We start from the raw sequence: 55,588 nt of genomic DNA, 5'->3' as shown, positions 1-55,588 counted from the left end.
CATCCAGTGTCGCTGCCAACGGCGGGATCATCGTCGCGGTGGTCTTGCTCGCCGTGGCTCGATCTCGCGGACGCACTGCGTCTCAGCAGGCGTCACCCCTGGAACTGGCGATGCTGATCGGATTACCCCTGATCGCCGGGCCCGGAATGGTGATCGTTGTGGAGGAGACGCTGGGGTTGGGGCTGGACGGGGTCGTCGGGTACGTGCAACGGGTGCAGGTGCTCGCGCTCTCAGGCGTCCTCGTGACCATCGGCGCGGTGTCGTGGCGCGGCTCGCGGTGGGTCCGGGGCCCTGCGTGAGGGCCTGCACGGTCGTGATCGTGCCCGGTCTCGGATCAGCACCGGAAGAGTGGGCCGCTGTCCTCGACGCGCTGCCCCCCGGCGTCGCGACGCTCACCATCGACCCGGCCGACTCGCCCCGGCTGCGCGACCCCGCGGCGTGGTCGCCGGACGCGGTCGCCTCTCGCCTGGCCATGCGAGTGGCGGGCTCGCCCCGACCGCTGTTGTTGGTGGGCCACTCATCGGGTGGCCTCCACGTCCAGGCGTACCTGTACTCCAGAACGCTCCCCGGTGGGGGAGCCGGAGACAGCGGAACCGTTTCACCGGTGGTGGGAGCAGTACTCGTCGATGCCTCCCATCAGGTCGCCGTCCGGCCGGTGCCGGCCGTCCTCACCGGTACCGCGCGCGCCATCGCCGAGGTGGTCCTGGCGACCGGCGTGATGGCGCTGCTCGGTCCGTGGTTGCGCGTGGTGGCGGTGTGGGCGACGTCGGTACGGCGTCGCGACCGGATGACTTCGGACATGATCCGTGCGGTCTACAGCTCGCAGGCGTGGGCCAGGACGACGCTCGACGCGTGGCTCGGTCACGGTCGGCTGCAGGCCGGCGTGCTGGACTGGCATCGGGAGCGCGGCGCACCACGGGTTGCGGTGCGCCTGATCGTCGGGGCGGCCGGCACCGGCCGCGGCCGTGCCGGCTGGATCGCGACGCAGCGCGACCTCGCACGTCGACTCGGCGCACCGGATCCGACCTTGCTCGACGATGCGGGACATCTGGTGACGATCGACCGCCCGGACGCCGTTGTGACGGCGATCCAGGAGTTCCTCCATCTCGTCGATGCGGAGCAGCCTCCCCGTCCAGGGAGCTCGCACTAGGTCGGCGCTCCGGACTCCGTCTGGCGTTCGGCAGCGTGCAACGCCGGTGCAGACGTTGCTTGCATCGCTGTCGGGGCCGAAGCCGGCGGGGTCGTGGACCGGTCCGAGGAGGTGACGCCGAGGTGCTGCAGTGCTGCCTCAACGGAGCGCGGCCGGCCGATGCGCACCCGGCCGTGCCGGTGACGCCACGTCAGCTAGCCCGGGATACACGCGCAGTCTCCACGCTCGGCGTGCTGAACGTCCACGTGCATCCCTCGCCTCGGTCAACGTCCACGGGAGCGGGTGGCAGCGGGTGTGCGCTGCCCTCGACGCGGTGGGCATCGGGGTGGAGCTGGGCGTTCGGACCTCCGGCGACGCCGTGCATCAAGAAGGCCGGTCTGCCGCGGGGCACGACGCGGGTCCTGGCCGAGGTCACTGTGACCGATTCCGAGATCTCGGTCGCCGAGGCGCGGCGCATCCTCACCGCGCTCGGCCTGATGCCTGTACCGATCCTGCACGGCGAGGACGCCGGGGCCTGGCCCGTCCTGGAGTACGCCCGGCGCATCGACCTCGACACCCGGATCGGTTTCGAGGACACCCTCGAGCGCCCCGAGCGCGCCAGGCCGGCCGTCAGCAACGAGGAGCTCGTGCGCTATGCGCCGACGCGGTGAGGACCCTCGCCGCCCGAGGGCCCGATCGTTCGGCCTTCCTCGCTGCCCGCGACGACGAGAGATCGAGTACCGGACGTCGCTCAGAGCGATCGCGGGACGCATCGCCGTCGGTCCGCGGCGAACTGCCGGCCCTGCTTCGGGGTGATACCCGGAGCGACGGGGAGTCGGCGACCCGTCCGCCTACACCAGCCCCCGCGAGACGAGCTCGACTCCCTCGACCGTGATCCGGTGCGCCCGACCCGAGCCCCCGGTCACTCGGCTCCAGCTGCGGACCTCGAGCGTCGGCTCCATCGTGCTCGTCGCCCAGCGGCAGGCGAAGCCCCCGTACATGCCGGGGACCCCGACCCACATCGTCGCCGTCGGGTGTTCGAGCAGCGGCCCGAGCTGCGGTGGCCGTAAGCGCCGACCCAGCCGCCGTGTCCGCACCTCGACCAGCGCGCGCAGGAAGACCTCGAGATCAGCCGCCGCGTCCACGTCGAGCGTCGTCGCGATCTCCGGACCTAGTCGTTCGGCCAGCCCGGTGTGTCCGAGCCGGCGTGCGATCGCTTCGGCGGTCTCCCCGTCGCCCGCGGTGCGCAAAGTGCGCCAGGCGCCGCGCGCGACGAGGTCGTCGACGACATCACGGTGTGCCCCCTGAGTCGCTGCGTGGTGCAGCGGAGCCATCCCCTTCGCATCTCCCACACGCAGAGCGTTGGCGTTGAGCGCGGACGGCAGGTCGTCGTCGGTCCGGTCGAGCAGCGCCGCGACCTGGGCCCAGTGACCCTCCTCGACCGCGTCGGAGAGAGCGTCTCGGAGTGCCAGCACGTCGGGCTTCAGGTCGGAGCGCTCGAGGACGGCGTCCCACGACAGCCGCGTCTCGGCCTGGGTAGGTCGGACCACCTGCGCCACCCTGTCCGACGGCGATCGGTCTGTCTGTCGGCCGGTCGGACTGCTCCGTTGCTCGTTCGCCCGACCGCGAATCCGCCCGTCGCGATCCCGGTGTCCGCTGCCCGCGACAAGAAGTGAGCGCGAGGCAGCAAGATCGGCGCGCTTGTGTGGATCACCGGATTGTCAGCACGAGGGTCGACCGCACCGCCATTTGCGCGATCGTTCATCCGCGGCCGATCTGAAATCGATCCGCGTCCAGAATGTCGCGGTGATGACCCGAACACGAGTCTTCTCGCCGCCGAATGCACCAACTTCACCCGGAAGACATTTGATCAGGTAACGATCAGGGGCGATGCACTGATACCGCTGTGTCACCGCGGTCTCGGTCGAGAAACGGCCTCGCGGTGAACGAGCGGCGTCCTCAGGTGATGGTGCCGACAGGGCGGGAACACCATGAGGCTCGGGGGCGCTGGTGCGGTTGGTCGAAGGTGTGGAGGGTTCGCCTACCTGTCCGGGGCGGTCGCCGAGTCACAGGAAGCGCGACGACCCTCCGCAAGACTGGTCCGCACCGCTCACGGTCGCGGATCTGGTGATGGATAGTCGCAACTCGCACGTGCGCCATGAGGCTGCACGTTCACGTGGTCCGCGTGTGGCGAACTCTGACGCTGTGACTGTTCGGTTCGATCAACCGTTGCTCGAGGATCTCGATCCGGCGGCGTCGCTGGCCACTGAACGCCTCCCTGTGCCGCACGTAAGGAAACGAGTCGCGAGTCCTGCGGGTTCTGCTCACGTCGGAGGCCCGGCAGCCCGGGGATCGCGATCGCACTTCGCCGACACCGCGCCGCAACGACCCGACAACGCGTCGCCCGCGGCATCCCCCCGTGAGTCTCGTGGTCGGCATCGGTTCCCCGCCGACGCCGAGATGGTGAGTGGTCGGACAACGGTATTGGCGGAGGTCACCCCGAAGAAGCGGACGGTGGCGTTGCGGGAAGCCGACGCGCCTCGTCGTCGCGACGCGTCCGTCGGTGCGGGACCGGATGAGACGCGGTGGGCATTCGATGTCGGCGGAGGCGGATGGGGCAACGGCGAGCTCCAAACCTACACCCGGTCTCGCGCCAATTCCTTCCTCGACGGCCACGGGCACCTGGTCATTCGCGCAACAAGGACGACTCTCCCTCGACCCGGGAACGCAGACGAGATCGTCTATCACTCCGCGAGACTCAAGACAGTGGACCGATTCGCGCAGAGATACGGCCACTGGGAGGCCAGAATGAAGATCGAGAGCCGCCCGGGGCTGTGGCCCGCGTGGTGGATGCTCGGAGACAACTACCCCGTAGTCGGCTGGCCCCGCAGTGGAGAAGTGGACATGGTCGAGGATTACGGCTTCTCCGCCGTGGAGTCGAGTGTCCACACCTCGCGGAACGCTCCTTCCGTCACCAGCTACTCCGGGGGAACCGCCAACGACTCCACCTTCCACACCTTCCGCATGGACTGGTCACCCGAAGGCGTGGCGTTCGCCCGCGACGACGTTCCTTACGCCGGGGTCAGCTGGGCCCTGGAGGACCCGAATGTACCCATCGACCCGCCACAGCCGATGTTCATGCTGCTCAACCTCGCCGTGGGCGGAACGATCGGAGCCCCGCCCCCCGAGGTGACCTTCCCTGTCGATCTGGTCGTCGACTACGTCAGGGTGTGGTCGTAGCTGGCTCCGATCAGATGATGCAGCGGCACGAGAAGGTACGCGCCCCGTTCCTCCATCGCGCCTCACTCGAATCAAGTCGGCGGACAGCGACTTCGGGAACCCACGTGTCGTGCGTCCCGTTCACGCAATGGTCCTGAGCCTTTCCCGAGGCGGGACCAACGGGTGATCTCCGCGGTCGCGTCAGGACAACGATCTCAAGCCGGCGGGATGGCCTCCCGGTCACGCCGGCGGACCTCCACGCCACCCCAGATCGCCGCCCCCGTGACGTGCAGCGATGGGGCTCCGAACGTCGGTGGTGTCGTCGGCGGACCCGACAGGTCGGCGAACCCTCCCATCGCGCCCCGACCGTCGCACCGCACCTCGACGTCCGGGCCGACGATGATCACGACCCCACCCATGATCGCGACGACACGGATGGTCGTGCCACGCGGATCGAGACGGGCATGGCGGAGGTCCAGCTCCACGCCGCCCATGAACGCCACCACGGAGTGCTCCGGCCCCGGCGCCCACTGTCCGCGCCGGACCGTGGCCCGCAGGAGGCTGAACGACGACGTCCGGGGTTCCGCGCCGGTCGCGGCCGGCGACCGGTACTCGTCCGGCGGGGGAGGCGCTTCGAGGTCCTGCGTATGGGACCGGACCTCGTGGCCGTACGCCGCCGCGTCGATCGAAGCCAGGCGTCTGTCGCCCTCGGCGAGGGTCAGCCGACCGTCGGCCACCGCCGCCCGGACGAGACGGGCGGCTCGTTCCCGCTCCACCTCGGAGACGCGGGCGTGCGGAACGCCCCAGTCCGACCCGCTCATCGTCTCGATGATAGGCCGGGTCTCGATTCAGGCCGGGTGCGGCCGGACCGCTGCGCGCCGAGAGGTCGATCCATCGCCGCGGCCTAGGTGCTCCAGGCCCGAGCGCGCCAGAAGGCGATGAGGACGCGAGCGCCGCGGGCCGGGTCCTCGGTCATCCACCAGTGGCCCAGCCCGTCGAGCACCGCGACCTCGGCGCCGGCGCGCTCCGCAGCTCGTCGGCGGAACTCCTCGGACCCGCCGAAGGGGTCCGCGGTGGCGACGAGCGCCAGGCCCGGGCGGGTCGCCAGGGCCGACAGTCCCTTGCCGAGCTCGGCCATGGCCGGTTGGGCGGCAGAGCGGTACAGCGCGAGGATCGCCTGCTTCATCTCGTCGCCCTGCACGCCGGCGATCTGAAGCGCCTCGGCCCGTCCGATGCCGAACGCCTGCATCCGTTCGGCCCGCTGCGCGGGGGTCCCGGCGAACATCTCGTCGAGGTTGGCCTCACCGTCGCCGGGCGTCTGCCAGGTCTGGGCGAGGTCGTGCCACACGTAGTCCGGCTCGAAGAGGCTCAGGGCGTCGCTGGCCCAGCTGCGCACCAGCTCCGGGCGCTGCATGAGTGCGGTCCCGAGGTGGCCCCCGCCCCAGTCGTGGCCCAGGAGGTCGACGGGCCGGTCGAAGCGCTCGAGCTCGCCGATCAGCCAGTCGCGGTAGGCCATGACGGTCGCGGGGAAGCCGGCCGGCAGCGGCACTCCGAAGCCGGGCGGGGAGAGCCGGACGACGTCGTCGACGCCCGCGCGGGCCAGCTCGGCGACGAGCGGGTCCCAGATCGCCGCACTCTCCGGATTGCCGTGCACCAGTGCCACCGTCATGGCGCCGCATCCTGCTCCGGTCGTGTGGGTGCGGCCACGCCGGGGACCGTGCCCGAGGAGGACTGGTCAGGCCTCCGTGGCGGACTTGCGCGGGATGTGCGGAGCGGCGGCACCCGCGAGGGTGGGCATGTGGCGGGCGAAGGCCACGACGGTGTCCGCGAGATCGTTCAGCCGGTCCCGGACGTCCCGGTCGACGAGCTCGCCCGAGGAGAAGTGGGTGTTGTTGGCGTACACGGCTCCGGGGACGGCCCAGGCCCGGAAGAAGCCGACGAGCGGCTTGAGCTCGTGCTCGAGCGCCAGGAAGTGGTGGTCGGTGCCACCGGTGGCCACCAGGCCCACCGGCTTGCCGGCCAGAGCGTCGTTGGGGAGCAGGTCGAACAGGTTCTTCAGCCGACCGGTGTACCCGCCGCGGTACATCGGGGTGCCGACGAGGAGCGCGTCGGCGGCGACCACGTCGTCGATCGCCCTCCTGCTGGCTCCGGTGTAGTCGGCCGGGTCCCGCCCGTCGCTGAACACCAGCTCCTGCTCGCGCAGATCCAGCAGGTCGGTGTGCACGTCGTCGTGCTCAGCGCCCCGCGCGAGCGCGACCGAGAGCGCCAGGACCGTCTTCGACGGTGACGAGGGGCTGCCCGAGATCGCCAACAGCTTCATCGCGAGTACGCAGTCCTCTCGGTGGTCCTCGGGTCGGGATCGGCCGTCGATGATCCCCGGACGATCGCCGCCGGGCACGACGGCCCTCCCGCGCCTGCTCGCCCGGGCCATTACTGCCCCCATGAGGTCCACGAGGGACGAGCTCGTCGCCGAGGTCGTCGTCGCCCTCACCGACACCTTGAGCGACGCCTTCGACGTCGCCGACCTGCTGTACACGCTCACGACGGCCTGCGTCGAACTGCTCGACGTCGACGCGGCCGGCGTGCTGCTGGTCGACGAGCAGGGCCGGCTGGTCCCCGTCGCCGCCACCCACGGCGGCAGCGAGAACCTCGAGAACCTGCAGATCCTGGTCAAGGAAGGCCCCTGCCTCGACGCCGTCCGTGCGAGCGGAACGGTGCGTTCCACCGATCTCGACGACGACGTGGACCGCTGGCCGGCGTCCGCCCGCCTGGCACGGGCCGAGGGCTTCCGCGCTGCCCATGCCGAGCCGGTGGCACGGCACGCCGAGGTCGTCGGTGGCCTCAACCTGTTCCGTCGTGCACCCGGGCCCCTGCCGGACACCGATCATCGGATCGCCCACTTCCTGGGCACGGCCGCGGCCATCGGCATCCTGCACCGCCGGGCCCAGACGAACGTCGAGACCGTCAACCAGCAGCTGGAGCACGCGCTGACGAGCTCGGGTCGTCATCGAGCAGGCCAAGGGGTTCCTCGCCGCGCGCCACGCCCTCGACCTGGATACGGCCTTCGTCCGGCTCCGCGGCCACGCCCGCAGCCGGCGACGGCCGCGGACGGAGGTCGCCCGTGCCGTCCTCGACCGCTCGCTCGACCTCGGCTGAGAGCGAGGGGCGCACGGCTACGGTGCGGGTGGTGTCCGGGTCAGCCGGACCGAGTCGGGGTGGGTGTCGATGAGCGCTCGCTTCGAGGAGCTCGACTGGCGGACGACGTCGATGGGTGAGCTCGTGCTGCGCCGGCGGCGGCTCCCCGCCTCCGACGTCGACATCTTCGAGGTCAAGCTCGGCGACGACTTCCTGATGTCGAGCATGTTCACCGTCGCCGAGGTGGAGATGGCCCGTCTCGCCCTGGCGGAGGTGTCGGGGACCGACCTCGACGTGGTCGTGGGCGGACTCGGGCTCGGCTACACGGCGCAGACGGTGCTCGCGGACCCGAGGGTGGGCCGCCTGGTCGTGGTCGACGCGCTCGCCGAGGTGATCGAGTGGCACCGGCGGGACCTGGTGCCCGCCGCCGCGTCGTTGATCTCCGACGAGCGGTGCACCCTGGTGCACGGCGACTTCTTCGGGATGCTCCGGTCCCCGTCGGGGTTCGACGCGTCCGCGTCCGACCGGCTCTTCGACGCCATCGTGGTGGACATCGACCACTCCCCGAGGCATGTCCTCGATCCCGCCCACGCCGAGTTCTACGGCCGGGACGGCATGGCCGGCGTGGCGGCTCGCCTGCGGCCCGACGGGGTGTTCGCGCTCTGGTCCAACGACCCGCCCGACGACGAGTTCACCGCGCTGCTGGCCGACGCCTTCGCGACCGCCGAGGCGCACGTCGTCCGCTTCCCGAACCCGTTGCAGGACCGCGAGGCGGCCCACACCGTCTACGTCGCGACCGCAGCCGGGGTCGCCGCTCGGCCCTGACGGGCGGGCAGGTTCGAGGTCCTGCCTCTGCGTCGCGAGTCCCCTACGTGCGGTGGCTCGGCCGGTCAGCGGCTGGTGGCGGTGCCCGATCCTGCGCCAACCTTCTCGAATCCGACAACGACGTCGGTGCCCATGCCGGGGAGCAGGACATGCGCGCTGACGCTCGGCCACTGCCGCCCCCGCGAGCCCGTGTCCTCGGGCTGGTGGCCTGCCTGCTCCTGGTGCTCGCCGGCTGCTCGGCGAACGGAGGGGCGGCACCCACCGCGGCGGCCGCCGCGACGCCGACGAACGGGTCGGGCGTGGTGAAGACGATCGATCCCGCCGCCCTCACGTCCATGGTCGAGGCGACCGCCGCAGAGCTGATGATCCCCGGCGCCGTGGTCGAGGTCCGCACCCCACAGGGCGAGTTCACGGCCGCCGTCGGGACGACGCAGCGGGGTGCGCAGGTGGCGGCCACGGGCGGCACCCACGTCCGCATCGCCTCGATCACCAAGACGATGACCTCCGCGGTGACGCTGCTCCTGGCGCAGGAGGGACAGCTGCGGCTCACCGATCCCGTGTCGGCGTACGTCCCGGGGGTGCCGAACGGCGAGAACATCACCGTCGCCCAGCTGCTGATGATGCGCAGCGGCCTGTACGGCTACACGAACGACCCCGGCTTCGCGGACACCCTCGACGCCGACCCGGCGAAGATCTGGACTCCTCAGGAGGTGCTGGACATCGCCTTCCGGTACCCCCCGTTGTTCCCGCCCGGCGCCGACTACGACTACAGCAACACCAACTACGCCCTCCTCGGCCTCATCATCGAGCGGGTCGACGGCAGGCCGCTGAACCAGGCGTTCCAGGACCGGCTGTACGGCCCGCAGGGTCTGGCCCAGACCAGTCTCCCGGCGACCACGGACACCTCGATCCCCGAACCCTTCTCCCGTGGCTACATGTACGGCGGCTCCGAGTACGCCCTCGTGGACACGCCCTACCCGCCCGAGATGGTGGCCGCGGCCCGGGCGGGCACCCTGGCGCCCGTCGACTACACCCACCAGAACTCGTCCTACGCCACGGCGGCCGGCGGAGCCATCTCGACCGCCGACGACCTCGCGACCTGGATGCAGGCGCTGGTCGGCGGCCGGGTGTTCGGAGCCGACCTCCAGCGGCAGTGGCTGGACAGCCCGCAGCCCTCCGACCCGTCGCAGCCGGGCGCGACGCAGTACGGGCTGGGCATCGAGCGCCAGATCCTCGCGCCGAACGTCCCGCTCTACTTCCACTTCGGCGAGATGCCGGGCTACAACGGCTTCGCCGGCTACGACCCGGTCAACCAGGTGACGATCGTGATCTGGAGCAACCTGACGGTGGGGCCCGACGGCCGGCAGACGGCGAACGTGTTGCTGACGAAGGTGGCCGACCAGGTCTACGAGCTGCCCTCGTCCGAACCGGCCACGCCGGCACCGACGACGACGCGGTGAGCCGGCGCAGGCGGCCGGCAGGCCCTCAGCCGTCCTCCTGCTCGGGCGGCCCGAACCGCCAGCCGTGGGCGAGGACCTCCTCGGCGCGCTCACGCCCGAGCGCCACCTGCTGCCGGGCGTACTCGCCGTCGAACAGGATGAGGCTGAGCAGCTCGTCGCGACCGACGCCGTCGCCGAGCGCGTCGAGCATGCGGCCGATCGCCGAGTTCGCGGTGAGGGGCAGGGCCGAGGGCCGGAACACGTCGGCGGCGAGCTGGGCGAGCTGGCCGTCCTCCGGTGCGACGGCCAGGTAGGGGACCCGCGTGCCGGGCCGCCGGTCCTCGGGCACGACGTCCTCGATCTCCCGCAGCCACCGGTTGTGCCTGCCGAGGGCATGGAGATCGTCGCTGAGCCCGTCGCTGAGCACGGCGCGCACCGAGAGGGCCGCCGTCGCGGCGGTGTCCGGAGGAGCGCCGGGCGGGACGGGTCGCGGTTGCGGGGGTGCCCCGACGGAGTGCCCGGACACGACGACGAGCCGGGTCACGCCGCACGCGAGGGCCGCGTCCACCGGTGCGTTGAGCCGGACGCCCCCGTCCACGTAGTAGCCGCGCCAGGCGTGCGGCTCCGCCACGTACTCCGGGGGGAACGCGAGCGGGATCGCCGCCGAGGCGAGGACGTGGGACAGGGTGATCTGCTCGACCTCGACCACGTCGACCGCGTGGTCGTGGGGTGGTCGCGCCGGTCGCTCGCCCAGCAGGAACAGGCGTGACCGCGCGGCGGCGCCCTCGGTCGGGCAGACGGTCGCCGCCACCGCCAGGGTGAGCGGCCGGCCCCCGTCGACATTGGCCCGGACCCGTGCCGGGTCGAAGACCTTCTGGGCGTGCTCGCGCAGCGGCCTCGTGTCGAGCAGCGAGGACACCGGTTCGATCAGCCCGCCGAGCAGCGACCGTCCGATCACCCGCAGGGACGCTCCGCCGAAGAAGGGGTTGTCGAACACGGCTCCGAAGCTCGTCCAGACGTCCGCGACGTGCTGTCCCGCCTCCGCCCCGGTGTCGGCGAACTGCGCCAGCAGCGTGGCGGAGATCCCGCCCGAGCTCGTGCCCAGGAGCACGACGGGCGCCTTCCCGTCCGCCAGCAGGGCCGGGATCAGGACCGAGAGCGCTCCCGCCTGGTACGGGCCGCGCGCGGCCGATCCGGACAGCACCAGACCGACCCGCTCTCCGTCCATGGTCCGATCCTGGTCCACCGTCCGGAGCCCGCCGACGGCGGTCGGTACGTCGCCGTGGGCGAGGACCGCCGTCAGGTGACGTCCCGGACGAACACGACGCCGTCGAGGGCACCCAGGCGCGCCGGGTCCAGCGGGGCGTAGCCGAACCACGGCGAGACGCGGGGCGCGGCGCCGGCCGGCAGCTGTCGGGGGTCGACGAGGACCCGGCTCTCCGGCAGCGCGGACAGGAGCCCCTCGAGGGTGTCGGGCGGCGGGTCGTCGACGCCGTGGTGCCGGATCGTGCCGAGCGCCATGGCCAGGAACGCGTAGTCCTCGCCGAGGCGCGCGCTCACGAGCGCGCCGGCGCTCCACCACGCCACACCCACGTCGCCCATCCGCATCGAGCTCTTCTCCCGCTGCAGGTGGGCGTTGTGGGCGAAGACCAGCGTCGGACCGCGCTCGGCGGCGGCGAGGACGTTGTCGGCCATCATCTGGTCCCGCACGCCGAGCAGTCGCGGCATGCGGCTCGGCGAGGTGTCGGCCATCGAGTGGTGGTAGCGCAGCAGGCCGACCGCGGTGCGGGCGTGGAGGCGTGCCCGTTCCCACTCGTCCCGGGAGGTCGCCGCGAGCAGGTGCGGCGTCTGCTCGTCGAGCAGCGACACGAGGTCGTCGGCGATCAGGCGCAGCTCCCGGGCGTCGGCGGACCGTCCGACGGACTCGGCCGGCTCCCACATCACGGCGGGGTTCGTCCACCGGTCGTCGGCGCCGAGCAGGTGGTCGAGCGTCGCCGGAGAACACGGCAGCAGGCTCTCGTCGCCGTGCGCGGCGAGGTAGCCGTGCAGGGCGGTGAGGGCCTGCCGGGGGCTCGCCGCGCCGCTGATCTCCAGCGGCCCGTCGACCCCGGCGAACCGGACCTGCCCGGAGGCCGGCCGCCCGTCGTTGTGGGACCGCATCCAGCGGACGAGCTCCCGGTTCGCCGCGGACGCGCCGAAGCCGTGGCTGAACCCGTGCTCCATCACCTCGTCGAGGGCGCCGGCCCCCCAGGTGACGTGGTCGTCCACGAGCAGGCCCTTCAGGCAGTCGCTCTCGATCGCGATGGTCCGGTAGCCCTCCTGCTCGACGAGCTGCCGGAACAGCGCATTGCGCAGGTCGAGGAGCGCGTCCTCGCCGTGGGTCGGCTCGCCCAGGGCGAGCACCCGCGGCCGGCCGGGGAGCAGCCCCATGACGGCCCGGGCGTCGACGGGTCGGACGGTGTCGGTGATGTCAGCAGTCACCTCCTCAACGCTATCGTTGAAGCGTCGGTGGAAACTTCGGCCCGATCTCGGCAGGACTGTGGACGGAAACCCTCAAACCGGCGGGAAGCTCCGGCCGGTGGACCTGGCGCGTCGGCACGGCCTGTCCACCCAGGCCGTCCGGAACTACGAGGACGCCGGCAGCCTGCCGGCCGCGGACCGCACCGCGCACGGCTACCGGGTCTACACCCCGCTGCACGCGGCGGCCCTGCGCGCGTTCCTCGCCCTCGTTCCCGGGCACGGCCACCGCGCGGCGACGTTGATCATGCGGGCGGTCAACGAGGGCGCGAGCGAGGAGGCCTTCCGCCTGGTCGACGAGGGTCACGCCCAGCTCCTCGACGACCGCCGGACCCTCCGGGCGGTGGAGCGGGCCCTGCGCGACCTGGGTCCCGTCGCGACACCCGAGCCCGGCGGCACGTTCATCGGGCCGCTGGCGCACCAGCTCGGACTGCGGCCCGCCACGCTGCGCGCCTGGGAGCGGGCCGGGCTCGTCGTCCCGCGCCGCGACCTGCGGACCGGCTACCGCGTCTACGACGACGCCGACGTCCGGGACGTCCGGATGGCCCACCAGCTCCGGAGGGGCGGCTACCAGCTGGAGCAGATCGTTCCGCTGATCGCGCAGGTCCGGGCGGCCGGCGGGCTCGAGCCGCTGGAGGCCGCCATGGGCGACTGGCACGCACGGCTCGCCGCTCGGGGGCGGGCAATGCTGAGCGGGGCCGCCGAGCTGGAGGCCTACCTCCGGGAGCGCGAACGCCGATGATCATCTGTGGGTCGCGAGTCCCGGTAGCCTGAGGGAGCCGTGCGCACATCCCGTGGCCGACGACACCGCGGCTGAGAGTGGACACCATGACCACCACCGAGAGCACGCACCTGCTGCTCGATCTCGAGCCCGCCGTCACCGAGAACCTCGACCGGCACCTCGAGATGGCGAAGGACTGGATGCCGCACGAGTACGTGCCCTGGAGCCTCGGGCGCGACTTCGCCGACCTCGGGGGAGAGGCCTGGAACCCCGAGCAGTCGGCGTTGTCGCCGATCGCGCGCACGGCGCTCGAGGTCAACCTCCTCACCGAGGACAACCTGCCCAGCTACCACCGCGAGATCGAGCGGGCGTTCGGCCGGGACGGTGCCTGGGGGACGTGGGTGCACCGGTGGACCGCCGAGGAGGGCCGGCACGCCTTCTGCATCCGCGACTACCTCCTCGTCACGCGCGGTGTCGATCCGGACGAGCTCGAGCAGGCGCGGATGCAGGTGATGCAGACGGGCTACGACTCGGAGGAGAAGCCGATCCTCAACGTGCTCGCCTACGTCTCGTTCCAGGAGCTCGCCACCCGCGTCTCGCACCGCAACACGGGCAAGTACGCCGGCGACCCCGTCGCGGAGAAGCTGCTCACACGGGTGTCCACCGACGAGAACCTGCACATGGTCTTCTACCGGAACCTCACGAAGGCCGCCCTCGACTTCGCGCCCAACGCGACGATGCGCGCGATCACCGACGAGGTGGTCCACTTCGCGATGCCGGGCGCGATCATCCCGGGCTTCACCCGCAAGGCCGTGCAGATCGCCCAGGCCGGCATCTACGACCTGCGGGTGCACCACGACGAGGTGGTCTGGCCCCTGCTGCGCCACTGGAAGGTGTTCGAGCTCGAGGGTCTCGACGCCGAGGGCGAGAAGGCCCGGACGGAGCTCTCCGCGTTCCTCGCCAGGATCGACGCCCAGGCCACGCGGTTCGAGGAGCAGCGGGCGAGGACGCGGGAGCGCCTCGCCGCCAAGTCGGGCTGACGGAACAGGAGCCACGCATGACCTACGTGATCGTCGGCGCCGGCCTGGCCGGCGCCCGGGCCGCGGAGGCCCTCCGTGACGGCGGGTACGAGGGGCCGGTGGTGCTGCTCGGCGCCGAGCAGCACCGGCCCTACGAGCGTCCCCCGCTCTCGAAGGAGTACCTCCAGGGATCCTCGGAGCGCGACGAGGTCTTCGTGCACCCGGCCGACTGGTATCGGGAGCACGACGTCGACCTGCGCCTCGGCGCCACCGTCACCGCGATCGACCGCGACGCCTCCGAGGTCGTCCTCGACGACGGAGACCGCGTGGGCTACGAGGCCCTGCTGCTCGCGACCGGGTCGTCGCCACGGCACCTGCGGGTGCCCGGCGCCGAGCTGGAGGACGTGCACTATCTCCGCTACCTCGACGACAGCGACCGCCTCAAGATCCTGCTGCAGCGGGCGGGGCGGATCGCCGTGATCGGCGCGGGCTGGATCGGCCTCGAGGTGACCGCGGCGGCGCGGATCGCCGACGTGGAGGTGGCCGTGCTCGAGGCCGCCGACGCGCCCCTGCTGGGCGTGCTGGGCCCGGAGATCGCCGAGGTGTTCGCCGGACTGCACCGCGAGCACGGCGTCGACCTGCGCACCGGCGTGCAGGTCACCGAGATCGTGGGCAAGGACGGCGCCGTGGTGGGCGTCCGCCTGGGCGACGGCTCGCTCGTCGAGGCGGACGCGGTCGTCGTCGGCATCGGCGCGGCCCCGAACACCGAGCTCGCCGAGCGCGCGGGCCTGCAGGTGGACGACGGCGTCCGGGTCGACGAGCACCTGCGCAGCAGCGATCCCCGGATCTACGCCGCCGGGGACATCGCGAGCATCCACCACCCGGCCCTCGGTCGGCAGATCCGTGTCGAGCACTGGGCGACCGCCCAGAACAGCGGGCCGGTCGCCGCGGCGGCCATGATCGACGAGAACGCCACGGGCTGGGACCGGCTGCCCTACTTCTTCACCGACCAGTACGACCTCGGCATGGAGTACACGGGCCACGTCGACCCGGGCGACGAGAACGTCGAGGTGGTCGTGCGCGGCGACCTCGCCGGCCGCGAGTTCATCGCGTTCTGGTGCCAGGACGGGCGTCCGCTCGCCGGCATGAACGTCAACATCTGGGACGTCACCGACGACATCGAGCGGCTCATCCGCGCCGGCGCACCGCTCGACACCACCCGGCTCGCCGACCCCGGGGTCCCGCTCTCCGACCTGTGATCGACGGCGGCGTGCCCGCCCGGCTATGAATGGAGGAATGAGCACGGAGCTGTGGCCCGCCCTCCGGGTCGAGGACTGGACCGCGACCCGGGACACGCTGCACATGTGGACCCAGGTCGTCGGGAAGATCCGGATGGCCTCGGAGCCGCTGATCAACCACTGGTGGCAGGTTCCGCTCTACGTGTCGGCGCGCGGTCTGACGACGTCGTCGATGCCCTACGCCCACGGCGCCTTCGACATGGAGTTCGACTTCGTCGAGCACCGGCTGGACCTCCGGGCGAGCACCGGCGGGCAGCGGTCCGTGCCGCTGGAGAGCAGGCCCGTCGCCGACTTCTACGCCGAGACCATGGCCGCGCTGGGCGAGCTGGGCGTCGACGTCACGATCCGCACCACGCCCACGGAGGTGGTGCGGGCGATCCCGTTCGAGCAGGACCACGAGCACACGACCTACGAGCCGGCGCACGCACGGGCGTTCTGGGGCCAGCTCATCAACGCCCAGAGGGTGCTCACCGAGTTCCGGTCGCGTTTCACCGGCAAGGTCAGCCCGGTCCACTTCTTCTGGGGTGGGCTGGACATGGCGTGCACGCGGTTCTCGGGCCGCACCGCACCACCGCACCCCGGCGGGGCCCCGAACTGCGCGGACTGGGTCATGGTCGAGGGCTACTCGCACGAGCTCAGCAGCGCGGGCTTCTGGCCGGGCTTCGGCGAGGAAGGTGCGTTCTACGCCTACGCGTACCCGGAGCCGCCCGGTTTCCGGGAGCACCCGGTCGCCCCGGCCGAGGCGGCCTACGTCGACGCGGCCCAGCAGTTCCTGCTCCCCTACGAGGCGGTCCGCCGGGCGGCGGACCCGGACCGGTACCTGCTCGAGTTCCTGCAGAGCACCTACGAGGCCGCTGCGGACAACGGGCAGTGGGACCGGGACGCCCTCGAGGCCGACCCCACCTCGCGGGCCCGGTCGTGACGACGGTCCGGGCCTACGCCGCGTCCGACCTGCCGCGCCTCGTCGAGCTCTCGCTCGCGGCGTGGGCGCCGGTGTTCGCCTCGGTCGAGCAGCAGCTCGCGGGCTCCGGTGTCTTCGAGGCCCAGCACCCGGACTGGCGCGCCGGGCAGCAGGACGCGGTCGAGAGCGCCTGCGCGACCCTGCACGTCCGGGTCGCCCAGGTCGACGACGACGTGACCGGCTTCGTCGCGGTCGGTCGCCGCGAGGACGAGCCGATCGGGGAGATCCACATGGTGGCGGTCGACCCGCGGTACCAGGGGCGAGGGATCGGGCGGCAGCTGACCGGGGCGGCCCTCGAGTGGATCGCCGAGCAGGGGTTCGCGACGGCGATGGTGGAGACCGCGGGCGACCCGGGCCATGCGCCGGCCCGTCGGCTCTACGAGAGCGCGGGGTTCACGCCGTTCCCGATCGTCCGGTACTTCAGGACCGTCGAGCGCGAGGCTCAGCACCACCACTTGCGAGCGCAGTAGCCGCCGGTGAGGGCCCCGTCGGGGAGGTTGCCGTCGTCGTCGACATCCACGTCGACGTCGTACTCGGTGGTGGCGGGCGAGTAGTCCGGCTCCGAGCAGTCGCGGCCGCCGTGGTCCCGTTCCCGCAGGTCGGCGAGCCGCGCGTCGGAGGCGTCGCTGTCGCCCCGGGCGACGCCGGTGTGGGTCTGGACGACCATGGACTCACCGAAGTCGCTGCCGTCGCCGGTCGAGACGTAGCGGAGCAGGCGGCCGGAGCGGTCGCGGTCGACGCCGGGCTCCTGCTCGAGGACCACCGACTCGCCGTCGAGCGTGATCTCAGCGGACTGCTTCGCCTGGGTGCCGCCGTAGGTGCCGATCTCGCACGAGTCGATCCCGAGCACGCGCACCCGCTGTCCACCGGCGATCTCGAAGGTGTCCCCGTCGATCACCCGGGTCACGGCGACCCCCGCGGGCGCGGCACTCGTGGTCGGCACCGCCACGGGTGCGACGTACGGCGACGAGGTGGCGGGCGCGGCGACCGGGGCCGGCGTCGTCGTCGACGTCGACGTCGACTCTTTGTCGCTGCAGGAGCCGACGATCGCGAGGAACGCGACGACGCCGATCGCCCAGGCCTTCTTGGACACGGGAATCCCCCCGACAGAGAACCGCACGAGCGTGGATGGAGACGGAACTGCGGCGGCCGCTTCCGCGTTGTCGCGGGCGTGCCTGCCGGTCCGTCGACCGTGTTCTCGTCCGGTGGGTCCGAATTGTTACGTCATCGCCCGCTCGTGGGCTCGGGCAGACCGGTGGGAGGGTGCGGGAATGACGTTCACCGTCGCGCTGCCGGTGCGGGACCGCCGGATCGCCCACGACTTCTACCGCCGGGTGCTCGACCTCGAGACCGTCGGCAGCGAGATCGCGGACGACGGCCTGCCCGAGCCGCTCCGGTTGGTCCTCGGCCCCGGCGTGACGCTCATGCTGATCCCCCGTGACGGGTTCGGCTTCGTGAGCGCGGACCACGAGGTGGCCCCGGACGGCGTGAGCGAGTGCCTCCTCGCCCTCGGCGTGGCCACGCCTGCCGAGGTCGACGCCGTCACCGAGCGCGTGCGGTCGGCTGGCAACGCGGTGAAGGCCGAGCCGGGCGACCCGGGGTGGGGGTACCAGAGCACGTTCACCGATCCGGACGGCCACCTCTGGATGGCCCGGGTCGACTGAGGCTGACGGTGGAGACGCAACGCACCGTCGTCGACCTTGCCGAGCTCACGCGCCCGTTGCGATCCTCGGACGGCGTTCCCCGATCATCGGGAGCGGCCTGGACGAGGGGCGCCGTACCCAGACCGCGACAAGACGGCGACCGTAGCGAGGCTCGTCGTGGCATGGATCGTTCTCGTCGTCTCCGGTGTGCTCGAGGCCGTGTGGGCGACGGCGCTGGGCAGGTCGGAGGGCTTCTCCCGGCTCGGACCGTCGATCACGTTCGGCGTGGCGATCGTGCTCAGCATGGTCGGCCTGGCCTACGCGATGCGCAGCCTGCCGGTGGGGACGTCGTACGCGGTGTGGGTCGGGATCGGCGCGGTGCTCACCGTCGCCTATGCCATGGTCACGGGAGATGAGTCGATCTCCGCATTGAAGATCGTGTTCCTGGTGGCGATCGTCGGCGGCGTGGTCGGGCTGAAGCTGGTCCACTGACGCGCGAGGCATCGACCCGCGGTCAGGCGCTGCGCAGCTGCCAGTCCGCACGGTCGGCGACGTCGGAACGGTCGTCGTCGCCGGTCGTGAGCCACGCGAGGTCCACGCCGGCGAGCCCCTGCTCGGCGACGATGCGGCGGAAGTCGCCGTAGCGCCGGCGTCCCGCGCCGTCGGCGCCCTCGACCGCGTCGACGGCTCGCACGAGGGCCCAGAGCGCGACGAACCGGAGCTCCCAGGCGAGGGCGAGGCCCATCGCCACGACTCCCAGCACCACGAGCACCGTCATCGCTGTCTCCCTCACCGACCCTGCGCGACGGACTGGTGATCGTCGGGAACGCGATCTTCGTTACCGCGCGCGATCGGCGCGGTGCAGGGGGTGGCACACGACGGCCCCGGATCGACCAGTGGCCGGTCCGGGGCCGCACGGAGTGTGTGGGGTGACTACTGGTGCTTCTTCTGGTCGGCGTCCTTCTTGTCGGCCTGGGCGCGGGCCTTCTGCGCCTCCGCCTCCTTCTGCCGGGCGGTGTCCTCGGCGTCGGCCTTCTTCTGCTGCTCCTTGCCCTCGCGGGCCCAGTCGTCCTGGCCCGTGAGGGCGCCGACGGCTTCCTTGGCGCGGCCCTTGAGGTCCTCGGCGGACGTGTCCTCGGCCATGGGTGCCTCCTTGATCAACGGTGCACGGTCGCCGCCCGGCCTACCCGATCGTCACCTCGCCGAACACCCGCGACCGCTGAGACGGTGACTGAACCGATCGGGTGTATGTCAGCGTCCGGAAGGGTGCTCCGGACGACCGTTCGTCCCTTCCCTGTCGGCGGTCGGCGGACCGGTCCTCAGGGGCTCTCAGCTCCGGCGGCAACGGCGTGACCGCGCCCTAACGTCGCGCCGTCGATCCCCGGCGACGAGCAGGAGGTGGCGGCGTGGCGACCGATGTCGCGGACAGCACGGCAGCGGCGAGCCCGGAGACGGTGACGACCGAGCTCGCCGTCACCGGCATGACCTGCGGAACGTGCGCCGCACGCATCCAGCGCAAGCTCGGACGGCTGCCGGGCGTCGAGGCCAGCGTCAACTACGCCACGGGTCGCGCCCGCGTCACCCACCCCCCGGAGCAGGACACCGACGAGCTCGTGGCGGCCGTCCGGACCCTCGGCTTCGGCGCCACGGCGGCGGCGCCGCTGGTGCCCGCCGGCGGTGGTGTGCCCTCGACGCGCACCGCCCCGGAGAGCGCGCCGCGTCCCACGTCGTCGACCACCACGGCACCGAAGGCCGAGGACGCGCCGGACCCCGAGCTCTCCGAGCTGCGTCATCGCGCCCTCGTCTGCCTCGCGCTGACGCTGCCGGTGATGGCCGTCGCGATGAACCCGGACTGGCAGTTCCGGTACTGGCAGTGGTTCTGTCTGGTCCTCACCGCGCCCGTCGTCATCTGGGGCGGCTACCGGTTCCACCGGGCGGCCCTGCGCCACCTGCGCCACCTGTCGGCGACGATGGACACGCTCGTCTCGGTGGGCACGCTCGCCGCCTTCGGCTGGTCGCTGTGGACGCTCTTCTTCGGCGGCGCCGGGCTCGGCGGCATGCGCCACGCCCTCTACCTGGTCCCCCGGCCCGACCAGTTCGACGGATCGCGGACGGTCTACCTGGAGGCTGCGGCCGCCATCACCACCGCGGCGCTGCTCGGGCGCTGGATCGAACGACGGGGACGGCGTCGCGCCCTCGGGGTGTCGTCGTCGCTGATGGCACCGCCCGCGACCGAGGCCCGCGTGGTCGTCGGCGACCGCGAGCTGCCGGTGCCGGTCGGGGGCGTCCAGCCCGGTGACCGCATCGCGGTCGGCGCGGGCGAGCCCTTCCCGCTGGACGGTCGCGTGGTGGAGGGCCGGTCGACCGTCGACGCGGGTGCCATGACCGGGGAGTCCGCGCCCGTCGACGTCGAGCCCGGCACCGAGGTCCTCGCCGGCACGCGCAACGAGACCGTGCGCCTCGTCGTCGAGACCACCCGGGCCGCCGGGGACACGCAGTGGGCCCGGATGGCGCGCCGTGTCGAGGAGGCGCAGGCCGGCAAGACCGCGATCCAGCGGCTCGCCGACCGCATCTCCGCCTGGTTCGTGCCGGTCGTCATCCTGATCGCGATCAACACCCTGCTGTTCTGGGGCGTCTCGGGCGCCGGCTGGGGCTTCGCGGTCGCGGCTGGTATGGCCGTGCTCGTCGTGGCCTGCCCCTGCGCGCTCGGCCTCGCCACCCCTACCGCCCTGGCCGTTGCGACCGGCCGCGGGGCCCAGCTCGGCATCCTGCTGCGGGGGCCCGAGGTCCTCGAGTCGACGCGACGGGTCGACACGATCGTGCTCGACAAGACCGGCACCGTGACCACCGGCCGGATGACACTCCAGACGCTGCGGGCGACGGACGGCGTCGGCCGGGACGAGGTGCTCGCCCGCGCCGGCGCCCTCGAGGCGCGCCTCGAGCACCCCGTCGCCCGGGCGATCGCGGCGGCGGCCAGGGACGAGCTCACAGAGGCCGCGTTCACGTCCGCCGAGGTCACCGACGTCGCGCCGCTCGACGGGCTCGGCGTCCTCGGGACCGTCGACGGCGTGCGGGTGCTCGCCGGCCGCCACCGCCTGTTCGTCGAGCGCGGCGTCGACGTTCCCGCCGACCTGCAGCGCGCGCTCGACGACGCCGCGGGCCAGGGGGCGACGACGGTGCTGGTCGCCTGGGACGACGAGCACGGCGACCTGCGGGCGCGCGCGGTACTCGCGGTCGCGGACGGTGTCCGCGAGGGGTCGGCGGAGGCCGTCGCGCAGATGCGGGCGAGGGGTCTTCGCCCGGTGCTGCTCACCGGCGACAACCCCGCCGCGGCCCGCGCGGTCGCCGCGGAGGTGGGCATCGACGCCGCCGACGTCGTCGCCGAGGTCCTGCCCACCGAGAAGGCCGACGAGGTCCGCCGCCTCCAGGAGGCCGGCGCGACCGTTGCCATGGTGGGCGACGGCGTCAACGACGCCGCGGCGCTGGCCCAGGCCGACCTCGGCGTGGCCATGGGCACCGGCACCGCCATGGCCATCGAGGCCGGCGACGTCACCCTCGTCCGCGACGACCTGCGCGCCGTGCCCGTCGCCCTGCGCCTGGCCCGTCGCACGCTCTCCACGATCCGCGGCAACCTGTTCTGGGCCTTCGCCTACAACGTCGCGGCGCTCCCACTGGCCGTCGCGGGGCTGCTGAACCCGATGATCGCCGGCGTGACGATGGCGCTGTCGAGCGTCTTCGTCGTCGGCAACAGCCTGCGCCTGCGGCGCTTCACACCCTGACGGCGTTCCGGCGTTTCCCGCCGAGGGGGATCGGCAAGGCCCCTGACATGGCGGATCCCGAGGAGCTGGCGGAGTCGGTGTCGAAGGCGGCATCGCGTGACGGACGTCGGGTGGCGGTCGTCGAGTCGTTGACCGGTGGACTGGTCTGCAGCGACCTTGCCGCGTCGCCCGGCTCGAGCGAGTGGTTCCGCGGCGGCGTCGTCGCGTACGACCGGACCACCAAGCACGGGGCGCTGGGCGTGCCCGACGGTCCGGTGGTGTCGGAGCCCGCGGTGCGGACGATGGCCGAGAAGGCCGCGGGGATGCTCGGCGCCGATCTGACGCTCGCGGTCAGCGGCGCCGGCGGGCCCGAGCCCCAGGACGACCAGCCCCCGGGCACCGTCTGGTTCGCGGTCGACGACCGGGGCGAGACCCGGGCGTGGGTCGAGGAGTTCCCGGGCGACGACCCGCAGGAGGTCCTGCGGTGCACCCGCGAGCGCTCCCTCCAGGCCCTCCTGGACCACCTCGGCAGCTGATCTGAGGGATCATCGTGGCGTGGTCGAGCACGTCATCTGGGACTGGAACGGCACGTTGCTCGCCGACGTGCACGCCGTCGTCGACGCCACGGCGGCGAGCCTGGCGGTGATGGGCATCGAGCCGGGCCTCGACCTGGAGCAGTACCGGTCGACGTTCCGGCGGCCGCTGCGGGACTTCTACACCGACCTCGTCGGACGTCCCGTGGACGACGCGGAGTGGGCACGGGCCAACGCCGCCTTCGGGTCGCACTACCTGGGCGTCGAGCCCGGCCTGCCGCTGGCCGACGGCGCCACCGACGCGCTCGGGCGCTTCGCCGACGCCGGGCTCGGCCAGTCGGTGCTGAGCATGCTCGCCCACCACGAGCTCCACGCGACGCTCGGACGTCGCGGCCTGCACGACTGGTTCGCCCGCGTCGACGGCGACCACCACCACGACGGCCGCAGCAAGGCCGACGCCCTGGCCGCCCATCTCGACGCACTCGGCCTCGACCCCGCTCGGGTGGTGCTGGTCGGCGACACCCTCGACGACGCCGCGGCGACCGCCGCGGTCGGCAGCGCCTGCGTGCTCGTCGCCGAGCACTCCACCCACCACGAGGCCGACCTGCGCACCGCCGCCCCGGCGGTCGCGACGCTGCCCGAGGCGGTCGAGCACGTGCTGGCGATGCGCTGACCTGCCGATGCCCTGACCTACCGCGCCCGCCGCACCCGCCAGACGGTCACCGCGACCACCACGAGCGCCAGGACGGCGAGCAGCAGCCCGTCGGGCACCCGGGCGCCGAGCCCGGCGACGGCGTCCTCCGCGCGGGCGGACGTCGCGGGGTCGGCGCCGACCAGCCCGGCCGTGCCGTCGGCGACCAGGAAGAGGACGCCGATCCCGACGAACAGCAGCCCCGAGATCGTGGACGTGGTGTGCAGCCGCAGCGGGCCGACCCGGAACTCGCGGCCGCGCAGCCAGCGGCGTCGACCGAGGTCGAAGCGCACCCAGAGCGCGGCGAGCACGAACGCGGGCACGGTCATGCCCACCGCGTAGACCGCGAGCAGGGCCGCGCCGCGCAGGGGCGCCCCGCTCGCCGCGGCCACCGTGAGCACCGCGCCGAGGATGGGCCCGGAGCAGAAGCCGGCCAGCCCGTACACCGCGCCGAGCCCGGCTGTCGCCAGCCAGGTGCCGCGGCGAGCCAGGCCCTGCTGGGCGCGCGCGGCGGGGGCGAACGCCCACCCGCCGCCGAGGATCTGGACGACGCCGAGCGCGATGACCACGAGCCCGGCGACGAGCACGACCGTCGCTCGGTGGCCGGTGAGCAGCCCCGTCAGCGCCGACGAGCCCGCGCCGAGCGGCACGAGCACGACGAGCAGGCCGAGGGTGAACACGCCGGTGCGGGCGAGGAGCTCGGTGCGCCCGGCGACGGCGTAGGCGAGGAACGAGGGCAGCAGCAGTGCGCTGCACGGGCTGAGCAGCGCGAGCACCCCGCCGGCGAAGGCGGCGAGATAGCCGATGTCGAGCACGTCAGCGGGACCGGGCCAGCGCGTCGTCGAGAGCGGCGGTGAACGTCGGCAGCGGCTGCGCACCGAAGATCAGCCGGTCGCCGACGACGAAGCTCGGTACGCCGCCCACCCCCAGGCGCGTCCCCAGCTCCTGGTCGGCGGTGACGGCGTCGGCGATCGCCGGGTCGGCGGCGTCGCGGCGGAAGCGGTCCACGTCGAGCCCGAGCCCGGCGGCCGTCGCGGCGAGCGAGGCCTCGGTGACCGCGCCCCGGTTCTCGGCCGGCTGGTCGCGGGAGAGCGCGGCGTGGAAGTCCCAGAAGCGGTCCTGGCGCGCCGCCGCCCGGGCGGCGCGTGCGGCGAGCACCGACTCGGGGCCGAGGTAGGCGAAGTCGTGCCACTCGATGCGCACCAGGCCGGCGTCGACGTAGCGGCGGACCAGCTCGGGCTCGGTCGTCGTCGCGAAGAGCCGGCAGAAGGGGCACTGGAAGTCGCCCCACTCGGCCATGACGACGGGGGCGTCCGGGCGGCCGAGCGCGAGCGGGTCGCCGGCGTCCCGGCGCGGGACGTCGAGCCGGGCCTGCGCCTGCGGGTCGCGGGCGGCCTCGCCATGGCCGCTGCCGCCGCCGGAGCCCAGCAGCAGCGGCACGCCCAGCACGGCGAGCACGACGAGGGCGATCACGCCGCCGATCACCGTGCGACGGCGCGTTGCGGTGCCGGTGCTCATCGTCCGACCGTCGCACGGAGGGCGGCCGGCCGCGCGGGCTGCGCCACTCGGACCCCGCCCCGCCGTACTCTCGGCGTGTGGCCCTGCCGTCCGAACCGTCCCCGGTGCCCGCCTACGAGCGGGTGGTGCTCGTCTACAACCCGGAGAGCACCGGCGACGGCCCCGAGCGTGCGGTGCGCGCGAGGTCCGAGCTGGCGGACGCCGCGCCGCACCTCGAGGTGGTCGCCGTCCCCACCGAGTACGCGGGGCACGCGCGGGTCATCGCCGAGCAGGAGGCCCGCGCGGGCCGCGTGCTCGTGGTGTCGGTCAGCGGCGACGGCGGCTACCATGAGGTCGTCGAGGGCGTCATGGCCGCGGGCGACGGCACGACGTCCGCGGCGGTCACGGCCGTGCTCGCGGCGGGCAACGCCAACGACCACCGGCGCGCCACGCGGGAGCGCCCGCTGGTCGACGCCATCGCTGCGGGCGACGTGCGTCGCCTCGACCTCATGCGCATCGAGATCGCCGGCGAGGAGAGGGCGCGCTGGGCGCACTCCTACTTCGGCCTCGGGATCACTCCCACCGTGGCGCTCGAGATCGAGCGCGGGGGCAAGGGGTCGATCCGCGAGGTGATCACCACGCTCCGGGCGTTCTCCCGCTTCAAGCCCTTCGCGGTCGACGTCGAGGGGGAGGGACCGCGGCGCTTCGACAGCCTCATCCTCGCCAACATTCCCGAGATGGCGAAGTACGCGACGCTCTCCGACGGCGACCCGGCCGACGGGCAGTTCGAGGTGATCACGCTGCCGCACCGGTCGCGGCTGCGTCTGCTGGCCTTCGCCGTGCGGGCGGCCGTGCGCGGGCTGGGGCCCCAGCCCCACACCGACCGTTTCGCGTTCACCACGCTCAAGCCGATGCCGGTCCAGCTCGACGGCGAGGTGCTCGACCTCCCCGCCGACCGTGGCGTCACCGTGACGATCGCGCCGGGAGCGCTGGCGACGGTCGTATGACCGGTCCGTTGGACGAGGCCGAGACCGACGCGCGGGCCCGCGTCGCGGCGTTGTCCGCGCAGCTCGCGGGCATCGTCGAGACGGCCTCGGCGAGCTCCGGCGACGACGAGCACGACCCCGAGGGCCAGACGATCGCCTACGAGCGGGCGCAGGCGGCCGCGCTGCTGGCGGGGGCGCGCCGCGACCTCGAGGAGCTCGCCTCGGCCCGCGCGCGGGTGGCCGCCGGGACCTACGGGGTCTGCGAGCGTTGCGGACGCCCCATCGCCCCCGAGCGCCTCGAGGCCCGGCCCGCCGCGCGCACGTGCGTCAGCTGCCCACCTCCACGTGCGTGATCTTCTGAGCCATGGCTCGGAAGATCACGCACGTACTAGGGGCGGCGGAACGGGACCGAGGGGTCGCGGACGGGGCGCTCGCCGGCGGCCGCGTCGAAGCGGGCCAGCGCGGAGCGGGCGGGCTCGCGGTCGCCGCGCAGCCCCGGGGCCATGGCGTCGCGCACCGGCTCGAGCAGCAGCTTGCGGTCCTCGCGCACGGTCACGGTGAGCCGCAGGTGCGCGCGCATCCACGCCGTCAGCCGATCCTCGTCGGCGCGGGGCAGGATGACCTCGGCGGCCCAGGTGGGGGCGAGCCCGAGGTCGTCGAGCAGCAGCCCGGCGAGCGTCCGCCGCAGCGTCGAGACGCCGGTCCGGTAGAGGTCCTGGCGGGTCACGCGGTTGCGCAGCATCGTCGCGTCGCCGACCTCGAGCAGCACCCAGCCGTCGTCGACGGGGTGCGCCGGTCCGGACACCGGGACGCCGGTGCCCCACCACGCCACGAGCCCCGGGTCCCGGCCGAGCGAGGCGACGGTCTCGTCGAGGGGCGCGAGCGGTGCCGACAGGGCGGCGACGGCGTCGGTGACGGTCACGTCCGCAGTGTGCGCGCCGGCCGCAGCGCCCCCGCCAGCAGCACCGCGGCCACCGCGGCGATCGGGACCAGCACGAGCCCCGCGCCCACCGAGACGCGGTCGGCGACCAGGCCGATCAGCGGCGGGAACGTCAGGAAGCCCAGGCGCGCGAGCCACCCGACCACCGCGATCCCGTCGCCGGGCCGCACCCCGGGAACGCGGCCCGCCGCCGCGAACCCGAGGGGGAAGAGCGTCGCCACGCCGAGCCCGGTGACGGCGTAGCCGACGACGGCGGCGACGGGGTGCGCGATGAGCAGCGCCGTCGACATCGCCACCGCGGCCAGCGCCGCTCCCGCGCGCGCCACGGCCACCCCGCCGAAGCGGTCGACGACGCGGTCGCCGGCGAGGCGCCCGAGGGTCATGGCGATCTGGAACGCCACGAACGGCAGGCCGGCGACGAACGGGCCGCCGCCGAGATCGTCGCGGACGTAGATCGCGCCCCACGACGCCGCCGAGTCCTCGATGCCGCCCGAGGCGACGAGCAGGGCGGCCAGCGCGAGCAGGGGCCCGGCGGCGACGACCACGGCGCGCCACGGCCCCCGACGGGCGGCCCCGTCCTCGTGCTCGGCCTCCGGCTCCGGCCCGGGCAGCGCCCACCGCCAGGCGAGCACCGACACCCCGACCAGCACGACCGTGACGACCCCGAGGTGCACGAGCAGCGGGACCCCGAGCCCGGCGGCCGCCGCGCCGAGCAGGCCGGCCCCGACCGCGGCCATGCTCCACACCGCGTGCAGCCCGTTGACGATCGAGCGCCCGTAGCCGGTCTGCACCCGCAGCCCGTGGGCGTTCATCGCGGCGTCCGCCCAGGCGTCGGTCAGCCCGAGCACGAACAGGGCGGCGGCGAGCGCGAGCCACGACGGCGCGAGCGCCACGGTGGGCAGCAGCACCGCGCCCGCCAGGCCCACCCCGGCGCCGGCGCGGCCGCTGCCCACCCGGGCGATCAGCGGCCCCGCGAGCACCCCGAACAGGAGCGCGGCGGCGGGGAAGGCCGCGATCGCGGTGCCCAGCGCGGCGTTCGACAGGCCCAGGTCGTCGCGGATGGTCGGGAGCCGCGGGACGATGCTGTTGTACGTCGCCCCGTTGACGACGAACATCCCGATGACCGCGACCCGCGCACGGCGCAGGGGCGTGGTCACCGGGGTCACGTCACGGGCTCCACGTCACCGACCGTCGGGCCACCTCGTAGGTCTGCGCGACCGCCAGGTCGGACAGCGGATCCCCGAACGCGGTGAGCAGGCGCGGCAGCTGCCCGACGCGGGTGACGGTGACGCCGCGGTGGCGCCCGTCCCCGGCGAGGATCGCGCCGACGACGGCGATGACGGGGTGCACCGCGGGCGGGTCGAGGGTCTCGGCGGCCCCGGCCGCTCGGGCGAGCGCGACCGACACCCGGTCGGCGGCCTCCGCGCCGATGCGACGGTGTCGCTCCAGGTCCATCGAGGTGCCGGCGAGGTCGAGCTTGTGGTCCTCCACGACGACCCGGCCGCCGGGGATGTTGACGACCTCGATGACGAACAGGCCGGGCGGCCCGACGACGACGTGGTCGAGGACGACGTCGCCCTCGGCGAACGCCATGGGCACCCGGTGGAGGATCCGCCAGCGGGCGCCGCGCCCGCGCCGCAGCGTCGGCGGGCGGGTCAGCTTGCCCAGCGCCTCGGCCACGGCGTGCTGGCCGTCGGCCCGCAGGCGCAGCGGACGGTCGGCGTCGGGTCCGCGGGTGGCCCGCGCCTGCGCGGCCTCGTCGAGCAGTCCGTGCCCGGGCCGGCGCAGGGCGAGGTCGTCGACGCCCGGGTCCCAGCCGCCCTCCGGCGGCTCGACGCCGGCGCCGAGCGCGGGCGGGGGCTCGGGGGCCACCTCGCTCGGGCTGCCCATCGGCGGCATGTTGTTCTGCCAGAGCCAGGCGTTGGCCTCCTTGACGAAGGTCTCCCGGTATCCGGCGGGGACGTCGTGGGCGACGCGGCTGAACAGGTCGAGGTGCCCGAGAGGCAGACCGTCGGCCGAGGTCACGTACAGCCGGTCGGCCCCGAGCCGGCGACGGCGGCGGGCCGGCATCAGCCGGCCTGCTCGGCGCGGACGAGCCAGCGCGAGATGCGGTCGTGCTCGCTGCCGGTGAGCCCGCGGATGCCCGCCACGACCGCGCGCTCGATGCCGCCGCCGAGCAGCGGGACGGCCGCGGTGATGTCCAGGTCGATCGAGAGCCGGGTGCGCTCAGGGGCCTGCGGGAGGACCGCCATCGTGCCCGCGGCGCTGATCGGCGTCCCCGGGACCGCGACGCGTGCCCGGCCGTCGCAGCGCCGTGGCGTGAGCGTCCACTCCTCGGTGCGCTCGATCACCAGGATCCCCGAGAGCATCCGCTCGAGCACCGCGGGGACCTGGCCGGGCGGCACGGGCTGGCGCAGGACGACCCGCACGCGCCGCGTCCCCTCCTCGTCGCGGGCGTCGACGTCACGGCGCTCGAACGCGACCACCTCGATGCGACCGGAACCGTCGACGTCGAGCTTGACGCGGTGGAAGTCGGGCTCGGCGAGCGCGGCCGCGAAGGCGGGCACGCCGTGCGGGTAGTCGCGGCTCAGCGCCAGCCGGGTGCTCACGTGGATCGACCCTAATCGTCGGCGGCCGCCCGTTCCCGGACATCGCACGGACGGCCCCCGACCGGGGCGGCCCCGGCGTCCGCGGCGCCTCGGGGTGAGCGGCCGGCCGCAGCACCGTTCCCCCGAATGCCCTGGCACACCGTCGCTCGCCGCACCGCCTATCCCGCGCCTGCGGCGACGGTCGGCGGCTCGGCCGGCGAGCAACGGCGCACCCCGTGCGGTCAGCGGCGATTGCAGATGCTGCACGCCATAACCGTGATGTTGACCACAAGGTCCGCGAGCGCGTTCAGTGGCCCTCGCAGGACGGCGAGCGAGCGGCCGGTCGGAGCAAGGGTCCAGCAAGGTCCACCGACGACGGGAGGGAGCAACCATGACGGAACCGCGCCACGCCCGCGGCGTCGGTGGGGGCCGCTCCCTCAAGACCGCCGCCGAGGCGCTGGCCGCCCTGCGGATCCTCGGTGCCTCGCCCGAGGGGATCACGGCGGAGGCCCTGGCCGCGGAGCTCGGCAAGAGCGCCGCGACGGCGCGGTACCTGCTCAACACCCTCTGCCAGGAGGGCTACGCGGTGCGGGACAAGCAGGCCGGCACCGTCCGCCTCCACGAGTCCCCGCCGTGGGGCGACACGTGGGGCGACAGCGCCCCGCGCGACGACCTGGCGCGGTACGAGCTGCCCGAGCGGCTCTCCGACGCGGTCACCGAGCTCTACTGGCGCACCCGTCAGCGCACGTACCTGGCCCGCTGGGAGGACGACGACGCGACCGTGATCGTCGACGCCCGCGGCCACCAGGGTCTCGCCCGCATCCCGGACCTCACCGAGCGCATCCCGCTCGCGTCGGCCCACGCGCTCGCCGTGACCAAGGCACTGGTCGCCTCCTCCGGCGCCCGCACCGAGCGTCTGCGCGAGCAGCGGGACCTCACGTCCTTCACGGGCACCACGATCACGAGCACGCCGGCCATCGAGCTGGAGCTCGCCCGGGTGCGCCGGCGCGGTTACGCGGTGGACCGCGAGGAGTACGCCGAGGGCTTCTGCTGCATCGGCGCCCCGATCTTCGATCCCGAGGGCCGGGTCGCCGCGAGCATCGCCATCTCCACCCCGGCACGCCGCTTCGAGACCCACGGTGACGAGCTCACCGGGGCGGTCCGCGACGTCGCCACCACCGCCACCCGATCCTGGCTCGAGGCCGACAGCGACCTCCCGCCACCTCGGCCCGCCGATCCCGTTCCCGGGGGGCGCTGACCCCTCTCGCACACGCGACCGGATTCGACGCCGGCCGTGCCGCCGCTCCTCACCAGGGGGCGCCGGCCACCACCACGGACCACGGCTGCGGAACCCCGTAGGCCGAGCTGGAACTCCACAAGGAGAAGAAGATGAGCCGTCAGAGTTTGGCGAAGGCTCACCAGAAGATCCAGGAACTTTCCTGGGAGCCGCAGTACCACGAGCCGTACATGAAGTACGGGACGGACTACACGTTCCGTAAGGCGGCCAAGAAGGACCCGCTCAAGCAGGTCCTCCGGTCCTACTTCCCCATGCAGGAGGAGAAGGACAACCGCGTGTACGGCGCCTCCGACGGGGCGATCCGCGGGAACATGTTCCGCCAGGTCCAGGAGCGTTGGCTGGAGTGGCAGAAGCTCTTCCTGTCGATCATCCCCCTGCCGGAGATCTCGGCCGCACGGTCGATGCCGATGCTGTTCCAGGCGGTTCCGAACCCGGAGCTGCACAACGGCCAGGCGATCCAGATGATCGACGAGGTTCGGCACAGCACGATCCAGCAGAACCTCAAGCGGCTGTACATGAACAACTACATCGACCCGGCGGGCTTCAACAACACCCTCCGGAACTTCCACTCGGACTACTGCGGCACCATCGGCCGTCAGTTCGCCGAGGGCTTCATCACCGGTGACGCGATCACCGCGGCCAGCATCTACCTGACGATCGTCGCCGAGACGGCGTTCACGAACACCCTGTTCGTGGCCATGCCGGCCGAGGCCGCGGCCAACGGTGACTACCTGCTGCCGACCGTGTTCCACTCGGTCCAGTCCGACGAGTCGCGGCACATCTCCAACGGCTACGCCACGCTGCTCATGGCGCTGTCGGACGAGGACAACCGCCAGCTGCTCGAGCGCGACCTGCGCTACGCGTGGTGGAACAACCACCGCGTGGTGGACGCCGCCATCGGCACGTTCATCGAGTACGGCACGAAGGACCGCCGCAAGGACCGTGAGTCCTACGCGGAGATGTGGCGTCGCTGGATCTACGACGACTACTACCGGGCCTACCTGCTGCCGCTCGAGAAGTACGGCCTGGTGATCCCCCACGACCTCATCGAGGAGTCGTGGAACCAGATCTGGAACAAGGGCTACGTGCACGAGGTGGCCCAGTTCTTCGCCACCGGGTGGCTCGCGAACTACTGGCGCATCGACGGCATGACCGACGAAGACTTCGAGTGGTTCGAGTACAAGTACCCGGGTTGGTACGACAAGTACGGCAAGTGGTGGGAGAACTACAACCGCCTGTCGCGGCCGAACGGGCACCACCCGATCGTCGCCGAGGACGTCGACTACGTGTACCCGCACCGCTGCTGGACCTGCATGGTCCCGTGTCTCGTGCGCGAGGACATGGTCGTCGACAAGGTGGACGGCCAGTGGCGCACGTACTGCCACGAGGCCTGCCGCTGGACCGACGCCGAGGCCTTCCGGCCCACGTACCAGGGTCGCGAGACCCCGAACATGGGCAAGCTCGTGGGTCACCGCGAGTGGGAGACGCTCTACCACGGCTGGAACTGGGCCGACGTGGTCGAGGACATGGGCTTCGTCCGCGACGACGGCAAGACCCTCACGGCACAGCCGCACCTGGACCTCGACCCGAAGAAGATGTGGACCACGGACCACCTTCGTCGGATGGGGCCGGTCGCGAGCCCGAACGTCATCCTCAACGAGATGAGCGATTCGGAGCGCGAGGCGTTCGTGGCGGACTACAACCGTCAGGGTCCCGCCGGCCGCCCGGCCGACTCGACCAGCTGACGCGGCTGCACCACGCAGTAGCACGGTGAGGTGACAGGGAGGGCCGGGGCGACCCGGCCCTCCCTCGATCCTCACGCCCTGGTCCGGCCGCTCACGACCCGTGTCGTCCGGACATCGGCATCTGACTCCCGAAACGGAGAAGCCATCGATGGGTGACAAGCACCTGGTGCGTTTCGAGCCGGTGGGCATCGAGATCGAGGTCGACGAGGACCAGACGATCCTGCGCGCCGCTTCCGAGCAAGGCCTCCAGCTGATGCACGGCTGCAAGGAAGGCCAGTGCGCCGCCTGCAAGTCCTTCGTCCTCGAGGGCGACATCGACGACATCGACCTCGAGAAGTACTCCACCTTCGCCCTGCCCGACATGGAGCGCGAGGAGGGCCAGACGCTCCTCTGCCGCGCCCACGCCTACAACGACCTCGTGATCGAGCTCCTCAACTACGACGAGGAGATCATCCGGTCGGGGTTGCCGCTGCGGAAGGGCACCGTCGAGGTGCTGGCGAACGACGCCGTCACCCACGACATGCGCCACCTGGTGGTCAAGCAGATCGCCGGCGAGGACATCAAGTTCTTCCCCGGCCAGTACATGGACCTCACCGTCCCCGACACCGGCGAGGTCCGGTCGTTCTCGATGGCGAACCTCCCGAACCGCGAAGGCGTGTTCGAGTTCGTCATCAAGATTTACCCCGACGGGGCGTTCTCGCAGTTCCTGGAGCACAAGGTGTCGATCGGCGACCGCCTCGAGGTCGAGGCGCCGTTCGGCACCTGCACCCTCCGTGAGAACCGGACGTCGGACATCGTCTTCATCGGCGGCGGTGCCGGCATGGCTCCCATGCTGGGCCTGTTGCGCGCTCTCGCGGAGAAGGACGGCGACCGCAAGGCGCGCCTCTACTACGGCGCCCGCACGAAGGGCGACCTGTGCTTCGAGGACGAATTGCGTGCCCTCGAGGAGAAGATTCCGGGATTCAAGTACGTCCCTGCCCTGTCCCACCACGAAGGTGACGGCTGGGACGGGGCGACGGGTCTGATCACGGAGGTGGTGCGGGACGGCGAACCGAACCTCGAAGGCATGGACGCCTATGTGTGCGGACCGCCGCCGATGGTCGACGCGGCGATCGCACTCCTGACGCAGCGCGGTATGGACACCCGGAACATCTTCTACGACAAGTTCACCACCACTGGAGAGCCGGAGGACGAGGGCACCTCATGACCAGCACCGAAGAACGTCCGGAGCGGAGCGTTCCGAAGCCCGTCTTCACCGACGCGGAAGCGGGCGCCAAGGAGTTCCCCGACTCGGGGCCCTCGGCCCGGCGCTACAACTACTTCAAGCCGGCGAAGCGCAAGCAGACCCACTACGAGGACGTCACCGTCGAGGTTCAGCCGGACCCGCGGCACTACCTCTCCCAGGGCTGGATCTACGGCTTCGCCGACGGTTCCCGCGGCTACCCGCTGACCTGGACGAAGCTCAAGGCCTGGGGAGTCGACGAGCCCGAGCCCGAGCGCGGCCCCGGGTCCGGCGGTCGCCACGTCGCCGACTGGCCGGCCCACGGCTGGCACGAGTTCCGTGATCCCAACGAGGAGTGGGAACTCACGATGTACCGGTACAACGCCAACGTTGTCCGGCAGATCAACCAGAACGTCGAGAACGCCCGCAACGCGAAGGCGTTCGACCAGTGGACGCCGAACTGGGTGCGCTTCGTCGAGCGCAACGTCGGCGCCTGGATGCACATCGAGCACATCCTCGGTCTCTACGTCTTCGCTGCGTGCAACCGCTCGGGCCCGACGAACATGCACAACACGGTCATGGCCGTGAACAGCGAGCACAAGATCCGCTTCGCCCAGGACCTGGCGCTCTACAACCTCACCCTCACCGAGGAGATCGAGGGCTTCGACGGCACCGCGCACCTCGACGCGTGGAACAACGACGCCGAGTGGCAGGGCGTGCGCAGCGTCTGCGAGGCGCTCACCGCGGTGCACGACGACTGGGGCGAGTCGATATTCGCCACCAACATCGTGTTCGAGCCCCTGCTCGGCGAGCTCTTCCGCTCCGGTCTCGTGATGCAGTCGGCGGCCGGCAACGGCGACTACGTGACGCCGACGGTCATGGGCGCCGGCGAGTACGACTTCGCCCAGCGCGACCTGCGCTGGACGGTGGCCTGCTTCGCGCCGCTGACCCAGGACCGCGAGTTCGCGGACCACAACAAGGAGCTCTTCAACGGCTGGCTGGCGCACTGGGTGCCGCTGGCGATCGACGCCGCCCGCACCATGCAGCCGCTGTGGTCGCAGCCGGACGCGAAGCCGCCGCGCTTCGAGGACAGCCTCGACCGCGTGAAGAACCGTTTCGCCGGGATTCTCACCGATCTCGGACTCGAGGCCCCGAAGGAGCTGAACCAGTGACCAAGAGCTTCAAGACGGCCGAAAGCCCGTTCAAGCAGGACAACACCGAGTCCGGCATGGCCGGGGTGACCCTGATGAACAACCAGGTCGGCGTCGTGGTGGCCGAGGTGATGGACCGCCAGGAGAACGTGACGGTCAAGCACCTCCCCTCGATGATCCGCGTCGACTGTGTGGGCCGCATGGACTTCGTGTACGCGGACATCTCCGAGGCGCTCGGCGAGGAGCCCGACTTCTACAACGCCGCCGAGTTCGAGGAGAACATGTCGACCCACTACGGGAAGATGATCCACATGGATGACCGGACGATCATGTTCGGGAACCTCGAGGAGGCGGCCGAGTTCATCGGAGACATGCTGCCCCCGGTGGTGAACCAGAAGTAGCACCGCGGCCCCGGGTCGTCGCACGCTCGCACGGGGCGGGCGTGCGACGGCCCGGTGGCCGTTCCACCGCAGCACCCGATGACTCCCCGTTCGCGCCCCTGAGCACCGGAGAAGTGAGGACATGGCCAAGGAACTGCGATTCGGCGCCGACGCGCGCAGGGCTCTCCAGGCTGGAGTGGACCAGCTCGCCGAGGCGGTCAAATCCACGCTGGGGCCCAAGGGGCGCAACGTCATCCTCGAGAAGATCACCGGCACGCCGGAGGTCACGAACGACGGTGTGACGATCGCGCGGGAGATCTACCTGCGCGACCAGTTCGAGAACATGGGCGCCCAGGTGCTCAAGGAAGCCGCCGTCAAGACGAACGACGTGGTCGGTGACGGCACCACGACCTCGACCGTGCTCGCCCAGGCGATCGTCCGCGAGGGCCTGAAGGCCATCGGGCAGGGCGGCAATCCGGTGCTGGTGAAGCGCGGGATCGACGCCGCGGTGGCGCGCGTGGTCGCGCACCTGGCCTCGGTCGCGCACCCGGTGAACGACGTCGACGCGCTGTCGCGGGTCGCCGCGATCTCGGCCAACGACGACGACGCGATCGGCCGCGTGGTGGCGGAGACGCTGCACACCGTGGGCGACGACGGCGTCATCACCGTCGACGACGGGCCGATGATCGGCCTGAACGTGAACTTCGTCGAGGACTTCGAGTTCGACAACGGCTACGTCTCGCCGTACCTGGTCACCGACCCGGGCTCGATGCTCGCCGTGCTCGACGACCCCTACATCCTGTTCTCCGCCGAGAAGATCTCCGACGTCCGCACGCTCATGCCGATGCTCGAGCGGATCATGCGGGACCCCGCCCCGCTCGTGATCATCGCCGAGAAGGTCGACGGCTCCGCGCTCCAGATGCTCGTGCACAACCACGTGAACGGGCACCTCAAGACCACCGCCATCCAGGCCCCGGGCTTCGGCGAGAAGCGCGTGCACCTCCTCGAGGACATGGCCGCGCTCTGCGGGGGCCAGGTGTACTCCCGGGCCTCGGCGTTCTCGATCGAGCAGATGGGCGTCGAGCACCTCGGGCGTGCGCGGCAGGTCCGGGCCACCAGCGACCAGACGGCGATCATCGGCGGCGGCGGCGACCCCGCGGCCCGCGAGATGCGCCTGTCCCAGCTGCGCGCCGAGATGGACCGCACGACGATCGGCACCGACGAGGACTGGTTCTCCGAGCGCATCGCCCGTCTGTCCGGCAAGGCCGCGATCCTGCAGGTCGGAGCGCCGACGAACGCGGAGCTCAAGGAGGTCCGCCACCGCGTCGACGACTCCCTGCAGGCCACGCGCGCCGCGATGGCCGAGGGCATCGTGGCCGGCGGCGGCGCGGCACTGCTGCACGCCGAGGGGGCGCTGGACAACCTCGAGGGCCTGACCGGCGACGGCCGGATCGGCGCCGAGATCGTCCGTGCCGCGCTCTCCGAGCCGGCCAACCTCATCGCCACGAACGCGGGCTACGAGGGTGCCGACGTCGTCAAGCAGGCCCGCGACCTCGGCGTCGACGAGGGCTTCGACGCCCTCGAGGGCCGCTTCGGCAACATGCTCGAGCTCGGCATCATCGACCCGCTCCGGGTCGTGCGTTCGGCGCTGCAGAACGGCGCGTCGGTGGCCGGTCTCATCCTCACCACGAACTCCCTGGTGGCCGAGGAACAGACCCCCTGGAACAAGTCACTCATGACAGAGTTCGGCCAGCTCGACGAGGGCCTGCCCCAGCCGCCTCCGGACTCCAGCACCCCGCAGTCGCTGGGCCTCGGCCCGTCGATGGGCTGACTCGTTGTCACTGCCGAGAGGAGACAGTCGTGAAGGCCGTGCGGGTGCACGAGTACAAGAAGGACCCGTCGATCGACGACATCCCGGAGCCGAAGCTCCAGGGGCCGCTCGACGTCATCGTGAAGATCGGCGGCGCGGGGGTCTGCCGCACCGACCTGCACATCGTCAACGGGGACTGGGAGGCGATCCAGAACCCGTCGCTGCCCTACGTGATCGGCCACGAGAACGCCGGGTGGGTGCACGAGGTCGGGGACGCCGTCACCAACGTCAAGGTCGGCGACACGGTCATCCTCCACCCGCAGCCGTCCTGTGGGCTGTGCCTGGCCTGCCGGGCGGGCCGGGACATGCAGTGCACGGGGGACGCGTTCTTCCCGGGCCTGTCGAACAACGACGGCGGCATGGCCGAGTACCTGCGCACCACCGCGCGGGCCTGCGTGAAGCTGAACCCGGACACGAACCCGGCCGACGTCGCCGCGCTGGCCGACGCCGGGATCACCGCGTACCACGCGGTGCGCAAGGCCGTGCCGCTGCTCTACCCGGGCACCACGGCCGTCGTGATCGGGGCCGGCGGCCTCGGCCACATCGCTGTCCAGGCGCTCGCCGCGCTCACCGCCACGAAGATCATCGTGGTGGACAAGAACCCGGACGCCCTGAAGCTCGCCTCCCAGATCGGCGCCGACGAGACGGTCGTGGCCGACGGCAACCACGTCGGCGAGGTGCAGGAGCTCACCGGCGGCGGCGCCACCGTCGTCTTCGACTTCGTCGCCGAGCAGGGCGTCGAGCTCGAGGCCTGGCAGATGACCGGGCCGGCGGGCTACCAGTTCGTCCTCGGGTACGGGGGACAGTTCCAGGCCCCGACGCTCGATTTCGTCGCAGGCGAGAAGAACGTGATCGGCAACATCGTCGGGACGTACAACGACCTCACCGAACTGATGGTCCTGGCCCAGGCCGGAAAGGTCACGCTGCACACCGTGCAGTACTCGCTCGACTCGGCGCTGGACGCTCTGCACGACCTGGACGCGGGGAAGGTCCGCGGCCGGGCGATCCTGGTCCCGTAGTCTGGAAGGACACCACCACATGTACGAGAAGGACGGCGAGAAGTACTTCATCGTCGACAGCCACATGCACTTCTGGGACGCGTCGCCGGAGAACTGGGTCGAGGGCGCCGAGCAGTACGCCAAGGGCTGGATCGAGTGCTTCCACGCCTACCAGGGCCTCGGCCCGGCCGAGACGCACCAGCCGATCGAGGAGTTCCAGAAGGTCTCCGAAGAGCAGCTGATGCGCGAGGTCTTCGACGAGGGTCACGTCGACGTCGCGATCTTCCAGTCCACCTACCTGCGCGAGTGGTACAAGAACGGCTTCAACACCACCGAGCAGAACGGTGCCCTCTTCAAGAAGCACCCGGACAAGTTCCGGGTGAACAGCCGGTTCGACCCGCGTGACGGCGACGCCGGCATGCGCGAGTTCGAGAGGAACGTCGAGGAGTACAAGCCCACCGGCGTGAAGCTCTACACGGCGGAGTGGAACGGGGACTCGCGCGGCTACAAGCTCACCGACCCCGAGTGCTACCGCTTCCTCGAGCGGGCCCAGGAACTGGGCATCAAGAACATCCACGTGCACAAGGGCCCGACGATCTGGCCGCTGGACAAGGACGCGTTCGACGTCTCCGACGTCGACCACGCGGCCACCGACTTCCAGGGCCTGAACTTCATCGTCGAGCACGTGGGTCTGCCGCGCATCGAGGACTTCTGCTTCATGGCGACGCAGGAGCCCAACGTCTACGCGGGCCTGTCGGTGGTCATCGGCGGCCTCATGCACGCCCGCCCGCGGTTCTTCGCCAAGGTCATGGGCGAGCTGCTGTTCTGGGTCGGCGAGGACAAGATGACCTTCGGCTCGGACTACAACATCTGGGAGCCCAAGTGGCAGGTCGAGGGCTTCGTGGACTGGCAGTACCCGGAGGGCCACGACTTCGACGACTACCCGCGCCTGGGTGTCGACGGTAAGAAGAAGATCCTCGGCCTGAACGCCGCCAAGCTCTACGACATCGAGGTGCCGGCCGAATTCCAGCTGTCCTCGGACACCTCCGCCCCCGCCTCTCCCGACGACGCCGAGCTCGTCGAGAGGTCGGTGGCCCAGGCATGACCGCCGTCTCCGACACCCCGTCCACCGCCTCCACGGTGGACGGGGTGTGGGAGGCGCTGCGCACGGTGCGGGATCCCGAGCTCGACACCGACGTCGTCAGCCTGGACTTCGTGGCGTCGTGCTCGGTGTCCGACGACGGCGTCGCGCACGTGCGCCTGCGCCTGCCCACCTACTTCTGCGCCCCGAACTTCGCGTTCCTCATGGTCGCCGACGCGTGGGACGCCGTGTCCCAGGTTCCCGGTCTGAGCGACGTCGACGTCGAGCTGCTCGACCACTTCGCCTCCGAGGCCATCAACTCGGGCGTCGCGGCGCGGGCCGGCTTCGTGACGTCGATGGCCGGCTCGGACGTGGGGGAGGCCGTCGACGAGCTGCACGACCTGCGTCGGTCGTTCACCGAGCGGGCGATGCTGGCCGGCACGGACCTCGTCGTCCGTCCGCTCGTGCGGGCGGGGACGACGCCGGAGGAGCTCGTCACGATGACGCTGCGGGACGCGCCACCGAGCGACGACCTGCCCCGGTTGCGGGCGCGCCGCCGCGAGCTCGGCATCCCGGCCGGGGACGACGCACCCCTGGTGGTGGACGCCGTGGGTCGCGCGGTGGGGATCGACGACCTCCCGCTGCACCTGCGCAAGGCGCGCAGCTACCAGGTCGGCGTCGACGCGAACACCAGCATCTGCCGCGGTCAGCTCGCTGCCCGCTACGGGCTCTGACGACAGGGTCCCCCGAGAGGAGAGGCTTCCGCCATGCCGTGTGATCCGGTGCCGCTCGACCCCGGCCACGACGACCCCGGTGCCGGCCCTTGCCTCATGGAGCACGTCTCGATGGTGGCGGGGGAGGCGTTCCGGGCGTGGCCACGGTGCACGCACCCCGCCGTGGCGGCGCTGGCCACCCAGGTCGACGACCACTGCTCTCCGGAGGGGCGGACGGCGCTGCTGCGCCGGGCCGAGGCCCTCGTCCTCGCCGACAGCGACGACCCGGCCCTGACCTGGCGCCTGGTCGGCGTCGCCGCGGAGACCGTCCTCACCCGGCGTCCCGGCGAGCGCGTCGCGACGCGGCGCCTCGCCCGTGCCCGTCGCCACCGCCGGGTCTGGAGCGCCGGGGCGCCCCGGGCGCTGGTGCACCGCCTGCCGCGGTGGGTCGGGGCCGCCTGCAGACTCGCCGCCCTCGACGAGCTGGCCGCGGCGCTGCACCACGTGGTCGCCGTCTCCGGCCCGCCGTCGTCACCCGAACGCGACATCGTGCTCGTCGCCCTGCTCGACGCCGCCCTCGACGAGGTGCTCGACGAGGGACGTCCCGTCCCGACCCCATCCCCCGCTCGCTTGGAGACCGCCGCATGACCGCCCCCAGCGAGACCCCGCGCACCGTCCGGCGCATCGGATCCCCGGCGGCCGCGGCGCTCGCCGACCTCGCCGCGATCTTCGACGACCTGCAGATGACGCTGCTGTGCTGCGAGCGCCTCGTGCAGCAGCTCAGCGTCCCGGAGCCCGACGCCACCGTCGTCGAGTCGCTGTGGACCACCGCGCTGCTGTCCTACTCGCGGTGCTTCGCCCCGGGTGGGCGCGGGATGGGCCTCGTCGAGGCCGACGTCGAGGGCCTCGAGCTCGAGGGCGAGGTGCTCGCCTGGCACAAGATGCTCCGGCAGCTCAAGAAGCACTACGCCGACCCGGCGACCAACCCGCGCGAGACGTTCGAGGTGGGCGTGGCCGTCTCCGACGGCACGCCCCAGGGCGTCGCCATCACCTCCACGCGCCAGGCCCTGCCCGACACCGTGTCGGTGCACCAGACCGGCGCGATCGCCTACCGGCTCAGCCAGCTGGTCGACGGCCGCATCGCCGAGCACCAGGCGAGGGTGCTCGAGGGCACCCGCAGCCTGAGCCCCGTCGAGCTCGAGACCTTGGACGAGGTCGAGCTCACCGAGACCCCCGGGAGCGAGGGATGATCGAGAAGTACAACCCCTGGACGGTCGTCAACCTGGTCTTCCGCCACCTCGCCGACGAGGGCCTGCACCCCGTGCTCGGGGAGGCGGGCGACCCGTCGGCGGCTGCGGCCGAGCTGCTGAAGACTCTCGGGATCACTCCGGGGGACCCGTCGTGGGGCGAGGGCCAGGACGCCGCGCGCGTCCGGGCGGACCTCGCCGCGGTGCGGGCGGCGTTCGACGCGGTGGACGAGTCGAGCGAGTCCCCGTCGCTGGGCTCGCCCCGGTCGGGGCGGGACTGACCGTGGTCGCCATGCGCCTGGCTCGGCTCGCGGTCCACCGGATGACCCGCGAGCCGCTGGCGCTGCTCGTCGAGGACGAGGCCGACCGGTGCCTGGTGGTGTCGGTGCGCGGCCCGCAGGCCGAGGTCATCGACCGGGGGCCACGCTCGGCGGTCACCGACGACGACGGCCGGCTCACCCAGGACCTGCTCGCCGACCTCGCCCGGATACTCGGCCGGCGTCTCGACCACGCCGAGATCACCGACCTCGTCGACGACCGCTTCCACGCGGAGCTGGTGCTCGACGACGGGACGCGCCTGCCCGGGCGTCCCAGTGACGTGCTCGCCGTGGCGGTCCGTGAGGCCCTGCGCATCGAGGTCGCCGACGCCGTGCTCGACGCCGTCGGCCAGTCCTTCTCCGCGCTCGGCGGTGATCGTCCCGAGCCGGCGCGCGAGGCGGCCGAGGAGGTCGAGCGGATGCGCGCGTTCCTCGAGGAGGCGACCGCCCAGGACTTCGGGCGGCCGCCCGGCGGGCCGGAGACCGAGGGTCGTGACCCCGCTTGACCCGGTCCGTTCGGGATGAACCGATCTGACCTGCTGCGTCGTCTCGATCCGAGACACCTCGAAACCCCCTTCGGAGCCCGTTCGCGCCGTACGATGTGGTGTTGCGCATCACTCACGGTGTCGGGTCGATCGAGTGGTGTCGGAGGGCGAGGTGGCCGATGAACGGACGCTCCCGGAGCGCCCTCGACCGCGCGCGTGAGTATTTCGTCGACCGCGGCTCCGTGAACGCCCGCGGCGTCGTCCGGCCCGAGATCGTCGACTCCTGGGAGCGATCGCGGAACGCCGGCGTCGACGCCACCCGGCTGGCCCTGCCCTACGAGCCCGACCTCGACTTCGACGGCAGCCTCACCCACTGCGCCCGCCCGGTCCTCGACGACCTGGCCGAGCGCCTGTCGGGGATGTCGGTCGCCGTGGTGCTCACCGACGCCGACGGCCGGGTGCTCGAGCGGCGCGTCGGCGAGGGCGAGCTCCAGCGCCGCCTCGACGAGATCTCCCTGGCCCCGGGCTTCAGCTACGCCGAGGAGTTCGCCGGCACCAACGGGGTCGGCACGTCCCTGGAGGGCGCGACCCCGGCCCTCGTGGTCGGCGCGGAGCACTTCAGCGAGCGGCTGCAGGCCTTCGCGTGCGCCGGCGCGCCCGTGCGCGGCCCGGACGGCGCGCTGGCGGGGATCCTCGACGTCACGTGCCTGCGGGCCGAGGCGAACGACCTCATGCGCTTCCTCGCCCAGCAGGCGGCCACCGACATCGAGGACGTCCTGCGCGAGCGCGGGGGCGCCGGGGTGCGCCGTGTCATGGCGGCGTTCCGTGCGACGTGCGCGCGCGCCCGGGGCCCGGTGCTCGCGGTCACCGAGGACATCGTCATGGCCAACCGGGCCGCCCGGGCCCTGCCGGCGGGCGACCAGGACCAGGTGACGATGCGGGCCATCGACGTCGGCACCGGGGCGCGGCCGTGGCAGGAACGCGTGCTGCTCGCCGACGGCCCCGCCCGCCTGATGATCACGCCGGTACCCACCGGGCGCCCCGTCGGGGTGGTCATCGAGGTGGTGCCGAGCCGCAGCAACCTGCGCCTCGCCGGCCGCGAGGAACCCCTGCACCGGGTGCTGCCGGCGCCGCCGGCCCCGGCGCGCAGCAGCGCGCTGCCCGGCCCCGGGCCGGGCCTCGACCGGCCGCTCGCCGGCCTCGCCGGCGACTCCCGGGCCTGGCGGGCCGCGGCGAGGGCGCTGCGGACGGCGGCGTCCGCGGCGCGCAGCACGGTGGTGCTGGGCGAGCCGGGCACCGGCAAGGCCGCGGCGGTCCGGGCCGTGCACGGCGAGATGCGCCCGACGGCGCGCTGGGTCACCGTCGACGGCTCCGATCCCGAGGCGGCGGTCGTCCTGGCCGGCTACGCCTCCGAGGCGTCCGCCTCGCCCCAGGGCAGCCGCAGCGCGGCCACGGTCGCGATCCGCCACGCCGAGGCGCTCGACGCCGCCGGCGCCGGCGCGCTCACGGCGCTGCTCGAGGAGGTCCCGCCCACCTGGTGGGTGGTCGGGCTCGTCACCGCCGAGCGCACCCCTGAGCACGGCCAGATCGGCGAGGTGCTGGCGGGGTTCGCCACCTCGGTGCTCATCGACCCGTTGCGCCGCCGGCCCGACGACATCCCGCTGCTCGCCACCGCGCTGCTCGCCCGGCTCGCGCCCGCGCGGCGGGCCGGATGCACCCCGGAGGCGGCCGCCCTGCTGGCGGGGGCCCGCTGGCCGGGCAACGTCACCCAGCTCGCCGACGTGCTGCGCCGCGCCCTCGCCGCGCGCCCCGCCGGCGACATCACCCCCGCCGACCTCCCGGGGGAGTTCGCGGTGTCGGGCACCCGGCGTCGTCTCACCCCGCTCGAGGCCGCGGAGCGCGACCTCATCGTGTCCGCGCTGGTGGAGGCGAACGGCAACCGTTCGCAGGCGGCGGCCGCCCTCGGGATCGGCCGCGCGACGCTCTACCGCCGGCTGCGGGCCTTCGGGATCACCGACGTCGGCCGCTGACCAGACGGTCCTCGTCGTCGGCGACGTCCTCGGCCGCGACCGAGCCGTCCGGCCTGCCGCCCAGCGCCGCGGGGGGCGCGCCCTCGCCCGCCCACTGCTCGCTCGCCCATCGCGCCACGTCGTGCACGGCGTCGACGAGCTCGTCCTGGTCGGTCGCGAGCCGCCGCGCGGAGCACGACAGGCCCAGCGCCACGGTGGCGGCACCGGACGGGGAGACGACGGGGGCGGCGATCGTCGCGAGGCCCTCGGCGTACTCCTCGCGGTCGAGCGCGATCCCGTCGCGGCACACCCGCTCGAGCTCGGCACCGAGCTCGGCCTGATCGGTGATCGTGGCGTGCGTGAGGTCGGCCAGCTGCTCGGCCGCGATGGCCTCGCGGTACGCCGGTGACGTGGCCAGCAGCACCTTGGTCATGGCGAGGGCGTGCGCGTGGTGCGGCGGGACGTGCGTGCCCAGGCCCGGGAGCTTCGCCAGGCCCTGATGGCCACGGGAGTCGGTCACCGTGGCCACCAGGGTGCCGGTGCGGCGCACGAGGTACGACCGCTGTCGCGTGCGCCGGTAGAGCTCGGTGGTCGCCTCGGCGAGCACGGCACCCGGGTCGGGGTCGCCGGGCACGGGACTCGGGGAAGCACCCCACCGGCCCCAGGGCGGGGCCTCGGTGAGCCGCACGCGCCCGGAGCGGTCGCGCTCGGCGTAGCCGGCCTCGCACAAGGTGTTGATCATGTACCGCGCTGTCGAGGCGCTCTTGCCCAGGCGCTCGGCCAGCTCCGCGGCGCACAGGCCCGCGGGGTGGTCGCCGAGCAGACGCAGCGCGCGCAGGACCGTGGCCGCGGTCTTGAGAGACCGCGAGCCGCCGCCCGTCGACACCCCGTCGTCGTCCACGTGCTTGAACCTAGGACCGTCGGAGGGGTGACGCCTGTCTCAATGTGGGACGCCGCCCGACCGGGTCTCCGGCGTCGGGCCCCCGTGGGCGTCGTCACGGCACCCCGACGAACCCCGGGGTCGGGCACCGGGGCGGTCGCCCGGACGTTGGGGGAGTGTCGAGGTGACGGCGGGGACGGTCCCGCCGCACGAGGAACGGAGACGTCATGGCCACGCTGACCAGACCGCAGGACGGGAAGGTGATCGCGGGGGTGTGCGCCGGGCTCGCGGAGCGGTTCGGCATGTCCGCGGGGGTGGTGCGACTGCTGTTCGTGCTGTCCTGCCTGCTGCCGGGCCCGCAGTTCATCATCTACATCGCGCTCTGGGTGATCATGCCGAAGCGCTGACCCGGGCGGGGTTCACCGGCTGTCGGATGCCTCGCGGCGTCCGCGGGCGATCGACGCCGTCGCGGAGCCGCTCACCACAGGCTCCCCGGCAGGTCGCGGGTGAGGTCCGCGAGCTCACCGCGGGTGCGCGCGGCGTAGGCCCGGGCGGCACGGTCGTCGAACTCCTCGATGCTCAACCGTCCGTTGCCCACGGCCCGCTGCAACCGCTCGACGGTGAGCTCGCGTTCCGCATCCGAGGCCCGCACGTCCCTCTGCACGCGACCACTATCCCTCGGCCGGAGCGCCGGCCTCCGTGGGTTGCGCGACCCGGCCGAAGCGCGAGTCCGCCGGGTCGGCGAACACGTGGAGACCGAAGGTCGCGGACAACTCGCGGCAGAGGTTCACCCCGCGCACCGAGTTGCCGTGCACGTCGAGGCCCGGCGAGTAGACGCCGAACCCGAAGTAACGGGGCAGGACGCAGACGATGTCGCCCGAGACGCCGCTCTTGGCCGGGATGCCGACCTCGTTGGCCCACTGCCCCGCCGCGTCGTACATCCCGCAGCTCATCATCACGCTGACGATGCTCCGGACGTGCTCGCGGGCGACCGCGCGCTCGCCGGTGAACGGGTTGACCCCGCCCTTGGCGAGCGTGGCGCCCATGACGCTCAGGTCGGCGGCGGTCACCGTGATCGAGCAGGCCGACAGGTAGGTCTCCACGACCTCCTCGATGTCGCCGTCGATCATGCCGAGCGAGCGCATGATGTAGCAGAGCCCCAGGTTGCGATCGTTGCTGCGCAGCTGCTGGCGCAGGATCCGCTGGTCGACGGCGAGCTCGGGGTTCCCCGCGTAGACGCGGTACCGCTCCAGGATGCGGTCGACCTTCTCGTCGACGTCCTTGCCCGCCACGAGGCTCGCCGCGACGAGCGCGCCCGCGTTGATCATCGGGTTGTGGGGCCGGTGGTGGACCTCGTCGAACGTGATCGAGTTGAACGGGTCCCCGGAGGGCTCGACGCCGACGCGGCGCAGGGTCTCCTCCGTGCCGTTGTCCTCCAGGGCGAGCCCGTAGGTGAAGACCTTCGACACCGAGTGCAGCGGGAACGGCACCGAGCAGTCGCCCGCCTGCCACTGCGTCCCGTCGACGTTCGTGCCGGCGAGCCCGAACAGGTGGCGGTCGGCCTCCGCCTCGGGCGGGTAGTAGCTGACCACCTCGTCGTCGCCGGTCAGCCGGTACTTCTCGTGGAGCTCGTCGAGCTGCTGACGGACGAGTTCCCGCTCTCCCACGGCGACCACGAGCGGCATTGTGCCCGCCGCGCGTCACACGCGGGTCAGGCGCGGCCCTCCGGTGCGGCGCAGGCGCCCGAAGCGGGTCTGGTCGGGCGACGAGAACATGTGCAGCCCGTAGCGCTCGGACAGCTCGCGGAACACCGCCTGGCCACGCACCGAGTTGCCGTGCTCGTCGAGGCCTGGCGAGTACGTCGCGAGTCCCAGGCGCCCCGGCATCACCGCGACGATCCCGCCCGACACCCCGCTCTTCGCCGGGATGCCGACGTCGGTGGCCCACTCGCCGGTGGCGTCGTACATCCCGCAGGTCATCATCACGCTGACGACGTCGCGCACGTGGCGGGTGTCGAGCGCGCGCTCGCCGGTGAGCGGGTTGACCCCGCCGTTCGCGAGCGTCGCGCCGAGGACCGAGAGCTCGCTGGTGGTGACGCGCACCGAGCACATCGACAGGTACACCGCGAGGTTGTCCTCGATGCCGCCGGAGATCATCCCCAGCGAGCGCATGAGGTAGCTGATCGCGAGGTTGCGGTCGGCCGAGGCGAGCTGGTCGCCGAGCAGGTCGACGTCCACCACGAGGTCCGGGACGCCGGTGAACACGCGCAGCCGCGCCAGGATCCGCGCGACCTTCTCCTCGGGCGAGTCGCCCGCGACGAGGTAGGCCGCGACGAGCGCGCCCGCGTTGATCATCGGGTTGTGCGGGCGCTGGTGCTCGTCGTCGAAGGTGATGGAGTTGAACGGGTCGCCCGACGGCTCGACGCCGACGTGGCGCAGGGTCGCCTCGCGGCCGTTGTCCTCGAGCGCGAGCGCGTAGGTCACGACCTTCGAGATCGACTGCAGCGCGAACCGGTGCTCGCAGTCGCCGACGGTCCACTGCGTGCCGTCGACCGCCGTGCCGGCCAGCCCGAAGATGTCCTCCTCGCCATCGGCGGCGGGGAGGGCGATCGAGACGATGTCGTCCTCGTGCGCCTCGGAGTGATGATCGTGCAGCTGCTCCAGCTGCTCCTGGACCAGCGCCTCCTCGGCATCGCTCACCACGACCGTGCATCCTCCCTCCCCACCTGGTGGGTGCGCTGCGGGGGGATCCGGGGCATGCTCGGTGGCGTTCGACATCGACGTCGTCCCGCACCGAGGTCCCGCCATGGAACGCCTGCCCGAGCCCCGTCCCGGCCCGCTCACCGACCGCGAGCGGGAGGCCCTGGCGCAGCTCACTGCGCACGAGTCGGCCGCCGATCCCGACTTCGCCCGGCGCCTGGGCGCGCGGCCCCCTCGACGCGGCGGCCGGGTGCCCTGGCTGGTGGCCGCGGTGCTCGCGGTGATCGGTGTCGCCCTGCTGCTCGTGCCCGGTCCCTGGGTGCTGGCGGGCGTCGCGACGCTGGTGATCGTCGTCGTGCCCGTGGCCCTCATCGCCTGGGCCCTGGGCCAGGGCGACCGACCTCCCATGTGAGCACTTTCCGCCCTGTCGGGGCGGAAAGTGCTCACGTCAGCTTGGCGAGGGCCTTCGTGATGCGCTGCTCGGACACGGGGCCTGCGGTGCCGACGTCCTGGGCGAACAGGCTCACCCGCAGCTCCTGGAGCATCCAGCCGATCGCGTCGTAGGCGTCGCGGTCGAAGGTGCGCGGCTCCGCGGCGGCCCGGGCCCGCTGCGCGCGATAGGCCGCCTCGGCGCGGTGGATCTCCTCGGTGGCCTCGGCGTCCCGTCGCGGGGCGGTCGGGAGCTTCTCGAGGCGCCGGCGAGCGGCCCGCAGGTAGCGCACCACGTCGGGCAGGCGCGCCACCGGCGTGCGCGCCACGAAACGGTCGCCCACCAGGGTCCGCAGCTGCTCGCGCACGTCGTCGAGGGCGTGCCCGACCGACCGGGCGCCCAGCTGGTCGATCGCCAGCTCCACCGGCCCGGCCTCACCGAGCACGGACTCCGCGCGCGAGAGCACCTCGGCGGCCGCGGCCGGGAGCCGGGCGGCGACGTGGGCGCGCAGGGCCTCGAACGCGTCGGGGTCCCACGCCGGCCCGCCACCCGTGGCGACGAGGGCGTCGATCGCCGCGTCCACGCAGTCCTCGGCCAGCGCCGCGACGTCCCGGTAGCCGCCGGTGGCCATCGCGCCCCGCAGCCGCAGCACCGCGGTGTTGTCGAGCGAGCGCACCAGCGACTTCGCGGGTGAGGACAGCACGAGGCGCAGCAGCCGCCGGGTGCCGGCGCGCATCGCGTCGCGCGCCTCCAGCGCCGAGTCGAACACCCGCACGTCCACCGCGTCCCCGCGGTCGACCAGGGCGAGGTGCGCGGTCACCGTGCCGCCGGGGCGCTGCTGCTCGCGGGTGCGGGGCAGGGTGCCGATCTCGCCGAACGACGTGACCCCGCGCCGCTCGACCCCGTCGGCCACCGCGGCGACGGCGGCGCGGGTCCCGGCGGCGTGCCGGCGGCGCAGGGCGCCCAGGTCGGGGCCCTCGTCCACCGTCGCGCCGTCGTCGCCGACCACCCGGAACGTCAGCCGCAGGTGCGACGGGAGGCCCGCGACGTTCCACGCGTCGGTCGGGATGCTGAGACCGGACAGCCGGCGGACCGCGTCGGACAGGGCCGGCAGCAGGGGCTCGTCCGCGGCGGGCCGTCGGTCGTGGGCGAGCCGGGCCGCGAGCGCGCGGGCGGTGTCCGGCGCGGGCACCAGCGAGCGCCGCAGGTTCTTGGGCAGCGATCGGACCAGCGAGGTGAGCATCTCGTCGCGCAGCCCGGGGACCTGCCATGCGAGGTCCTCGGCGCGGACCTGCCCGAGCACCGCGAGCGGCACGGTGACCGTGACGCCGTCGGTCTCGGCGCCGGGCTCGAACGCGTAGGACAGCGGCAGGGTCAGCCCGCCGGCGTTCCAGGTGTCGGGGTACTGCTCGGTGCTGGGGGCCTCGCCGGCCAGCAGAGCCCGCGGGTCGAGGTCGAGCAGATGCGGATCGCGACGCGAGGCCTTCTGCCACCACCGGTCGAAGTGCCGCACCGAGACGACGTCGGCGGGCACGCGCGCGTCGTAGAAGGCGTAGATCTCGTCGTCGTCGACCACCAGCTCGCGGCGGGCGCGGCGCTCCATCTCGGCGACCTGCTCGAGGCGCTCGCGGTTGCGCGTGACGAACGCGTGCCGGGTGTTCCAGTCGCCCTCGACCAGCGCATGGCGCACGAGGAGTTCGCGGGCCACCTCGGGGTCGATGCGCCCGTAGTCGACGGTGCGGTCCATGGCCAGCGGGACGCCGAACAGCGTGACGCGCTCGGTGGCCACGGCGCTGCCGCGTCGCTTCGACCAGCGCGGCTCGGTGTACGTGCGGGTGACGAGGTCGCCCGCCGCGGCCTCGACCCACGCCGGGTCCACGCCCGCCACCGTGCGCGCCCACAGCCGCGAGGTCTCGACCAGTTCGGCGGCCATGACCATCGTGGGCGGGCGCTTCGCCAGCGTGGAGCCCGGCCAGAGCATGAAGCGGGCGCCGCGCGAGCCCTCGTACTCGGTGATCGCCCGACGCCGCGGCTTCCCGGTCTTCGGGTCCTTCGGCGGCTCCTGCGCCAGCCCGATCTGCGAGAGCAGGCCGGTGAGCAGGGCCTGGTGGACGCGGTCCGCGAGGTCCTTGGTGATCTCCGCGCCGGGTTCGTTGCGGGTGAGCCCGAGCTCGTCGCCGAGCTGGCGGATCTGCGCCGCGAGGTCCTGCCACTCGCGGATGCGCAGGAAGTTGAGGAACTCGGCCCCGCAGCGCTTGCGGAACTGGTTCGACGAGAGCTCGCGGCGCCCCGAGCGCACGTGCTCCCACAGGTGCACCCAGGACAGGAAGTCCGAGCGCGGGTCGGTGAACCGGGCGTGCGCGGCGTCGGCCTCGTCGCTCTTGTCGGCCGGCCGCTCCCGGGGGTCCTGCGCGGAGAGGCCGGCCGCGATGACCGTGACCTCGTGCAGGCAGCCGAGCCGGTCGGCCTCGAGCACCATGCGCCCGATGCGGGGGTCGACGGGCAGGCGCGCGAGCCGGCGCCCGGTCTCCGACAGCCGCGTCGCGTCTCCGTCGACCAACGCGCCGAGCTCGGTCAGCAGCCGCACACCGTCGCGCACCGCGAGCCGCTCGGGCGGGTCGACGAACGGGAACTCCTCGACCGGCCCGAGCTTTGCGCCGGCCATCTGCAGGATCACCGACGCGAGGTTCGTGCGCTGGATCTCCGGGTCGGTGAACTCCGGCCGCGCGTCGAAGTCGTCCTCGGCGTAGAGCCGGATGCAGATGCCGTCGGCGACGCGCCCGCACCGCCCGGCCCGCTGGGTGGCCGACGCCTGCGAGATCGGCTCGATCGGCAGCCGCTGCACCTTGGTCCGCCGCGAGTACCGCGAGATGCGCGCGAGGCCGGGATCGACGACGTAGCGGATGCCCGGGACGGTCAGCGACGTCTCGGCGACGTTCGTCGCGAGCACGACGCGTCGTCGGCCGCCCGACGCCGGCTCGAAGACCCGGTGCTGCTCGGCGGACGACAGGCGCGCGTAGAGGGGGAGGACGTCGAGGTCCTCGATGTGGGCCTGGGCGGCGTGCTCGCGCAGGGCGTCGGCCGCGTCGCGGATCTCCCGCTCGCCGGAGAGGAAGACGAGGACGTCGCCGTCCGGACCCTCGCGACGGAGCTCGTCGACGGCGTCGACGATGCCGTCGACCTGGTCGCGCTGGTCAGCCGAGGGATCATCCGGGTCGACCAGCGGCCGGTAGCGGACCTCGACGGGGTAGGTGCGCCCGGAGACCTCGATGATCGGCGCGTCGCCGAAGTGTCGTGAGAACCGCTCCGGGTCGATCGTCGCCGAGGTGATGATGACCTTGAGGTCGGGGCGGCGGGGGAGTAGCTGGGCGAGGTAGCCGAGCAGGAAGTCGATGTTGAGGCTGCGCTCGTGGGCCTCGTCGATGATGAGCGTGTCGTACCGGCGCAGCATCCGGTCCTGCTGGATCTCGGCGAGCAGGATGCCGTCGGTCATGAGCTTGACCAGCGTGTCCTCGCTCGCGCGGCTGGTGAAGCGGACCTGGTAGCCGACGGTGTCGGTGCCGGTGGTGCCGAGCTCCTCGGCGACGCGTTCGGCCACCGTGCGCGCCGCGATCCGCCGGGGCTGGGTGTGGCCGATCGTGCCGAGCACGCCCCGGCCCAGCTCGAGCGCCATCTTCGGCAGCTGCGTGGTCTTGCCGGACCCGGTCTCGCCGGCGACGACGACCACCTGGTGGGTCCCGAGGGCCGCACGGATGTCGTCGACGCGCCCGCTGATCGGCAGCTCGTCGGGGTAGGAGACGGTGGGCACCGAGGCCCGGCGGCGCTCGAGGCGCGCCTCGGCGGCGGTCACGTCGCGGCCGATGGCGGCCAGCGTGCTCTCGCGCCGTTCCGCGTCGTCGATCCGGCCGGCGCCCTGGAGGCGGCGCCGCAGCCGGTGGGCGTCCGCGGTGCCGAGGGCGGCGACGCGCGCGGCGAGGTCGCCGCCGACGTCGGTCTGCCTGTCGGTCGCGGCGGGCACGGCGGGGCTCCTCCTCCGGGTGATGGGGAACGGGCACGAGACGGCCCTGTCCCCATTGTCAGCGCGCGGGGGCACGCCGGTGTTCCCGACCCGTCTGGTCACGCAACGACACCAGGATTAGACTGTTCGAGTGATCGAGATGGTCGTCGTCGTCGACGGAAAGTAACGTCGAGCGCCGAGAGTCCGAGAACGTGGTCACCGATGGTGACCAGAGCGGGAGGGGTCGGTGAGCGTGTCGGACGGGCGGGCGGACACCGAGCTGGTGGTGCTCGCCGCGGGCGGCGACCAGGCCGCGTTCGCCGAGCTCATGATCCGTCACCGCCCCCGGCTCTACGCGGTCTGCCGGCGCGTCACCGGCCACGAACAGGACGCCCAGGAGGCGCTCCAGGAGACGATGCTCCTGGCCTGGAAGCGCCTCGGCGAGTTCGACGGTCGCTCGGCGGTCGGCACCTGGCTCTACCGGGTGGCCACGAACGCCGCGATCGACGAGGTCCGCCGGCGCAAGCGCACCCCCGAGCCGACCGAGGCCGACTCGATGCCCGAACCGACGCCGCACCGGGGCGCCGACGGCGCCGTCGTCGCCCGGATGGACGTCGACCGCGCCCTGGCCCAGCTGCCCCCGCAGTACCGTGCCGTCGTGGTGCTGCGCGAGCTGTGCGACCTCACCTACGCCGAGATCGCCGAGCTGCGCGACATCCCGATCGACACCGTGAAGTCCCAGCTCTCCCGTGGCCGCCAGGCCCTCGTCGAGCTGCTCACCGACCGTCCCGCCGCCCGGACCGCATGACGAGTACTCCATGACCGAGTCAGGGCCCGTCGGTCCGGTCACCTCCCGCCTCATCGCGGTCTGCACCCGCACCCGCGACCGGCTGCGCACCCCCGAGCTGCGCGACCGCCTCGACGGGCTCGTGGCGCGCCTCGGGGAGCCGAGCATCCGCGTGGCCGTCGGTGGCCGGATGAACGCGGGGAAGTCGACGCTGGTCAACGCCCTGCTCCAGGAGCGGCTCGCGGCCACCGGCGCCACCGAGACGACGCGGCTCGTCACGTGGTTCCGGCACTCGCACCAGGCACGCCTGCGCGTGCACCACCGCGACGGCACCGACCGGCTGCTGCCGCTCGCGCCCGGGGGCGGCGTCGGCGCGACGGTCGCCGATCGGGGCGCCGACGTCGCCGGGATCGCCCACCTCACCGTCGAGACGCCCAACGAGGCGCTGAGCCGCCACACGATCGTCGACACCCCCGGCACGGACTCGCTGAGCCGACTCGATCCGGACTCGCTGGGGGCCCTCGGCGACGCCGACGCCGTCGTCTACCTCATGCCCCACCCCGGCGAGCGCGACGTCGAGGCGATCGACGCGGTGCGCGGCTGGACCGGCGGCCTGCGCCTCGGCGCGGCGAACATGATCGGCGTCCTCAGCCGCATCGACACGCTGTCCGGGGAGGACGACCCCTGGCCGACCGCCCACCGGGTGGCGCAGCGCTACGCCCGCGAGCTCCGCGCGGTGCTCTCCGACGTCGTCCCGGTGGCCGGGCTGCTCGCCGAGACCGCCCGCGGGCCGGACTTCGGCGAGGCCGACGCCCGGCTCCTGCGGTCCCTCGCCGACGGCGACCGCGGGCGGACCACCCGTGCGCTGCGCACGGTGCAGCGCTTCCGCGGCTGGGACGACGCCCCGGTGGACGTCGGGGACCGCGAGCGGCTCCTCGAGCTGCTCGGCCTGCACGGCATCCGGGTCGGTCTCGAGCTGCTCGACGAGGGCCGGCGCGCGACGCCGGCGCTGCTCGAGGGGTTCGCGCGGCGCTCGGGGATCGAGACGGTGCTCGAGCGCATCGACACCGTGTTCGTCGCGGGCGCCGACCGGCTGCGGGCCAGCGCGGGCATCGCGGCCCTCGAGCACCTCGGCTGGGACGCCACCGACGAGGTCGACCGCCGCAGCCTGTTCACCCTGCAGTCCGAGCTCGACCGTCTGCGCCTCGAGCCCGCCCTGCGCCAGGTGGACCTGGCCGCCGCGCTCGTCGACCTCGAGGCCGGGCGGATGCGCCTCGCCGACGAGCACCTCGCCCGCCTGCGCGACCTCGCCACCGGCAGCGACGACGCCCGGCGCCTCGGGCTCGACCCCGGCGCCGACCGCGAGGCCGTGGTCGCCGCGGCCACCGCCCAGATCCCGGCGTGGCGCGCGCTCGAGGCCCGCCCGTCGCGGGTGCTGCAGCGCCACGTCCGCACCGCCCGCGAGATGTGCGAGCACATCCTGTTCGCCGGCCCATCGCAGGGCCCGACCTGGCAGGCTCGAACGGAGAGCCGGTGATCGCCGGGTCGCGGGAGGAGGTCGTCGTGGGCGTGCCGCCCCGTGCCGGCCCTCCGCGGTCCGCCCTCGGGTCCTACGTACTGTCCGACGTCCTCCACCGGGGCCGCTCCGGCGAGGTGGTGCGCGCGCACGACACCGCCCGCGACCGCGTCGTCGCCCTCAAGCTCCTCGCCCCCGACGGCGCCGAGCGGGAGTTCCGCGCCCGCTTCGACCGGGCCTGCAGCACCGTCCGCACGCTGCGCGAGCCCCACGTCCTGCCGGTGCTCGACCACGGCGAGGCCGGCGGCCGCCTCTTCGTCGCGACGCCCCTGCTGGCCGGTCCCGACCTGGGCGCGGTGCTGGCCCGCGAGGAGGTCCTCACCCCGGAGCGGGCCGTGGCCGTCGTCGAGCAGGTCGCGGCCGCCCTGGCCGCCGCCCACGCGCGCGGACTCGCGCACCGCAACGTCAAACCGTCGAACGTGCTGTTCACCGACGTCTCCGAGGCCGAGGTCCGTGTCGGCGACTTCGGGCTCGTGTCGCGCAACGGGCTCTCGCTCGACCACACGGCGCCCGAGCGCTTCCGCGGCGGCGCCACCGACCACCGCGAGGACGTCTACGCCCTCGGCTGCGTGCTCTTCACCTGCCTCACCGGCGCCCGGCCCTACCCCGGCCGGAGCCTGCCCGAGCGGATGCGGGGGCACCTGGAGAGCCCGATCCCGCGGCCGTCGGAGCAGCGCCCGGGCGTCCCGTCCGGGTTCGACGCGGTCATCGCGGGCGCGCTGGCCAAGACGCCGGCCGAGCGCACCGCCACCGTCGGCACGCTCGCCGCCGCGGCCCGCTCCGCGCTCGGGTAGGCCCGGAGAAAGGCTCCCGAAAAAGGTGGGCGCCGCCGGAACATCCGGGCGGGTCCGCACCGTCACAGGCACGAGCGGTCCGCCACAGCGGCGGGCCACAGGGCGAGGGCGGACACGATGAGCGGGACGACCGGGGCCTCCGGCGACATGTACTTCAGCGCCGACGGCGGCGTGTACGACGCCTCCGGCACCATGATCGGCACCTACGAGACCGACGCCGCCGGCAACGTCGACGCGGTCTCGAGCGACACCGACGGCGACGGCGTCCTCGACACGACGGTCACCGACACCGACCACAACGGGACGTTCGAGACCGGGGTCGTGGACACCGACGGCGACGGCTACTACGACACGATGGTCGTGGACACCGACGGCGACGGCGACTTCGACACCGCGGCCGTCGACACCGACCGCGACGGCACGGCCGACACCACCGCCCACGACCCCGCCGGCTTCTGAGCCGCACGGCCACGGCCGCCACGACAGCCAGGACGGAGACCCTCGACGGGCCCCGCCACGCCTGGCCGACCAGCTCCGGAGATCCCCGATGACCCTCCAGCCTCCCGCGACGACGACGCGGGGCCGCCACCCGCTGACCGACGAGGTCCTCGCGCTGGTGGCCGACGTCCGCGCCACCGCGGTCGAGGACGACGAGCCCGGCGCCGCCGAGGCGCTCGACGCCGACGTCGCCCGCGTGCAGGCCGGGAACGCCGCGGTGGTCGTCGTCGGGGAGAAGAAGCGCGGCAAGAGCTCGCTCATCAACGCGCTGATCGGGCGCCCGGGCCTGCTGCCCGTCGACGCCGACGTCGCCACCTGCGTGCACATCGTCGTGAGCCACGGCCCGGACGGCGCGACCGTCGTGCTCGGCGGCGGCCCCGAGGGGCGCGAGGTGGGGCTCGACGCGATCGCCGAGTACGCCGCGCTCGACCCCGGCGCCCGCGCCCCGGAGCACGAGGACGTCAGCCAGGTCCAGGTCCGCGTGCCCGCCCCGCTGCTCGAGGGTGGCCTCGA

At 72.9% G+C, this 55,588-nt stretch carries 60 protein-coding genes, 1 pseudogene and 1 riboswitch (2 of these 62 cut by a window edge); of the genes and pseudogenes, 41 read left to right on the top strand and 20 right to left on the bottom strand.

Annotated features, from left to right (window positions below; genetic code table 11):
* The 3 genes from PH189_RS22575 to PH189_RS22565 form a co-directional block, all read left to right on the top strand.
* Positions 1–299: the 3' portion of a DUF998 domain-containing protein gene (locus tag PH189_RS22575; RefSeq protein ID WP_337994181.1), read on the top strand. 511 nt of this gene lie to the left of the window's left edge; the window shows 299 of its 810 coding nt (coding positions 512–810); its start codon lies beyond the left edge, outside the window; it ends in the stop codon at positions 297–299.
* Between the two features lie 20 nt (positions 300–319).
* Positions 320–1,150, top strand: coding sequence for an alpha/beta fold hydrolase (locus PH189_RS22570; RefSeq protein ID WP_274191077.1), 831 nt, complete (start codon positions 320–322; stop codon positions 1,148–1,150).
* 416 nt (positions 1,151–1,566) lie between these two features.
* The gene (locus PH189_RS22565) at positions 1,567–1,800 is read left to right on the top strand and encodes a hypothetical protein (RefSeq protein WP_274191076.1); all 234 of its coding nucleotides are present in this window, start codon (positions 1,567–1,569) and stop codon (positions 1,798–1,800) included.
* 180 nt (positions 1,801–1,980) lie between these two features.
* Here the strand turns inward: PH189_RS22565 and PH189_RS22560 are convergent, their stop codons facing one another.
* Entirely contained in the window at positions 1,981–2,679 is a 699-nt protein-coding gene (locus PH189_RS22560; RefSeq protein WP_274191075.1) for a hypothetical protein, read from the bottom strand.
* Positions 2,680–3,259: 580 nt separating this feature from the next.
* Here PH189_RS22560 and PH189_RS22555 point away from each other — a divergent pair.
* On the top strand, positions 3,260–4,369 hold the full coding sequence (locus PH189_RS22555) for a glycoside hydrolase family 16 protein (RefSeq protein ID WP_337994180.1): 1,110 nt from the start codon (positions 3,260–3,262) through the stop codon (positions 4,367–4,369).
* 194 nt (positions 4,370–4,563) lie between these two features.
* On the opposite strand, the gene PH189_RS22550 is transcribed toward PH189_RS22555, so the two are convergent.
* The 3 genes from PH189_RS22550 to PH189_RS22540 form a co-directional block, all read right to left on the bottom strand.
* Positions 4,564–5,169: a DUF1707 domain-containing protein gene (locus PH189_RS22550; protein WP_274191074.1), complete on the bottom strand. Its 606-nt coding sequence runs from the start codon at positions 5,167–5,169 to the stop codon at positions 4,564–4,566.
* A gap of 83 nt (positions 5,170–5,252) precedes the next feature.
* A complete protein-coding gene (locus tag PH189_RS22545) occupies positions 5,253–6,017 on the bottom strand; it encodes an alpha/beta fold hydrolase (protein WP_274191073.1) in 765 nt (254 codons plus the stop codon).
* Positions 6,018–6,083: 66 nt separating this feature from the next.
* Positions 6,084–6,668, bottom strand: coding sequence for an NADPH-dependent FMN reductase (locus PH189_RS22540; protein WP_274191072.1), 585 nt, complete (start codon positions 6,666–6,668; stop codon positions 6,084–6,086).
* 49 nt (positions 6,669–6,717) lie between these two features.
* Between PH189_RS22540 and PH189_RS30545 the strand changes: the two are divergent.
* From PH189_RS30545 to PH189_RS22525, 4 genes and pseudogenes are all read left to right on the top strand, one after another.
* Positions 6,718–7,221: pseudogene (locus PH189_RS30545) on the top strand (GAF domain-containing protein); the annotation flags it as partial.
* Positions 7,222–7,354: 133 nt separating this feature from the next.
* Positions 7,355–7,504 carry an ANTAR domain-containing protein gene (locus PH189_RS30540; RefSeq protein WP_378014892.1) on the top strand — a complete coding sequence of 50 codons (150 nt, stop codon included), beginning with the start codon at positions 7,355–7,357 and terminating at the stop codon, positions 7,502–7,504.
* A gap of 69 nt (positions 7,505–7,573) precedes the next feature.
* Entirely contained in the window at positions 7,574–8,308 is a 735-nt protein-coding gene (locus tag PH189_RS22530) for a spermine/spermidine synthase domain-containing protein (RefSeq protein WP_274191070.1), read from the top strand.
* Between the two features lie 149 nt (positions 8,309–8,457).
* Complete coding sequence (locus PH189_RS22525; protein ID WP_274191069.1) at positions 8,458–9,768, top strand: serine hydrolase domain-containing protein; 1,311 nt, start codon at positions 8,458–8,460, stop codon at positions 9,766–9,768.
* 25 nt (positions 9,769–9,793) lie between these two features.
* Here the strand turns inward: PH189_RS22525 and PH189_RS22520 are convergent, their stop codons facing one another.
* Both PH189_RS22520 and PH189_RS22515 read right to left on the bottom strand, forming a co-directional pair.
* A complete protein-coding gene (locus PH189_RS22520; RefSeq protein WP_274191068.1) occupies positions 9,794–10,975 on the bottom strand; it encodes a patatin-like phospholipase family protein in 1,182 nt (393 codons plus the stop codon).
* Positions 10,976–11,046: 71 nt separating this feature from the next.
* On the bottom strand, positions 11,047–12,228 hold the full coding sequence (locus PH189_RS22515) for an erythromycin esterase family protein (protein WP_274191067.1): 1,182 nt from the start codon (positions 12,226–12,228) through the stop codon (positions 11,047–11,049).
* Between the two features lie 97 nt (positions 12,229–12,325).
* On the opposite strand from PH189_RS22515, the gene PH189_RS22510 reads away from it, so the two are divergent.
* The 5 genes from PH189_RS22510 (at position 12,326) to PH189_RS22490 (ending at position 16,733) form a co-directional block, all read left to right on the top strand.
* The gene (locus PH189_RS22510) at positions 12,326–13,006 is read left to right on the top strand and encodes a TioE family transcriptional regulator (RefSeq protein WP_274191066.1); all 681 of its coding nucleotides are present in this window, start codon (positions 12,326–12,328) and stop codon (positions 13,004–13,006) included.
* A gap of 86 nt (positions 13,007–13,092) precedes the next feature.
* Positions 13,093–14,025, top strand: coding sequence for an acyl-ACP desaturase (locus PH189_RS22505; protein WP_274191065.1), 933 nt, complete (start codon positions 13,093–13,095; stop codon positions 14,023–14,025).
* Positions 14,026–14,042: 17 nt separating this feature from the next.
* A complete protein-coding gene (locus PH189_RS22500) occupies positions 14,043–15,263 on the top strand; it encodes an NAD(P)/FAD-dependent oxidoreductase (protein ID WP_274191064.1) in 1,221 nt (406 codons plus the stop codon).
* Between the two features lie 37 nt (positions 15,264–15,300).
* Positions 15,301–16,224: a DUF5996 family protein gene (locus PH189_RS22495; protein WP_274191063.1), complete on the top strand. Its 924-nt coding sequence runs from the start codon at positions 15,301–15,303 to the stop codon at positions 16,222–16,224.
* Entirely contained in the window at positions 16,221–16,733 is a 513-nt protein-coding gene (locus tag PH189_RS22490; protein ID WP_274191062.1) for a GNAT family N-acetyltransferase, read from the top strand. The genes PH189_RS22495 and PH189_RS22490 overlap by 4 nt, the downstream gene beginning before the upstream one ends.
* On the opposite strand, the gene PH189_RS22485 is transcribed toward PH189_RS22490, so the two are convergent.
* Positions 16,706–17,356 carry a thermonuclease family protein gene (locus PH189_RS22485; protein WP_274191061.1) on the bottom strand — a complete coding sequence of 217 codons (651 nt, stop codon included), beginning with the start codon at positions 17,354–17,356 and terminating at the stop codon, positions 16,706–16,708. The two genes, PH189_RS22490 and PH189_RS22485, sit on opposite strands and share 28 nt — an antisense overlap.
* A 178-nt stretch (positions 17,357–17,534) precedes the next feature.
* Here PH189_RS22485 and PH189_RS22480 point away from each other — a divergent pair, with 178 nt between their 5' ends.
* Both PH189_RS22480 and PH189_RS22475 read left to right on the top strand, forming a co-directional pair.
* Positions 17,535–17,927, top strand: a complete 393-nt coding sequence (locus PH189_RS22480; protein WP_274191060.1) for a VOC family protein — start codon at positions 17,535–17,537, stop codon at positions 17,925–17,927.
* 69 nt (positions 17,928–17,996) lie between these two features.
* Positions 17,997–18,070, top strand: a riboswitch (guanidine-III (ykkC-III) riboswitch).
* 13 nt (positions 18,071–18,083) lie between these two features.
* Positions 18,084–18,398, top strand: coding sequence for a DMT family transporter (locus PH189_RS22475; RefSeq protein WP_274191059.1), 315 nt, complete (start codon positions 18,084–18,086; stop codon positions 18,396–18,398).
* 22 nt (positions 18,399–18,420) lie between these two features.
* Here the strand turns inward: PH189_RS22475 and PH189_RS22470 are convergent, their stop codons facing one another.
* Both PH189_RS22470 and PH189_RS22465 read right to left on the bottom strand, forming a co-directional pair.
* The gene (locus PH189_RS22470) at positions 18,421–18,684 is read right to left on the bottom strand and encodes a hypothetical protein (RefSeq protein ID WP_274191058.1); all 264 of its coding nucleotides are present in this window, start codon (positions 18,682–18,684) and stop codon (positions 18,421–18,423) included.
* A gap of 155 nt (positions 18,685–18,839) precedes the next feature.
* Positions 18,840–19,049 carry a CsbD family protein gene (locus PH189_RS22465; protein ID WP_274191057.1) on the bottom strand — a complete coding sequence of 70 codons (210 nt, stop codon included), beginning with the start codon at positions 19,047–19,049 and terminating at the stop codon, positions 18,840–18,842.
* Between the two features lie 338 nt (positions 19,050–19,387).
* Between PH189_RS22465 and PH189_RS22460 the strand changes: the two genes are divergently transcribed.
* From PH189_RS22460 to PH189_RS22450, 3 genes are read left to right on the top strand one after another with little or no spacing between them, the layout of a single operon-like run.
* Complete coding sequence (locus PH189_RS22460; RefSeq protein WP_425550179.1) at positions 19,388–21,685, top strand: heavy metal translocating P-type ATPase; 2,298 nt, start codon at positions 19,388–19,390, stop codon at positions 21,683–21,685.
* A gap of 47 nt (positions 21,686–21,732) precedes the next feature.
* Positions 21,733–22,200, top strand: coding sequence for a CinA family protein (locus PH189_RS22455; RefSeq protein ID WP_274191055.1), 468 nt, complete (start codon positions 21,733–21,735; stop codon positions 22,198–22,200).
* A 19-nt stretch (positions 22,201–22,219) separates the two neighbouring features.
* On the top strand, positions 22,220–22,870 hold the full coding sequence (locus PH189_RS22450) for an HAD family hydrolase (RefSeq protein ID WP_274191054.1): 651 nt from the start codon (positions 22,220–22,222) through the stop codon (positions 22,868–22,870).
* Positions 22,871–22,887: 17 nt separating this feature from the next.
* Here the strand turns inward: PH189_RS22450 and PH189_RS22445 are convergent, their stop codons facing one another.
* Positions 22,888–23,703 carry a cytochrome c biogenesis CcdA family protein gene (locus PH189_RS22445; RefSeq protein ID WP_274191053.1) on the bottom strand — a complete coding sequence of 272 codons (816 nt, stop codon included), beginning with the start codon at positions 23,701–23,703 and terminating at the stop codon, positions 22,888–22,890.
* Between the two features lies 1 nt (position 23,704).
* A complete protein-coding gene (locus PH189_RS22440; protein ID WP_274191052.1) occupies positions 23,705–24,406 on the bottom strand; it encodes a DsbA family protein in 702 nt (233 codons plus the stop codon).
* A gap of 77 nt (positions 24,407–24,483) precedes the next feature.
* Here PH189_RS22440 and PH189_RS22435 point away from each other — a divergent pair, with 77 nt between their 5' ends.
* Both PH189_RS22435 and PH189_RS22430 read left to right on the top strand, forming a co-directional pair.
* Positions 24,484–25,392: a diacylglycerol/lipid kinase family protein gene (locus tag PH189_RS22435; RefSeq protein ID WP_274191051.1), complete on the top strand. Its 909-nt coding sequence runs from the start codon at positions 24,484–24,486 to the stop codon at positions 25,390–25,392.
* On the top strand, positions 25,389–25,724 hold the full coding sequence (locus PH189_RS22430; RefSeq protein ID WP_274191050.1) for a TraR/DksA family transcriptional regulator: 336 nt from the start codon (positions 25,389–25,391) through the stop codon (positions 25,722–25,724). The genes PH189_RS22435 and PH189_RS22430 overlap by 4 nt, the downstream gene beginning before the upstream one ends.
* A gap of 35 nt (positions 25,725–25,759) precedes the next feature.
* On the opposite strand, the gene PH189_RS22425 is transcribed toward PH189_RS22430, so the two are convergent.
* From PH189_RS22425 to PH189_RS22410, 4 genes are read right to left on the bottom strand one after another with little or no spacing between them, the layout of a single operon-like run.
* Positions 25,760–26,293, bottom strand: a complete 534-nt coding sequence (locus PH189_RS22425) for a GIY-YIG nuclease family protein (protein WP_274191049.1) — start codon at positions 26,291–26,293, stop codon at positions 25,760–25,762.
* Complete coding sequence (locus tag PH189_RS22420) at positions 26,290–27,477, bottom strand: MFS transporter (protein WP_274191048.1); 1,188 nt, start codon at positions 27,475–27,477, stop codon at positions 26,290–26,292. Before PH189_RS22420 ends, PH189_RS22425 begins: the two co-directional genes overlap by 4 nt.
* A 1-nt stretch (position 27,478) precedes the next feature.
* Complete coding sequence (locus PH189_RS22415; RefSeq protein ID WP_274191047.1) at positions 27,479–28,381, bottom strand: nuclease-related domain-containing protein; 903 nt, start codon at positions 28,379–28,381, stop codon at positions 27,479–27,481.
* Positions 28,381–28,920 carry a DUF2505 domain-containing protein gene (locus PH189_RS22410; RefSeq protein ID WP_274191046.1) on the bottom strand — a complete coding sequence of 180 codons (540 nt, stop codon included), beginning with the start codon at positions 28,918–28,920 and terminating at the stop codon, positions 28,381–28,383. Before PH189_RS22410 ends, PH189_RS22415 begins: the two co-directional genes overlap by 1 nt.
* A 370-nt stretch (positions 28,921–29,290) precedes the next feature.
* Between PH189_RS22410 and PH189_RS22405 the strand changes: the two genes are divergently transcribed.
* The 14 genes from PH189_RS22405 (at position 29,291) to PH189_RS22340 (ending at position 43,435) form a co-directional block, all read left to right on the top strand.
* Positions 29,291–30,157 (top strand): IclR family transcriptional regulator, encoded by an 867-nt coding sequence (locus PH189_RS22405; RefSeq protein ID WP_274191045.1) that lies wholly within the window; start codon positions 29,291–29,293, stop codon positions 30,155–30,157.
* Between the two features lie 131 nt (positions 30,158–30,288).
* Positions 30,289–31,941 carry a ferritin family protein gene (locus PH189_RS22400; RefSeq protein ID WP_274191044.1) on the top strand — a complete coding sequence of 551 codons (1,653 nt, stop codon included), beginning with the start codon at positions 30,289–30,291 and terminating at the stop codon, positions 31,939–31,941.
* A 148-nt stretch (positions 31,942–32,089) separates the two neighbouring features.
* Entirely contained in the window at positions 32,090–33,148 is a 1,059-nt protein-coding gene (locus PH189_RS22395; RefSeq protein WP_274191043.1) for an NADH:ubiquinone reductase (Na(+)-transporting) subunit F, read from the top strand.
* Positions 33,145–34,335: a ferritin family protein gene (locus tag PH189_RS22390; RefSeq protein WP_274191042.1), complete on the top strand. Its 1,191-nt coding sequence runs from the start codon at positions 33,145–33,147 to the stop codon at positions 34,333–34,335. Before PH189_RS22395 ends, PH189_RS22390 begins: the two co-directional genes overlap by 4 nt.
* A gap of 56 nt (positions 34,336–34,391) precedes the next feature.
* Positions 34,392–34,715, top strand: a complete 324-nt coding sequence (locus PH189_RS22385) for an MmoB/DmpM family protein (RefSeq protein ID WP_274191092.1) — start codon at positions 34,392–34,394, stop codon at positions 34,713–34,715.
* Between the two features lie 121 nt (positions 34,716–34,836).
* A complete protein-coding gene (gene groL, locus PH189_RS22380; RefSeq protein ID WP_274191041.1) occupies positions 34,837–36,525 on the top strand; it encodes a chaperonin GroEL in 1,689 nt (562 codons plus the stop codon).
* 29 nt (positions 36,526–36,554) lie between these two features.
* Positions 36,555–37,583, top strand: coding sequence for an NAD(P)-dependent alcohol dehydrogenase (locus tag PH189_RS22375; RefSeq protein WP_274191040.1), 1,029 nt, complete (start codon positions 36,555–36,557; stop codon positions 37,581–37,583).
* 19 nt (positions 37,584–37,602) lie between these two features.
* Complete coding sequence (locus tag PH189_RS22370; RefSeq protein WP_274191039.1) at positions 37,603–38,667, top strand: amidohydrolase family protein; 1,065 nt, start codon at positions 37,603–37,605, stop codon at positions 38,665–38,667.
* Entirely contained in the window at positions 38,664–39,377 is a 714-nt protein-coding gene (locus PH189_RS22365; protein WP_274191038.1) for a metal-sulfur cluster assembly factor, read from the top strand. Before PH189_RS22370 ends, PH189_RS22365 begins: the two co-directional genes overlap by 4 nt.
* Before the next feature lie 33 nt (positions 39,378–39,410).
* The gene (locus tag PH189_RS22360) at positions 39,411–40,004 is read left to right on the top strand and encodes a hypothetical protein (protein ID WP_274191037.1); all 594 of its coding nucleotides are present in this window, start codon (positions 39,411–39,413) and stop codon (positions 40,002–40,004) included.
* On the top strand, positions 40,001–40,606 hold the full coding sequence (locus tag PH189_RS22355; protein ID WP_274191036.1) for a hypothetical protein: 606 nt from the start codon (positions 40,001–40,003) through the stop codon (positions 40,604–40,606). Before PH189_RS22360 ends, PH189_RS22355 begins: the two co-directional genes overlap by 4 nt.
* The gene (locus PH189_RS22350) at positions 40,603–40,884 is read left to right on the top strand and encodes a hypothetical protein (RefSeq protein ID WP_274191035.1); all 282 of its coding nucleotides are present in this window, start codon (positions 40,603–40,605) and stop codon (positions 40,882–40,884) included. Before PH189_RS22355 ends, PH189_RS22350 begins: the two co-directional genes overlap by 4 nt.
* 11 nt (positions 40,885–40,895) lie before the next feature.
* The gene (locus PH189_RS22345; RefSeq protein ID WP_274191034.1) at positions 40,896–41,426 is read left to right on the top strand and encodes a bifunctional nuclease family protein; all 531 of its coding nucleotides are present in this window, start codon (positions 40,896–40,898) and stop codon (positions 41,424–41,426) included.
* A gap of 158 nt (positions 41,427–41,584) precedes the next feature.
* Positions 41,585–43,435: a sigma-54-dependent Fis family transcriptional regulator gene (locus PH189_RS22340; protein WP_274191033.1), complete on the top strand. Its 1,851-nt coding sequence runs from the start codon at positions 41,585–41,587 to the stop codon at positions 43,433–43,435.
* Here the strand turns inward: PH189_RS22340 and PH189_RS22335 are convergent.
* Positions 43,416–44,315 (bottom strand): IclR family transcriptional regulator, encoded by a 900-nt coding sequence (locus PH189_RS22335; protein ID WP_274191032.1) that lies wholly within the window; start codon positions 44,313–44,315, stop codon positions 43,416–43,418. The genes PH189_RS22340 and PH189_RS22335 overlap by 20 nt on opposite strands.
* A gap of 206 nt (positions 44,316–44,521) precedes the next feature.
* Here PH189_RS22335 and PH189_RS22330 point away from each other — a divergent pair, with 206 nt between their 5' ends.
* Positions 44,522–44,701, top strand: coding sequence for a PspC domain-containing protein (locus tag PH189_RS22330; RefSeq protein ID WP_274191031.1), 180 nt, complete (start codon positions 44,522–44,524; stop codon positions 44,699–44,701).
* A 71-nt stretch (positions 44,702–44,772) separates the two neighbouring features.
* On the opposite strand, the gene PH189_RS22325 is transcribed toward PH189_RS22330, so the two are convergent.
* Genes PH189_RS22325 through glsA (PH189_RS22315) form a run of 3 tightly spaced genes read right to left on the bottom strand, consistent with a single transcriptional unit; the run spans position 44,773 to position 46,993 of the window.
* Entirely contained in the window at positions 44,773–44,958 is a 186-nt protein-coding gene (locus PH189_RS22325) for a DUF1707 SHOCT-like domain-containing protein (protein ID WP_274191030.1), read from the bottom strand.
* Positions 44,959–44,965: 7 nt separating this feature from the next.
* A complete protein-coding gene (glsA, locus tag PH189_RS22320; RefSeq protein WP_274191029.1) occupies positions 44,966–45,970 on the bottom strand; it encodes a glutaminase A in 1,005 nt (334 codons plus the stop codon).
* 24 nt (positions 45,971–45,994) lie between these two features.
* Entirely contained in the window at positions 45,995–46,993 is a 999-nt protein-coding gene (gene glsA, locus PH189_RS22315; RefSeq protein ID WP_274191028.1) for a glutaminase A, read from the bottom strand.
* A 106-nt stretch (positions 46,994–47,099) separates the two neighbouring features.
* Here glsA (PH189_RS22315) and PH189_RS22310 point away from each other — a divergent pair, with 106 nt between their 5' ends.
* Positions 47,100–47,405: a DUF3040 domain-containing protein gene (locus tag PH189_RS22310; protein WP_274191027.1), complete on the top strand. Its 306-nt coding sequence runs from the start codon at positions 47,100–47,102 to the stop codon at positions 47,403–47,405.
* Positions 47,406–47,436: 31 nt separating this feature from the next.
* On the opposite strand, the gene hrpA is transcribed toward PH189_RS22310, so the two are convergent.
* Entirely contained in the window at positions 47,437–51,441 is a 4,005-nt protein-coding gene (hrpA, locus tag PH189_RS22305) for an ATP-dependent RNA helicase HrpA (protein ID WP_274191026.1), read from the bottom strand.
* A 226-nt stretch (positions 51,442–51,667) separates the two neighbouring features.
* Here hrpA and PH189_RS22300 point away from each other — a divergent pair, with 226 nt between their 5' ends.
* The 5 genes from PH189_RS22300 to PH189_RS22280 all read left to right on the top strand — a co-directional run.
* Positions 51,668–52,228, top strand: coding sequence for an RNA polymerase sigma factor (locus tag PH189_RS22300; RefSeq protein WP_274191025.1), 561 nt, complete (start codon positions 51,668–51,670; stop codon positions 52,226–52,228).
* Between the two features lie 10 nt (positions 52,229–52,238).
* Positions 52,239–53,744, top strand: a complete 1,506-nt coding sequence (locus tag PH189_RS22295; RefSeq protein ID WP_274191024.1) for a dynamin family protein — start codon at positions 52,239–52,241, stop codon at positions 53,742–53,744.
* The gene (locus PH189_RS22290; protein ID WP_274191023.1) at positions 53,741–54,577 is read left to right on the top strand and encodes a serine/threonine-protein kinase; all 837 of its coding nucleotides are present in this window, start codon (positions 53,741–53,743) and stop codon (positions 54,575–54,577) included. Before PH189_RS22295 ends, PH189_RS22290 begins: the two co-directional genes overlap by 4 nt.
* 117 nt (positions 54,578–54,694) lie before the next feature.
* Positions 54,695–55,036, top strand: a complete 342-nt coding sequence (locus PH189_RS22285; RefSeq protein ID WP_274191022.1) for a hypothetical protein — start codon at positions 54,695–54,697, stop codon at positions 55,034–55,036.
* 88 nt (positions 55,037–55,124) lie between these two features.
* Positions 55,125–55,588 carry the beginning of a dynamin family protein gene (locus PH189_RS22280; protein ID WP_274191021.1) on the top strand. The gene runs 1,387 nt beyond the window's last position, so 464 of the gene's 1,851 nt are visible here — the first part of the coding sequence; it begins with the start codon at positions 55,125–55,127; its stop codon lies off the right edge, out of view.

Origin of the sequence: Actinomycetospora chibensis (genome assembly GCF_028737215.1) — a bacterium.
GTDB classification, from domain to species: domain Bacteria; phylum Actinomycetota; class Actinomycetes; order Mycobacteriales; family Pseudonocardiaceae; genus Actinomycetospora; species Actinomycetospora chibensis.
This window is presented reverse-complemented; position numbering and strand designations above follow the sequence as displayed.

Coding starts and splice junctions, on each gene's coding strand:
- PH189_RS22555 (WP_337994180.1), top strand. CDS start 3,260: ATGGATAGTCGCAACTCGCACGTGCGCCATGAGGCTGCACGTTCACGT.
- PH189_RS22550 (WP_274191074.1), bottom strand. CDS start 5,169: ATGAGCGGGTCGGACTGGGGCGTTCCGCACGCCCGCGTCTCCGAGGTG.
- PH189_RS22545 (WP_274191073.1), bottom strand. CDS start 6,017: ATGACGGTGGCACTGGTGCACGGCAATCCGGAGAGTGCGGCGATCTGG.
- PH189_RS22540 (WP_274191072.1), bottom strand. CDS start 6,668: ATGAAGCTGTTGGCGATCTCGGGCAGCCCCTCGTCACCGTCGAAGACG.
- PH189_RS22530 (WP_274191070.1), top strand. CDS start 7,574: ATGAGCGCTCGCTTCGAGGAGCTCGACTGGCGGACGACGTCGATGGGT.
- PH189_RS22525 (WP_274191069.1), top strand. CDS start 8,458: ATGCGCGCTGACGCTCGGCCACTGCCGCCCCCGCGAGCCCGTGTCCTC.
- PH189_RS22520 (WP_274191068.1), bottom strand. CDS start 10,975: ATGGACGGAGAGCGGGTCGGTCTGGTGCTGTCCGGATCGGCCGCGCGC.
- PH189_RS22505 (WP_274191065.1), top strand. CDS start 13,093: ATGACCACCACCGAGAGCACGCACCTGCTGCTCGATCTCGAGCCCGCC.
- PH189_RS22500 (WP_274191064.1), top strand. CDS start 14,043: ATGACCTACGTGATCGTCGGCGCCGGCCTGGCCGGCGCCCGGGCCGCG.
- PH189_RS22495 (WP_274191063.1), top strand. CDS start 15,301: ATGAGCACGGAGCTGTGGCCCGCCCTCCGGGTCGAGGACTGGACCGCG.
- PH189_RS22480 (WP_274191060.1), top strand. CDS start 17,535: ATGACGTTCACCGTCGCGCTGCCGGTGCGGGACCGCCGGATCGCCCAC.
- PH189_RS22470 (WP_274191058.1), bottom strand. CDS start 18,684: ATGACGGTGCTCGTGGTGCTGGGAGTCGTGGCGATGGGCCTCGCCCTC.
- PH189_RS22465 (WP_274191057.1), bottom strand. CDS start 19,049: ATGGCCGAGGACACGTCCGCCGAGGACCTCAAGGGCCGCGCCAAGGAA.
- PH189_RS22460 (WP_425550179.1), top strand. CDS start 19,388: ATGACCTGCGGAACGTGCGCCGCACGCATCCAGCGCAAGCTCGGACGG.
- PH189_RS22455 (WP_274191055.1), top strand. CDS start 21,733: ATGGCGGATCCCGAGGAGCTGGCGGAGTCGGTGTCGAAGGCGGCATCG.
- PH189_RS22440 (WP_274191052.1), bottom strand. CDS start 24,406: ATGAGCACCGGCACCGCAACGCGCCGTCGCACGGTGATCGGCGGCGTG.
- PH189_RS22430 (WP_274191050.1), top strand. CDS start 25,389: ATGACCGGTCCGTTGGACGAGGCCGAGACCGACGCGCGGGCCCGCGTC.
- PH189_RS22415 (WP_274191047.1), bottom strand. CDS start 28,381: ATGCCGGCCCGCCGCCGTCGCCGGCTCGGGGCCGACCGGCTGTACGTG.
- PH189_RS22405 (WP_274191045.1), top strand. CDS start 29,291: ATGACGGAACCGCGCCACGCCCGCGGCGTCGGTGGGGGCCGCTCCCTC.
- PH189_RS22400 (WP_274191044.1), top strand. CDS start 30,289: ATGAGCCGTCAGAGTTTGGCGAAGGCTCACCAGAAGATCCAGGAACTT.
- PH189_RS22395 (WP_274191043.1), top strand. CDS start 32,090: ATGGGTGACAAGCACCTGGTGCGTTTCGAGCCGGTGGGCATCGAGATC.
- PH189_RS22390 (WP_274191042.1), top strand. CDS start 33,145: ATGACCAGCACCGAAGAACGTCCGGAGCGGAGCGTTCCGAAGCCCGTC.
- PH189_RS22385 (WP_274191092.1), top strand. CDS start 34,392: ATGGCCGGGGTGACCCTGATGAACAACCAGGTCGGCGTCGTGGTGGCC.
- groL (WP_274191041.1), top strand. CDS start 34,837: ATGGCCAAGGAACTGCGATTCGGCGCCGACGCGCGCAGGGCTCTCCAG.
- PH189_RS22370 (WP_274191039.1), top strand. CDS start 37,603: ATGTACGAGAAGGACGGCGAGAAGTACTTCATCGTCGACAGCCACATG.
- PH189_RS22365 (WP_274191038.1), top strand. CDS start 38,664: ATGACCGCCGTCTCCGACACCCCGTCCACCGCCTCCACGGTGGACGGG.
- PH189_RS22360 (WP_274191037.1), top strand. CDS start 39,411: ATGCCGTGTGATCCGGTGCCGCTCGACCCCGGCCACGACGACCCCGGT.
- PH189_RS22355 (WP_274191036.1), top strand. CDS start 40,001: ATGACCGCCCCCAGCGAGACCCCGCGCACCGTCCGGCGCATCGGATCC.
- PH189_RS22350 (WP_274191035.1), top strand. CDS start 40,603: ATGATCGAGAAGTACAACCCCTGGACGGTCGTCAACCTGGTCTTCCGC.
- PH189_RS22345 (WP_274191034.1), top strand. CDS start 40,896: ATGCGCCTGGCTCGGCTCGCGGTCCACCGGATGACCCGCGAGCCGCTG.
- PH189_RS22340 (WP_274191033.1), top strand. CDS start 41,585: ATGAACGGACGCTCCCGGAGCGCCCTCGACCGCGCGCGTGAGTATTTC.
- PH189_RS22330 (WP_274191031.1), top strand. CDS start 44,522: ATGGCCACGCTGACCAGACCGCAGGACGGGAAGGTGATCGCGGGGGTG.
- PH189_RS22310 (WP_274191027.1), top strand. CDS start 47,100: ATGGAACGCCTGCCCGAGCCCCGTCCCGGCCCGCTCACCGACCGCGAG.
- PH189_RS22295 (WP_274191024.1), top strand. CDS start 52,239: ATGACCGAGTCAGGGCCCGTCGGTCCGGTCACCTCCCGCCTCATCGCG.
- PH189_RS22285 (WP_274191022.1), top strand. CDS start 54,695: ATGAGCGGGACGACCGGGGCCTCCGGCGACATGTACTTCAGCGCCGAC.